Origin of the sequence: Fibrella arboris (genome assembly GCF_041321095.1) — a bacterium.
Lineage (GTDB): Bacteria > Bacteroidota > Bacteroidia > Cytophagales > Spirosomataceae > Fibrella > Fibrella arboris.
Genome location: NZ_JBGGWE010000004.1, coordinates 519042 through 567375, shown reverse-complemented (window position 1 = coordinate 567375; position 48334 = coordinate 519042). Strand labels below are relative to the sequence as shown.

Annotated in this window: 33 protein-coding genes and 1 pseudogene (1 of these 34 running past the window's edge); 22 read left to right on the top strand and 12 right to left on the bottom strand. The window is 54.7% G+C overall.

Annotation, left to right across the window (positions count from 1 at the left end; genetic code table 11):
- Nucleotides 1-252: 252 nt before the first annotated feature.
- The 4 genes from ACAW75_RS09855 to ACAW75_RS09840 form a co-directional block, all read right to left on the bottom strand.
- Nucleotides 253-1881: a carboxylesterase/lipase family protein gene (locus ACAW75_RS09855; protein ID WP_370728525.1), complete on the bottom strand. Its 1629-nt coding sequence runs from the start codon at nt 1879-1881 to the stop codon at nt 253-255.
- Between the two features lie 132 nt (nt 1882-2013).
- Complete coding sequence (locus ACAW75_RS09850; protein WP_370728524.1) at nt 2014-3564, bottom strand: carboxylesterase/lipase family protein; 1551 nt, start codon at nt 3562-3564, stop codon at nt 2014-2016.
- 9 nt (nt 3565-3573) lie between these two features.
- Nucleotides 3574-4461 carry an alpha/beta hydrolase gene (locus tag ACAW75_RS09845; protein WP_370728523.1) on the bottom strand — a complete coding sequence of 296 codons (888 nt, stop codon included), beginning with the start codon at nt 4459-4461 and terminating at the stop codon, nt 3574-3576.
- Between the two features lie 3 nt (nt 4462-4464).
- Nucleotides 4465-5340: an alpha/beta hydrolase gene (locus tag ACAW75_RS09840; protein WP_370728522.1), complete on the bottom strand. Its 876-nt coding sequence runs from the start codon at nt 5338-5340 to the stop codon at nt 4465-4467.
- Between the two features lie 132 nt (nt 5341-5472).
- Here ACAW75_RS09840 and ACAW75_RS09835 point away from each other — a divergent pair, with 132 nt between their 5' ends.
- Nucleotides 5473-6189, top strand: coding sequence for an NUDIX hydrolase (locus tag ACAW75_RS09835; RefSeq protein ID WP_370728521.1), 717 nt, complete (start codon nt 5473-5475; stop codon nt 6187-6189).
- A 110-nt stretch (nt 6190-6299) separates the two neighbouring features.
- Nucleotides 6300-7196 carry a 3-hydroxyacyl-CoA dehydrogenase gene (locus ACAW75_RS09830; protein WP_370728520.1) on the top strand — a complete coding sequence of 299 codons (897 nt, stop codon included), beginning with the start codon at nt 6300-6302 and terminating at the stop codon, nt 7194-7196.
- Between the two features lie 8 nt (nt 7197-7204).
- On the opposite strand, the gene ACAW75_RS09825 is transcribed toward ACAW75_RS09830, so the two are convergent.
- Nucleotides 7205-8524, bottom strand: a complete 1320-nt coding sequence (locus ACAW75_RS09825) for a sensor histidine kinase (RefSeq protein WP_370728519.1) — start codon at nt 8522-8524, stop codon at nt 7205-7207.
- 231 nt (nt 8525-8755) lie between these two features.
- Here ACAW75_RS09825 and ACAW75_RS09820 point away from each other — a divergent pair, with 231 nt between their 5' ends.
- The 7 genes from ACAW75_RS09820 to ACAW75_RS09790 all read left to right on the top strand — a co-directional run bounded on the left by ACAW75_RS09820 (nt 8756) and on the right by ACAW75_RS09790 (nt 17511).
- On the top strand, nt 8756-9952 hold the full coding sequence (locus ACAW75_RS09820) for an alpha/beta hydrolase family protein (protein ID WP_370728518.1): 1197 nt from the start codon (nt 8756-8758) through the stop codon (nt 9950-9952).
- A 130-nt stretch (nt 9953-10082) separates the two neighbouring features.
- Nucleotides 10083-11153 (top strand): type VI secretion system tube protein TssD, encoded by a 1071-nt coding sequence (tssD, locus tag ACAW75_RS09815; protein ID WP_370728517.1) that lies wholly within the window; start codon nt 10083-10085, stop codon nt 11151-11153.
- Between the two features lie 189 nt (nt 11154-11342).
- On the top strand, nt 11343-15578 hold the full coding sequence (tssD, locus tag ACAW75_RS09810) for a type VI secretion system tube protein TssD (RefSeq protein ID WP_370728516.1): 4236 nt from the start codon (nt 11343-11345) through the stop codon (nt 15576-15578).
- Between the two features lie 19 nt (nt 15579-15597).
- Nucleotides 15598-15924, top strand: coding sequence for a hypothetical protein (locus ACAW75_RS09805; RefSeq protein ID WP_370728515.1), 327 nt, complete (start codon nt 15598-15600; stop codon nt 15922-15924).
- A gap of 160 nt (nt 15925-16084) precedes the next feature.
- Entirely contained in the window at nt 16085-16378 is a 294-nt protein-coding gene (locus tag ACAW75_RS09800) for a hypothetical protein (protein ID WP_370728514.1), read from the top strand.
- A 173-nt stretch (nt 16379-16551) separates the two neighbouring features.
- Nucleotides 16552-17178: an RHS repeat-associated core domain-containing protein gene (locus tag ACAW75_RS09795; RefSeq protein WP_370728540.1), complete on the top strand. Its 627-nt coding sequence runs from the start codon at nt 16552-16554 to the stop codon at nt 17176-17178.
- Between the two features lie 15 nt (nt 17179-17193).
- Entirely contained in the window at nt 17194-17511 is a 318-nt protein-coding gene (locus ACAW75_RS09790) for a hypothetical protein (protein WP_370728513.1), read from the top strand.
- Here ACAW75_RS09790 and ACAW75_RS09785 read toward each other — a convergent pair.
- Nucleotides 17423-17647, bottom strand: coding sequence for a hypothetical protein (locus ACAW75_RS09785; RefSeq protein WP_370728541.1), 225 nt, complete (start codon nt 17645-17647; stop codon nt 17423-17425). The genes ACAW75_RS09790 and ACAW75_RS09785 overlap by 89 nt on opposite strands.
- Here ACAW75_RS09785 and ACAW75_RS09780 point away from each other — a divergent pair.
- The gene (locus ACAW75_RS09780) at nt 17570-17746 is read left to right on the top strand and encodes an RHS domain-containing protein (RefSeq protein WP_370728512.1); all 177 of its coding nucleotides are present in this window, start codon (nt 17570-17572) and stop codon (nt 17744-17746) included. The genes ACAW75_RS09785 and ACAW75_RS09780 overlap by 78 nt on opposite strands.
- 94 nt (nt 17747-17840) lie before the next feature.
- Complete coding sequence (locus tag ACAW75_RS09775; protein WP_370728511.1) at nt 17841-19826, top strand: glycoside hydrolase family 2 protein; 1986 nt, start codon at nt 17841-17843, stop codon at nt 19824-19826.
- Nucleotides 19827-20028: 202 nt separating this feature from the next.
- On the opposite strand, the gene ACAW75_RS09770 is transcribed toward ACAW75_RS09775, so the two are convergent.
- On the bottom strand, nt 20029-20457 hold the full coding sequence (locus ACAW75_RS09770; RefSeq protein WP_370728510.1) for a YtxH domain-containing protein: 429 nt from the start codon (nt 20455-20457) through the stop codon (nt 20029-20031).
- A gap of 33 nt (nt 20458-20490) precedes the next feature.
- The gene (locus tag ACAW75_RS09765; RefSeq protein WP_370728509.1) at nt 20491-20742 is read right to left on the bottom strand and encodes a YtxH domain-containing protein; all 252 of its coding nucleotides are present in this window, start codon (nt 20740-20742) and stop codon (nt 20491-20493) included.
- Nucleotides 20743-20969: 227 nt separating this feature from the next.
- On the opposite strand from ACAW75_RS09765, the gene ACAW75_RS09760 reads away from it, so the two are divergent.
- The 4 genes from ACAW75_RS09760 (at nt 20970) to ACAW75_RS09745 (ending at nt 26633) form a co-directional block, all read left to right on the top strand.
- Nucleotides 20970-21464 carry a SixA phosphatase family protein gene (locus ACAW75_RS09760; RefSeq protein ID WP_370728508.1) on the top strand — a complete coding sequence of 165 codons (495 nt, stop codon included), beginning with the start codon at nt 20970-20972 and terminating at the stop codon, nt 21462-21464.
- Nucleotides 21465-21489: 25 nt separating this feature from the next.
- Nucleotides 21490-22029 (top strand): FAD-binding oxidoreductase, encoded by a 540-nt coding sequence (locus tag ACAW75_RS09755; protein ID WP_370728507.1) that lies wholly within the window; start codon nt 21490-21492, stop codon nt 22027-22029.
- A 22-nt stretch (nt 22030-22051) separates the two neighbouring features.
- Entirely contained in the window at nt 22052-25375 is a 3324-nt protein-coding gene (locus ACAW75_RS09750; RefSeq protein ID WP_370728506.1) for a M4 family metallopeptidase, read from the top strand.
- Between the two features lie 232 nt (nt 25376-25607).
- Nucleotides 25608-26633 carry a bile acid:sodium symporter family protein gene (locus ACAW75_RS09745; RefSeq protein WP_370728505.1) on the top strand — a complete coding sequence of 342 codons (1026 nt, stop codon included), beginning with the start codon at nt 25608-25610 and terminating at the stop codon, nt 26631-26633.
- 12 nt (nt 26634-26645) lie between these two features.
- Here the strand turns inward: ACAW75_RS09745 and ACAW75_RS09740 are convergent, their stop codons facing one another.
- The 4 genes from ACAW75_RS09740 to ACAW75_RS09725 form a co-directional block, all read right to left on the bottom strand.
- On the bottom strand, nt 26646-26897 hold the full coding sequence (locus ACAW75_RS09740; protein WP_370728504.1) for an energy transducer TonB: 252 nt from the start codon (nt 26895-26897) through the stop codon (nt 26646-26648).
- 408 nt (nt 26898-27305) lie between these two features.
- Nucleotides 27306-29213, bottom strand: coding sequence for a M56 family metallopeptidase (locus tag ACAW75_RS09735; RefSeq protein WP_370728503.1), 1908 nt, complete (start codon nt 29211-29213; stop codon nt 27306-27308).
- Nucleotides 29214-29245: 32 nt separating this feature from the next.
- Complete coding sequence (locus ACAW75_RS09730) at nt 29246-29641, bottom strand: BlaI/MecI/CopY family transcriptional regulator (RefSeq protein WP_370728502.1); 396 nt, start codon at nt 29639-29641, stop codon at nt 29246-29248.
- Between the two features lie 159 nt (nt 29642-29800).
- Nucleotides 29801-31873: a pseudouridine synthase gene (locus ACAW75_RS09725; RefSeq protein ID WP_370728501.1), complete on the bottom strand. Its 2073-nt coding sequence runs from the start codon at nt 31871-31873 to the stop codon at nt 29801-29803.
- Between the two features lie 195 nt (nt 31874-32068).
- On the opposite strand from ACAW75_RS09725, the gene ACAW75_RS09720 reads away from it, so the two are divergent.
- The 7 genes and pseudogenes from ACAW75_RS09720 to ACAW75_RS09690 all read left to right on the top strand — a co-directional run.
- Nucleotides 32069-32728, top strand: coding sequence for a response regulator (locus tag ACAW75_RS09720; protein WP_370728500.1), 660 nt, complete (start codon nt 32069-32071; stop codon nt 32726-32728).
- 57 nt (nt 32729-32785) lie between these two features.
- Nucleotides 32786-34702, top strand: a complete 1917-nt coding sequence (locus tag ACAW75_RS09715) for an ATP-binding protein (RefSeq protein WP_370728499.1) — start codon at nt 32786-32788, stop codon at nt 34700-34702.
- Nucleotides 34703-34816: 114 nt separating this feature from the next.
- Nucleotides 34817-35686: pseudogene (locus tag ACAW75_RS09710) on the top strand (Rpn family recombination-promoting nuclease/putative transposase); the annotation flags it as partial.
- Nucleotides 35687-35995: 309 nt separating this feature from the next.
- The gene (locus ACAW75_RS09705; RefSeq protein WP_370728498.1) at nt 35996-37762 is read left to right on the top strand and encodes a TonB-dependent receptor; all 1767 of its coding nucleotides are present in this window, start codon (nt 35996-35998) and stop codon (nt 37760-37762) included.
- Nucleotides 37746-45602, top strand: a complete 7857-nt coding sequence (locus ACAW75_RS09700; protein ID WP_370728497.1) for a carboxypeptidase-like regulatory domain-containing protein — start codon at nt 37746-37748, stop codon at nt 45600-45602. The genes ACAW75_RS09705 and ACAW75_RS09700 overlap by 17 nt, the downstream gene beginning before the upstream one ends.
- A gap of 29 nt (nt 45603-45631) precedes the next feature.
- Entirely contained in the window at nt 45632-47668 is a 2037-nt protein-coding gene (locus tag ACAW75_RS09695; protein ID WP_370728496.1) for a fibronectin type III domain-containing protein, read from the top strand.
- A 20-nt stretch (nt 47669-47688) separates the two neighbouring features.
- On the top strand, nt 47689-48334 hold the beginning of the coding sequence (locus ACAW75_RS09690; protein WP_370728495.1) for a fibronectin type III domain-containing protein. Its footprint extends 2882 nt past the window's final position; 646 of the gene's 3528 nt are visible here — the first part of the coding sequence; its start codon is at nt 47689-47691; its stop codon lies beyond the right edge, outside the window.

Below are 48334 nucleotides of genomic sequence, written 5' to 3'. Positions count from 1 at the left end.
GCCTGGCTGTAGGTATGCCCGGCGCGTAGCGACCTAACAATTCAGCGTGGTTAAGTCGCTACGCGACGGGCATACCTACAGCCAGGCCTTTTGACTACAGACATTAGGTCGCTACGCGACGAGTTGGCTACACGACGGTGCGGCTACACGACGGTGCGGCTACACGACGGTGCGGCTACACGACGAGTTGGCTACACGACGAATTGGCTAGATCAAACAACTTATAAACCAGGCAATGAAAAGCATCACTCACTACATTGACTTACTGGTGGCTACGTCGATCAACTCCTTGTCGTGATGGTTTTTAACCTGACTGGTATTATCGAAGAGCATGGTTGCTCCGTTGGCGGCGTTGTACTGTGGCCAGGTTGGTAAACCTTTGTGATTCGGGTTGCCGGTGCGGGCAAACGCGATCCAGGCGCGGCTCATCTTATCGGCCAGCGCGTGGGCTTCTTTTCCGCCACCGGTCATTTCTTCGCAACGGCTGATATTGTCGAACGCAAACGGAATTTCCATGCAGTGCATCGACTTATACATGCCATCATTTACGGGCGATGCCCACGAAAACAGGTACATATAAACGGGGGCGGCGCCGGCAACGGCGGCTTTCTGGCTTCCCTGGCGAATAGCTCCAGCCCGAAACCCAGTGTCGATGTTTACAAAATCAGCAGGGAGCACTGTTTCAGGATACGCTTTTTTAACTGCCGCCAGGTACGTGTCGGTCTTGTTGCCCATACGCTGTTTCAGGCTGGCTTTGGCCATGTCCATGTCTGCTGGCCGGTTGGCCGGGCTGAAAGGACCGAACTCCGTTTTTGTCGAGCCAACCAGCAGCGGAATGTTTTTCGAGAGCTCGATTGCGGCTGCATCCGACGGTTGATACGGAAGGAAGGTGCCGTCGAGATTAGGTCCCCAACCCAGACCAAAGGCGGGGCGGTTTTCGGCCTTCAGGCTTTCGCCCACTTTACGAAGGGCTCTTTTGCTGGCTGCGTTCAGGCGCTCGTAAGGAATTGTCTGGAGCGAATCAATCTGGCCGGGTTGCAGCTTCAATTCGTCGAGCAGGGCAGCACTGACTCGCTGTGTCAGGCTTTTTTCGGTGAAACTGGTGATGTAGCTACCGCTTTGCACAATGGCTTTGTGAAACAACCCTTTGGCCGAGGGTGCGTTCATCAGGCTGGTCACCTTGCCGCCGCCACCCGACTGCCCGAAAATAGTGACGTTATCAGGGTCACCACCAAACTGGGCGATGTTCTGCTTCACCCATTGCAGGGAGGCTACCAGATCCATCAGACCCGCATTGGCCGAGTTTTTGTATTTGTCGCCATAGGCAGTCAGGTCCAGAAAACCGAGTACGTTCAGGCGATGGTTTATGGTGACAACGACCACATCGCCCTTTTTTGTCAGGTTTTCGCCATCGTACGACGGCAGTTCCACCGATGAGCCAGCCGTGAAGCCACCGCCATGGAACCACACCATAACGGGGCGTTTTTTCGCCTGGTTGATCTCGGGTGTCCAGACGTTCAGACTCAGGCAATTCTCGTTGGTGTAGCCCCAATCGTGGTGAAATGGAAATTCAATCTCGTCATTTGTAGTCGTGGTGGCATCCATCGGGCAAACCGGGCCGTAGGTCATGGAACTGCGCACGCCCGTCCATGAATCGGGTTTGGTAGGCGCCATGAACCGCGCTGCTTTGGCGTAGGGAATGCCTTTAAAGGTGAACGTCCCGTTGTGGATGTAGCCCTTCACGTTACCGGACTCGGTCGGAACAACGGCGATGTCTTTTCCCGCCATAACGGGCGTCTGGGCAACTTTGGAGGCCTGCCCAACGGCCAAGGATGGCAACGCCAGAATGGCCAGCGAGAATAGGATTGATTGCGTTTTCATTGATTGGGGTAAGTGAGTACTGTGAGTAGGGGTTTGTTAACTAATAGGTGTTTAATGGGTTGGGGTAGTATGTGATGCCTTCGCGCTGTGGGGCCAGGCGAAAGCAACCCATAGTCCGAAGCAGCACTCTCCTTACTGCCTGCTCATCAGGCCAAACAGAAAATCGAGCGAGGCAGCGTCGGGTAATGTTTGGGCATGAACCTTGTCGCCCAGCACCATAATTTGCTTGTCGGCGCCTGAATAGGCTGGCCAGTGTGGCACGCCTTTGCCGTCGGGGTTGCCCGTTTTAATGAAATTGACCCAGTAGGCCGATATGGTTTTGGCCAGTTCATCATCGGTCGCGTTGAGTGGCCGGAGTTGATGGTCAATGAACTTCAGGTTATCGTAGGCATAGGCCACTTCGCCCGTGTGGAACGCGCCGTAGCGGGCGTATTCACCCGTGGCGGGCAGCTTCCGGCTAAATCGATACACATAGACCTTTTTGCCCTGGCCGCTTTCCAGATTGGCCCAGCCGTAATTCTGCGCGCCAAAAATCTGGTCGCGCGACAGGTTATTCTGCGAAGCGGCTGCCTGTGCATCGGTCTCACCCGGATAATGGATCAGCATCGTTTCGGCATCGGCGCCGTATTGCTGCCTGATTTGCCGTTTATAGTCGACCGCATTTTTGGGCGGGCCAAACGACATGCCTTCATCTTCGTTCCAGCCCGTCAGCAGCGTCACCCTGTTTTGACGACCCGCCCTGAACAATTCGCCCATCGGCTGCGGCAGCACGTATCCGTCTATAATGGGGCCCCGCACACTGCCCTGGCCTTTCTGCAATAGCTCGGCGGCTGGTTTGGCCCGCAATTCCGCCAGCGACGACGTACCCAGCGCCTGCATCGTCTTCATACCGCTTTCTTCGGCCTGCGCCAGCGTAGCCATCGGTCGGGCCAGGCTGGCACCACTTTCGGCAATGGCTTTGGTAAACAGGCCTTTGGCCAGGGGTGAAGCGACCAGGCAATTCACGCTCATCGACCCCGCTGATTGCCCGGCAATGGTGACGTTGCTGGGATCACCGCCAAACTGCGCAATATTCTGCTTCACCCAGTGCAACGCCGCAAGCTGATCCATCAGCCCGTAATTGCCCGATCCATGCGTGCCCGATTCTTTCGTCAGTTCGGGGTGCGCAAAGAAGCCAAACGGCCCAACCCGGTAGTTGGCACTGACAAATATGACGCCCTTCCTGGCGGTTGCCTCACCGTCGTAGATTGGTACGTTGCCACCGCCACTGCCAAATCCACCACCGTAGATCCAGACCAGTACGGGCCGTTTTTCGGTCGTCGATTGAGCGCCAGTCCAGACGTTCAGATAGAGGCAATCTTCGCTGATCGGCTCCTTTGCGATCAAATACTCGGCGCTCCAGGGACCAAACGGATTGGGTGCCCCCTGGATAGGGCTGGCCCCAAATGCGTCGCATTTCCGAACGCCCGTCCACGGTTTAACGGGTTGGGGCGCTTTCCAGCGCAGGTCGCCAACCGGGGGCGCCGCAAAGGGAATACCCCGGAAGATGTGCACGTCGCCGGCTGCATTCAACGTACCTGACACGGTGCCTCCCGTAATCTTTACTACCTCTACTTCCGGTACAGCAGGTGTAAACGAGGCGATGCCGAGCAGGGTGACGAGTAGACTAAGTGGTCGTTTCATAGCGCAGATTCAAGGAACAGTGACCTGGTTGGCCTTCAGGATTTTATGGAAGAATAGCAGATGGTATGGCAACGAGTTTTCCCAATAGTCCCAGGTGTGGGCGCCGGGGCGTTCGGTATAGTCGTGTGGGGTCTGGTTGGCCATCAGTTGCCGGTGTAGTTCGCGGTTGCCCTCGATCAGGAAGTCATCAACGCCGATATCCAGGATAAGCGGCAGGTGATTCGCTTTGAGTGTATCGGCCAGGGTGACCATCGTGAAACCGGGGTAGGGGGTATTGCCTTCCTGGGGTGGCCCTAGTAATCGGGCCAGATTCTCGGCGCGTGACTTGGCAAAATCGGCGGGTACTTTCCAGGTGGCCGTGTTGATATTCATGACGCCGCTCATGCTGCCAACGGCGGCGTACAGATCAGGATGGCGGCTGGCAATGAACATGGCCCCGTGACCACCCATCGACAGGCCCGCAATGACTCGCCCTTTTTTGTTACCAACAGTACGATACGCCTTGTCTATCCGGTCGACCAGTTCTTTCGAGATAAACGTTTCAAACTGACTCGTTTTCACCAGCGGACTATCGAAGTAATAGCTCGTTGGGTCACCGTCGGGCGTCACGATAATGATGTTGTATTGATCGGCCAGGCGGTGCAGCAGCGTTTTGTCGGGTGTTTTGGTCAGCCAGTCCCGAAAGTTACCCGCGCCGCCGTGGAGCAGGTATAACACCGGGAAAGCCTGTTTTTTGGCTTTCCCGTAGCGGTCGGGCAGGATCACCGCCGCCCGGAGCGTGCGGTTCATACTGGCGCTGGGTACGTCGAGCGTATCAACGTTGGCCGCCAGCGTCGGAAACGCCAGCAGCAGGCCAAGTGCAACGAGAATTGGCCTGATTGTGAAGGTCTTGACCATGTATTATTGAGCCAGCGAGCCGTTTGACTTCAGTACATTCTGAAAAAACAGGACATGATACGGCAACGAATTCTGCCAGTAATCCCAGGTGTGGCCGCCGGGCCGTTCGGTGTAGTCATGTTCCACTTTGCTGTAGACCAGCCGGCGGTGCAACTCGCGGTTAGGCTCGATCAGGAAGTCATCGACGCCACAATCGACGATCAGCTTCAGGCCGTTGGTTTTCATCTTATCCACCATGTTCACCACCGAGTTGGCGGCGTAATGATCGGGGGTTGAGCCGGGGGCGCCCAGGATACGGGTAAACTGCGGTTCGATCTGTTTGGCAAATTCGGGGGCTATCCGCCAGTTGGCCTGGTTCAGATCCAGTGCCCCGCTCATGCTGCCCGCCGCGCAATACAGGTCAGGGTGGCGCGTGGCCAGATAGAGCGCGCCATGTCCGCCCATGCTCAGGCCGGTGATCACCCGCCCCTTACGGTCGCGGATGGTGCGGTAGGTATTGTCGATCCTGTCGATGACCTCTTTGGTCAGGTACGTGTCAAACAGGTTGTCTTTCTGGACCGGGCTATCCAGGTATCCGCTCAGCCGCTCGCCTTCGGGCATCACAATGATGAGGTTATAGCGGTCGGCCAGTTTCTGCACCAACTGCTTGTCGGGTGTTTGTTTAAGCCAGTCGCTGAACTGACCGCCACCACCATGAAGCAGGTAAAGCACGGGGAAATTGCCTTTTCCTGTACTGTACGAGTCGGGTAACGCAACGGCTGCCCGCAAGGGCTTCTTCATGGCGGCGCTGGGTACGTCGAGGGTGTCAATTTTAGCACTATAGGCCAGTTTGGGCACGGTCAGCAGCCAAAGACAAATGAGAAAAGGAATCGAGCGCATAGAATACAGGCAGTGACGAATTGATAAATCGACAGGTGTGGTGACGTATACGAGTAACTTATACCTTTACGTCAAAAGTACGTAAAGAAGGATTTGGCAGGGAATCCATACCTATTATTGTGGTAAAATTTTATGATTGATTATAACCATCCGGCTGTCCGGTATTATCAGGAGGTATCTGAGCAGTGTATTCATTACCTGTCGATCGACGGGGTGATCTTCGGCTTTCATGAAAACCAGCTGAAGGTATTGTTGCTCCGCTGGAAGAATACGACAGAGTGGAGCCTGCCGGGCGGTTTTATTCGAAAAGCCGAATCGGTTGATGTGGCAGCACAGCGTGTAGTGCAGGAACGGACTGGGCTCGACCAACTGTATCTGCAACAGTTTCACGTCTTTGGCGAATCGGATCGGTATGATCAGAAAGATACCTGGGCGCGTACTAAACTGCCCATTCAAACCGTGAACTGGTCGGAACGGACCATCTCGATTGGGTATTATGCGCTGGTAGAACACTCGAAGGTAGTACCCACGCCTGATTTCATGACCGACGAATGCGGCTGGTGGCCCATCGACGACGTGCCCCAGCTCTTGTTTGACCATAACAACATCATCGACGTTGCCCTGAACTCGCTGCGAAAGCAGATGGATGATCAGCCAATTAATCACTTACTGCCCGAAACGTTTACCATTCCTGAACTGCAGCGGCTGTACGAAACGATTTTGGGTTATTCACTCGATGCCCGCAATTTCTACAAGAAGATAATCGGATCGGGAGAACTGGAGCGCCTGTCTGAACGACGCGCCGGAACGCCCCATAAAGCCCCCTATCTGTACCGATTCAAGACGTAGCGTATCGTCGCTACGGGATGAGCCTGGGCCGTTCACTTACTTTTTATTTGTGGCCGAATTCGCTTTTCCTGTGGCTGGTTAGATAGGGAGTCAACCTGTGTCATAGAGTAATGGAGATTCAGCATGTTGCGGTTTTTGGCGCTGGTGTACTAGGGAGCCAGATTGCTTTTCAAACCGCCTTTCATCAGCATACCGTAACGGTAAACGATATCAGCGACGAACGCCTCATTGCGGCAAAAAACCGGTTTCTGGCGCTTGGCGAACAATACAAACGGGACCTGGGCGCATCGCAGGCGGCGATCGACGGAACCCTGCAACGGCTAACCTATTCAACCAATATGGCTGAGGCAGTCAGTCTGGCCGACCTGGCCATTGAAGCCATCCCGGAAAATGTAGAGCTCAAAAAAGAATTCTACCTGAAGCTAGGCCAGGTGGCGCCCGCCCAAACCATCTTCGCCACCAACTCATCGACGTTGTTGCCCAGCCTGTTTGCGCAGGAAACGGGGCGGCCCGACTGCTTTCTGGCGCTGCATTTTGCCAACGAAATCTGGAAAAACAATACGGCCGAGATCATGGGTCACCCTGGTACCGACCCAGGTACGTTCAGTGCCGTTGTTGACGTTGCCAGGTCAATCGGGATGGTGGCTATACCGATCTATAAAGAACAGCCGGGCTACGTGCTGAATACCTTGCTGATGCCTTTCCTGCGGGCCGCCCTTGAGTTGTACCTGAAAGGAATTGCCGACCCGGAGACCATTGATAAGACCTGGATGAAGGCAACGGGAGCGCCGAAAGGCCCATTTGCCATGTATGATATGGTGGGGCTGACAACGGCCTATACCATTACGAAGCTGAACGCCGATAAAACAGGTGACCGAATGCTGCAGCGGGCTGCCCAGCCGTTGAAAGCGCGATTTATTGATCAGGGAAAGCTGGGCGTGACTACTGGCGAAGGGTTTTATACGTACCCTGATCCAGCTTATCAGCGGCCTGATTTTTTGCCGTAGCAGTGGAGCTAGATACCGGGTGTATGCGTGTTCAGGCGAACGCGAAACAACGTGCCTCTCCCCTCGATACTTTCAATCTCCATACTGGCGCCTATCAGTTCGCAAAGTCGTTTCACAATTTGCAGGCCCACCCCTTCGCCCATTTCTTTTGATCCTGGGGCCGACTCGTTTAGCAGTGGCCCGGACGGAATCTGATGCTCTTCATTCGGTACCGAAGCCACTGGCTGCCCTTCTGCCGGCGATAGCACGCTGGTTTCTTCAACAATAGGCCTGAGTTGCTGGTGGAAATATTCCATTAGCTGGGTAGGCATACCTGGCCCTGAGTCCTGGACGCTAAATCCCCACCGCCAATCATTTTCTGCCGACCAAGAGACAGAGACCATACCTGGCTTATCTGCACTGCTTGAGGTATGCAGCAATGCATTGATGAGCAAGTTTTGAACAATGCGGTAAATCTTGATTCGGTCTGTTTTAACAGGTAATGCAGCTGGCCCGTCGGCGCGAAGGATAATACCCCGTTCAGCAGCCTTGGGCTGGGCGTTGGCTACCAGTTCGTTTAAAAGCTGGGCGGCGTTAAACGCCTCCAGATGAATTGGTTCCTGGCCCGCTTCAAGCCGGGCCAGATCCATCAGGCTTGTCAACATGGATTCAACATGAGCCAGATTGCGGTTAAGCATGTCGATAGACTGTTTCCTGTCTTCCTCGCTTAAATTATCCAGCTGAAGCAAGGAAGCAGCTCCCCTACTTAAGCCAAGGCTACTCCGCAGATCGTGAGACGACGTCCGCAGCATGTCGCCTCGCTGCCGGGATAGGTCATACATTTCCTGCAATGCCTCTTCCAGGCTAGCGGCGCGGTCAGCTGCCTGAAGCCGTTGAAGCTCATCGTGTTTAGATAAGCTACCCGACACTATGTCGTTCATCAGGGCCATCATCTGCCGCTGGACTTCCAAAACCAGATCTGGGTCAGATTGCGGGAATAGTTGCCTGTAGAGCCTTAACTCGTTGACTAACTGTGTGGAGAGATGATGCAGCTCTTTTAACAGTTCCGGCAAGCCAAGCGATTTTTGCCAGCGGTGCAAGCCATGGGCTCTGGCGGCTGTGTCTGGGTCTACGGGTGGTTTTTTGCCCAGCAACTGCTGCTCGAGACTATCGAGCAGGACCGGCATCAGGTTGTTGAACTCCTCACGCGACAGGATAGATATCTTCTTGAGCGATGTGTCTGCTTCGCAAGCTGAGCGCCAGTTGTTGAGTATCGTCTCGCGCCGGTTGAATAAAAAAGCCACCAGATCATTTATGGATTTTGGCTGATCAAACGAGTTTGGATGCATGCTGCAACTGCCTGTAATGAGCGTGTGAAATACGCTGAATAAGAAACTGGCCAGTTCAGACAAAGGCTTACGATTGACCGTATAATTTATGGAAAGGACGGATTTCTTGCCACCGATTGAGGGCAACAGCTAGCTTCTGTTCAGGCTTCTGTTCCTGGATGCACATCACTCGCCAAACTGAACGCAAGGGCTCAGGAACGTGTTTTTTAGCTGACAATCACTCAACGTCTCATGATCAAAATCCTGCTGTTATCGGCCCTGTTTGGGCTGGCAGCCTTAGCGCCGTCGGCTTGCCGCCAGGCGGCCCCTTCGGATGTTGCCACCGCGCCAAAGCTGCCTGCGCTTGTCAGCTCGGAGCTACTAGGCACGTATACCGTTGACCAGTTGAAGGGACGTTATAACGGGGCAACCTCGTTTCTCCGGCTACTCACTCAGTATGGAATCAAGGTCTACCGCCTCACCTACCGTACCACCAATACTGACGGCCGCGTCATTGTGGCCTCGGGGGCGGTGCTGGTACCTCAGACTACGCAGGCGTTGCCTTTACTGAGCATGCAACACGGTACCATCGGCAGCGACGATCAGGCTCCGTCATACTACCGGAGCAGTAGTGAGGCTTATTCGTTTGGCTCGGTGTTCGCCTCGGTGGGCTACATTGTAGCAGCACCAGACTACATCGGCTATGGCGCGTCGAACAACCTGCCTCATCCCTACGAACACAACCAGACGCTCGCCTCGGCTTCGCTGGCTATGTTGCGGGCCACCAGGGAGTTTCTGGCCAATGAAAAAGTGAACTGGAATCAGCAACTTTTCACGGCGGGCTACTCCGAAGGGGGCTATGCGACGCTGGCGCTCCAGAAAAAGCTGGAGGCAGAAGCCGCCACTGAATTCAACCTGATGGCGTCGAGCGTAGGGGCGGGAGCCTACGATAAACCTGCCTTTATGCGCTACATCGTGAATACACGTACCCAGGGTAGCGTCGATTACAACCGGCTGTATCTGTGGGTGTTGCTGACATACGATCGGGTATATGGCCTGAACCGACCGGCAACCTATTACTTTAAAGAGCCTTATGCCAGTCGGGTGCAGGCCAACGGACGGCAAGCCCTGATCAACGTGAGCTTCAACGAAGCGTTGACCGATACATTCCGGCAGGCGATTCAAAACGGCACCGACGCTGATTTTATCCGGGCGGTGCAGGACAACGATATTCACGACTGGAAACCGCTGACGCCCACGCGCCTGTATCACGGCGATGCCGACAATACAGTATTTTATTTCAATACCCAGAACGCCTATGACGCCATGACAAAGCAGGGCGCTGCCGATGTCGCCCTGTTTCGGCTACCGGGCCGGACCCACGCCACCGGCATTCTGGACTTTGTGTTGGGTACGTTTGAATTCTTTAGTGCCAAACAGACGCAGTAGGTTTTGGCTGGCTAAGGGTGCCGACCGCTAACTCAAATGGGCTACTGAGCCGACAGAGAAACAACCAGAATTGCCTAATATCGGAAGTTGGCCCGGCCTGTACTCGGGCAACCTCAGCCAATTGGCAATTATGGCATCTTTCTATGCGTTTCTTGACGTCAAAAGTGAACAGTATCCGTTGCTGGCCTATGAGCTGAGCATCCATCAGGAAACCGATTCGCTGGGTCGACCAGCCTCGCCAACACTGGGCGGCACCATCGATTGTGTGCTCAGCTCGCCGGGCTCCGATCAGCCCTTTTTGCACCAGTGGATGTTCTCGCCCACCATGCAGGAAGACGGCAAGATCGTGCTGATGCAGGATTCGCCCCGCGCCACGCTGAAGACCATCTCCTTTTTCAACGCCTACTGCATTGGTCTGCAGACCAATTTTGTGCCGGGGGCGGGCGGCGGGGGAAGCCTCCAACTGCACGTGCGGCTGAGTCCGCAGCGCATTGCCGTGGGGGCCATTGTACACGACAACAACTGGCCCCTGGAAAGCCACGGCGCCGGCGAGACGTTTGCTGAGCAGCAGGTGGCCCCGCCGTCTAAAGGGAAGACCAAAGAAAAAGACGAACCCAGTGCCTTCAGCGAAGGCCTGCACGCGCTGCTCGACGTGGTGGGAGTAATTCCTGGACTTGGCGTTGTTTCTGCACTCCCAAGTGCGATGATGGAAGGCAGTCAGGGGAGTGATCTATCAGCCGAAAATAGGAATAGTCGTCTAGGCGCTTACCTGGGTACTGCAAAGTTTCCTTATGGAACCGTGGGGTACGGGGTACATTATGGTATCGGTCTGGTTAGACTAGGCTCCTTCCTCACAACATCGAATTCAGGATTTGGCGAAGCTGCCATTGGGGAGCTCTTCAATCGGCCTGATGTACAGGCCTTATTGGCAATGGAAAATACGCCAGAAAATAATCGTAAAGTAGCCCAGCTAGAATATGATTACTGGACAGATGTTCTGACGGACTCCAACCAGTCACTGTCGAATCGGATTGGTGGATTTGCAGGCGTTATTTTTTCTCCAGAAAATAGGTCGAAGATACAAATGGTAGCAGCCCAGGTTGTCCACTCACCGGTTTATCTCTCCGACGCGATCATTGAGTTGAAAAATGTAGCCCAGCACCGTTTAGAGCAGTTATCAAGGGAATTTACATCCTTTTAATCAGCCCAATAAGTACCTTCACCTGCGTAGATAGATACGAAATCGGCACATCAGGCTTTACGGCAGAAAGCTGGAATAATAACCCGCTAACTCAAATAGTCGACTAAGGCAACAGGGAAACAACCAGAATTGCCTAATATCGAAGGTTGGCCCGGCATGTGACTATGCTATTACAGCCAACTGGCGCTTATGGCATCCTTTTCTGCGTTTCTTGACGTAAAAGGTCAACAGTATCCGCTGTTGGCCTATGAGCTGAGCATCCATCAGGAAACCGATTCGCTGGGTCGACCAGCCTCGCCAACACTGGGCGGCACCATCGATTGTGTGCTCAGCTCGCCGGGCTCCGATCAGCCCTTTCTGCACCAGTGGATGTTCTCGCCCACCATGCAGGAGGACGGCAAGATCGTGCTGATGCAGGATTCGCCCCGCGCCACGCTGAAGACCATCTCCTTTTTCAACGCCTACTGTATTGGCTTGCAGACCAACTTTGTGCCGGGGGCGGGCGGCGGGGGCAGCCTCCAATTGCACGTGCGGCTGAGTCCGCAGCGCATTGCCGTGGGGGCCATTGTACACGACAACAACTGGCCCCTGGTAAGCCACGGCGCCGGTGAGACATTTGCCGAGCAGCAGGTGGCCCCGCCGTCTAAAGGGAAGACCAAAGAGCAGGACGAACCCAGTGCCTTCAGCGAAGGGCTACATTCGTTGCTCGACGTGGTGGGCATGATTCCCGTGATTGGGGAAGTGGCCGATGCTGCCAACGCCGCTATCTACGTAGCCCAGGGCGACTACGCCAATGCGGCGATGTCGGCGGCCTCCATGATTCCGCTGGCCGGCAACTTCGTGGGCGCGGCCAAGCTGGCTAAAACTGGCGCGAAACTGGCACAAAAGGCCGCTAAAGTAGTGCCGCCCAACCTGTTGACGAAGCTCGATGAGGTTGGGGCGGCCGGCAAGACGTTATGCACGAAAGTGGGGCACCCCATCGACGTGGCAACGGGCCTGCTGTTTACCGAAGCTGTCGATTTTAGTTTGCCGGGAACAATACCTTTAAGCTGGGAACGTACCTGGTATTCGGCTTCCGATTATCAAGGTGTATTGGGCCACGGCTGGCATCTTGGCTATGATCTGGGCCTGACCCTCGACGGTGAAACCAACGTAGCGGTGCTTCGCATGGCCGATGGTCGACAGGTCGGGTTTGAGCCGCCCCGGACCCCCGACCAGTCCGTACTGGATCTGGCGAGCGGCTTGACCCTGCACCGCCCGGGCCCGTCAGAAGACCCGGCTACCCCCTGGCTCGTCTGGGATAAAGCCAAAGGACTGTGGTACACCTTCGCTCAGCCCCCCACCGATGGCTCTTACCAGCCGTTGCACACCGTCGAGAACGCGACCGGCCAGTTTATTTCGTTTCAATACAAGGCCGATCGGCGGTTGAACCAACTCGTCGATTCGGCGGGGCGGGTACTGAGTCTCGACTATAATCCGCAGGGTCAATTGATCGCCCTGTTCGGCCCGCACCCCGACCAGTCCGATGAGCGTATTCAGTTGGTTGGATACAGCTATGATGCATATGGTAATCTCGTTGCCGTTACAGACGCGGAGGGAAATGAAACCCGGTACGTGTATGCCGGTTACCAGCTGGTGCAGGAAACCAACGCCGTTGGCCTGAGCTTTTATTTTGAGTACGAAGCTCTGCCGCAGCCGAACCTGCCTGCCCGCTGCGTACACACCTGGGGCGATGGGGGTATTTTCGATACGAAGCTCCAATACGTCGACAGTCAGACTACGCTCGTTTGGGACAGCTACGACCAACAAACCAGGTACGTCCATCAGAACGGTGTTGTCAGTGAACAGACCGACCCGCTGGGTAACCGGCAGCAATGGATTTACAGTGACCATAATCAACTGCTCGCCCAAACGGATGGCCTTGGACGGACGACTCAGTTCCGGTATGATGACGCCGGTAACCTGACGTCGACCCGCTACGCCGATGGCAGCAGTCAGCATACCGATTATGACGAGTCAGACCGGCCCGTCGCCTTTACCGATGCGCGGGGCAGCATCTGGCAGTATGCCTACACAACCGACGGACTACTGGCTACACAAACCGACCCGTTGGGCGCTGAAACGGCCTATGCCTACGACGAACAGGGCCGACTAAGCAGCGTGACGAATGCATTGGGCCAGACAACGTACCTGCGCTATGACGAGCAGGATAACCTGGCGCATATTGTCACTCCCGATGAGCAGATCCGCTCGCGCAGCTACGATGCGCTGGGCCGCGTGATCACGTTGACAGAGCCTACAGGCGCTGTACAAACCCGCGCGTATGATCGGCTAGGGCAGTTGACAGCCCTGACTGAACCGGATGGTAGCCAGCGTCAACTGGTTTACGATGGCATGGGTAACGTGATCGAAGCACGGCAGGGCGATCAGGTCGTTCAGTTTACGTATACAGGTCAAAGCCGATTGGCCCAGCGCCGACAGGCTGGCCAGCAGGTCGATTTTGCGTATGACAAAGAAGGTCGCCTGACGGGATTGACCAACGAAGCAGGCCTGCATTACCGCTTTGGGCTGGATGCCAATGGGCAGGTGGTGGAAGAAGAAGGCTTCGACGGTCTGTTGCGGCGGTATGAACGTGATGCGGCTGGCCAGGTCACCACGGTGCTACGCCCCGCTGATCGCAGCACCGCGTATACCTACGATGCAACCGGCCAGGTTACCCAGATTCGGTATAGCGATGGTACGCAGGAGGTCTATGGCTACGATGGAGCCGGTGGCCTCACCAAAGCGCAGAACCAGACCAATACGGTTCGGCTGGACCGCGATGCACTGGGACGCGTTGTTGGTGAAACGCAGGGCGAACATTGGGTCGAGTACAGCTACGATGCACTGGGGCAACGTACCCAGCTCACCTCGTCGCTCGGCGCGGCCATCGGCTTCGACCGGGATCAGATGGGGAACCTCACCCGGTTGAGCAGCCAGAGCTGGCAGGCCCAGTTTGGCTATGATCAACGCGGACTGGAGGTGCAGCGTCAGCTAAGTGGCGGGGTGCAGATGAGCTGGCAACGCGACGCCGCCGGTCGGCCAACCCAGCAACGCATCACCGCCGGGGGCGATGCGCCCCGGCAACGTACCTACGCCTGGACAACCAACGATATACTACGCCAGATCGACGACAGCCAGTGGGGTGTGAGCCAGTATGAGCATAACATCTTCGGGGCGTTGACCAAAGCGACCTATGCCGATGGTACCCAGGAGCTACGCCTGCCCGATGCCGTCGGTAATCTGTTTGAGCGGGCTGATAAAACCGACCGTCAGTATGGACCCGGAGGTCAGCTGCTCAGTAGCCAGCACGCAACGTACGAATACGATGCCGAGGGCAACCTGACCCGCAAGACCACCGCTAAAGGCGAGGTCTGGCAGTACGAGTGGGCGGGCAACGGTATGCTTAGCCAGGTTGTTCGGCCAGATGGGCAACCCGTCAGCTTCACCTACGATGCCCTGGGGCGGCGGCTGAGCAAAAGCTACAAGGGCAAAACCACCCGCTGGGTGTGGGAGGGCAACAAACCCCTGCACGAGTGGAGTGAACTGAGCCTGGATGGGCAGAACACCGAGGCGGTCATCACCTGGCTCTTCGAGGAGGACAGTTTCGCGCCCATCGGTAAATTGCAGGGCAGTACTCGTCACAGCATCCTGACCGATCATCTGGGGACACCACTTGAACTGGTCAACCAAAGCGGACAACGTACCTGGCAAGCGCAGACAACAGCCTACGGGCGTATCCGCTTGAGCGAAGGTACGCGGGCTGAATGCCCCTTCCGTTTTCAGGGGCAGTACGAGGATATAGAGACAGGCCTGTATTACAACCGCTTCCGCTATTACGACCCGCAGGAAGGAGCGTATGTCAGTCAAGATCCGGTTGGACTAAAAGGAGGTGCTAACTTGTATGGGTATGTCGAGGATACCTTAACTTGGACGGATATTGGTGGCCTGGCTGGTATTCCTTCATTTGACGCTTTGAAAAAGATGGCCGAAACTACCTTAGACTTTTCAACGGCTAAGGATGGTGCGGTTTTCTGGTCAGGAAAAAATATGCGAACTGCGCAGGATTGGGCAAGCAAAGTTGGAAAGACAACACTTGAGCAGACCGTTGGCGGTAAATATTTAAATGACTTAAAATTATTTGAAAATTTACCAGGAAAGCAAGCAGCAGAAATATGGGATATTGCTTCGAAACGATTTGCTGAAGGCGCATCGGGTACTGCACAAGTATTCTCTGGAGGTGCTAAGAAAATTGGTGATTATGGACTTCGCACTTGGTGGAGGATTGAAAAGCCAGCTCTACTAAAAAATCCGTTAGTGTCATCTATTGTACGAATGCGAAAAGATGGTTTGCCTTTTGGATCAAAAGCAGGATGTAAAGTGTAACTAACAATGAAATACACCAATGCAGAAAAAGAAAAAAATAGATCCCTCTGAATATAATTTGATTCAGGAATTGAAGGCGCAAACAAACCATGGGCCGATGGTGGAGGTTAACTCGGTCGACAAATACAAAATAATGATCATCGGGCGTGGAGAACAATTGTTTTACCAGCAAGAAGATCGGGCATTGTTATGTGATATACAGGTTCGAAATGATTTGATTTATCAGAATAGTATTGCATGGTGGGATAATGGAAATGCTGTAACTGAAAGTGAAAAATCAATTATTTTAGAAAGGTTAATTAATTATTTCAAGATTTTTCAAAAATCTGGTGTGAAACTGGTTTGAATTAGTCTAGCCTTTCTACTAAGATATCTTATATCTCAATTGGTGGGAAACTTATAAGCAATAAGTCTATCCCTCAGTCGAACAAAGCGGGCACGTATCTGGCAGGCGCGGACAACCTATTATTGAGTGGGATACTAATTTACGTACAATAAGTTTTGCTATGGATGCCTATTATAAAGAGTTAATAGATAAATACAATGACAACATCATTGAGCATGAGGGGAATTTGTACGCAATACGTGTTATAGGTCGAGGAAATAATCTTTTTTTTAGAGAAAATGAGAAATGCTTAATCTGTGATATTGATGCTGAGCACGGAGTTATATATAAAAAATCAATAAAAATTTGGGATTCCGTAGATGAAAAAATGACGAAGTCTGAAAAAGATAGAGTAACAGCGTTGATAGCTGATTTCTACAGAAAAATTTATAATCCCAACGTTTTACGTAAATAACGTGAGTGATTAATAATTGTACCTAGAGCCATACGTCAGTAATGCGTTAAGGAATTATCCATAGTCCACGTTAAATAGAATTGAAGTTATAGAAACGGATAGCTCATTATTTATTGAAAATGCCGTAGAGCAACGTAAACTCCTTTAGTGATCATTTAGAACAACCACTTGAACTGGTCGACCAAAGCGGACAACGTACCTGGCAAGCGCAGACAACAGCCTACGGGCGTATCCGCTTGAGCGAAGGTACGCGGGCTGAATGCCCCTTCCGTTTTCAGGGGCAGTACGAGGATATAGAGACAGGCCTGTATTACAACCGCTTCCGCTATTACGACCCGCAGGAAGGAGCGTATGTCAGTCAAGATCCGATTGCACTACGAGGCGGAGATAAGTTTTATGCTTACGTAGATGATCCATTGAATTGGGTAGATCAATTAGGATTAGCTTGCACGGCAGCGGGGAGTTTACCACAATTAAGGGGAAAGTCAGTCGCCAATATTCAACGAACGCTTAAGAAGAACGGATTTACGCATCGCAACCCAGGAAATTCCAGAAACGAACGTTGGGTTCATACTGACGGTTCTGAAGTACAGATTCACAAGTACGGCAACGTTAATACCACTCCTCATAAGAGCGGAAATAATGCTCATGTTCATAAATCAATTGGACGCCATGGACAATCAGGTTCAGTAGAACTTAACGACCGAGGAATTCCATCTACTAATCCGAATGATACTCATATTGGTATAAAGAATCCAGCAGACTATCAAGTTATATCAGGACGACCTCACGGAACATAAAATTTATCGATATACATGGGACTTGAATTGAAGACAAGGTTTCACGACAAATCTTGGTACAGCGTACACAAAAGCATAGTAGCAGAAAAGATACGACAATTGCCCTCTTTCATAGAGGAAATAGCGAATAGAGAGTTTTGGTTGAAGGCTTCAAATTCTGACAATCCATGGGAATACGATGTTAGAGTTTTTATGGAAGATGAGGGACTTTTTATCGAATCTAATATAACAACTGATACCCTCATTAAAGACATAAAATATTTATTTGAGCAATTACATAAACTAACTCCAGTTGAACTTGTCGACGACGATGATGAAATTTTTCTTTTGTAAAATAAACTAAAGCATCACCTGGCTTTTCGAGGAGGACAGTTTCGCGCCCATCGGTAAATTGCAGGGCACCAGCCGTCACAGCATCCTGACCGATCACTTGGGAACGTCCCTTGAACTGGTCGATCAGTGCGGCCAACGTACCTGGCAAGCGCAGACAACAGCCTACGGGCGTATCCGGCTGGACGTAGGTGCGCGCTGTCGTTTTTGTTTTCAGGTCTTTGAGAATGATAGATAGTCCGGCGTAAGGTTACCAATTGGTTTGTTTAAAATCGATTTGATCAGTAGGAATTGTATGGTTGCCCCCCTTTTGCCGGCAAACAGTACCTCCTATGACTCAACAGTGTGCATTTCTAACGGCAGGCATCCTGTTAGCGCTACACTTTACCCATCCGGGCCAGTCGCAGACAACCCCGCCCGCCCCGACCACCCCCTCAGCACCCACATCGGTCAGCATTGCCCCGCCCCGCATCGCGCCAATCATGAGCCGCTGGGAGAAGCAGGTAACGCCCGAAAACGCCTGGCGCGAATACCCTCGTCCGCAACTCGTTCGGCAGCAATGGCAAAACCTGAACGGATTGTGGGACTACGCCATCACGGCCAAACATGCACCACAACCGAACCGGTTTCAGGGGCAGATCCTGGTGCCATTCTGCGTCGAATCAACGCTGTCGACAGTGACGAAATCCCTCACGCCCGACCAGCGGCTCTGGTATCGGCGGCGGGTGACCTTGCCCGCTGACTGGGCCGGGCAGCGTATTCTGCTCCACTTCGGTGCCGTCGACTACGAGTGCGGCCTTTGGGTGAATGGTGGGTACGTTGGCGCGCATACCGGCGGGTCCGACGCCTTTACCTTCGACGTAACCGACTACCTGAAAAAAGGGGCCAACGAATTGATATTAGGCGTAACCGACCCGACATCGACCGGCGAGCAACCACGCGGTAAACAACTCCTCAGCCCACGCGGTATCTGGTACACCCCCGTGTCGGGTATCTGGCAGACGGTCTGGATGGAGCCCGTTCCCCGCGACCGACATATTGACGAAGTACGCGTAACACCCGAACTGGATTCGAGCCGGGTACGGGTGGAGGTGCTGATGAACCGCCCAAACGATGGCCCAACGGCAGGCATTCGGGTGACTGCGCTGGACGGCGAGCAGGCGGTAGCCACGGCGCTCGTGCGTGAAGGGCGCACTGCCTACCTGCCCATCCAAAACCCGAAGCTATGGACACCCGACAGCCCCTTTTTGTACAACCTGCGTGTCGAATCCGTTACCCTGGCCGATCCATTTTCCGGAAAACCCAACAACCAGCGACCCCGCCGGGGTGAAACAGCCGAGCAATCGGCTTACGCAGGTACGTCGGTAACGGGCGCACCAGTCGATGGGCTGACAAGCTATTTCGCCATGCGGAAGATCGCCGTAGGGCCAGGGCCCGGCGCGTTGGCGAATCAGCCCGTATTGCTGCTCAACAATCAGTTCGTGTTTCAGAACGGTCCGCTCGATCAGGGCTGGTGGCCCGGTGGATTGCTGACGCCTCCGTCTGACGAAGCTATGGCCTTCGAGATCGACTTCCTGAAAAAATCGGGCTTCAACATGCTGCGGAAGCACATCAAAATTGAGCCCGAGCGCTATTACTACCTCTGCGACAAGCTGGGCATTATGGTCTGGCAAGACATGCCATCCGGCTTCCTGGCTGGCCAGCAGGAGGGAACTGGCGACCAAACAGAGCCGTTGCGCCGATCGAAAGCCGTAGAACAGTACGAACTGGAATTCCGGCGGATGCTCGATCAGTTGCATAATCACCCCAGCATTGTCACCTGGGTGGTACACAATGAAGGCTGGGGGCAGTTCGACACTGATCGGTTGACCAACTGGGTGAAGGGCATCGACCCCAGCCGGACGGTCAATGCTGTCAGTGGCTGGAATGACCGTAATGCCGGTGATTTTTTCGATATTCATACGTACCAGCCCGAGCCCAACGCGCCCGCCCCGAAAACCGATCGCGTAGTGGTGATCGGCGAGTTTGGCGGTATTGGCTGGCCGATTCAGGGCCATTTATGGAATCCGGAAATGCGCAACTGGGGCTACCAGACCTATCAATCAGCCGACGAGACGCTGGCCGCTTACCGGAAAAAATATGCCAAAATTGTGGAATACTTTCAGAAGCAGGCCTTGTCAGCGGCTGTGTATACCCAGACGACCGATGTAGAGGGAGAAGTTAATGGTCTGCTGACTTACGACCGGGAAATAATCAAAATACCGGTTGAAACACTGCGGCAAATTCACGCGCCACTACTACCAGCCACGCCCCGCTAACACGCCACGTTTATACAAACAGATCACACTGCCCAAGCCAAAAGCGTAGCTGCGGTACCAGACCCACCAGCCAGAAAAAAGTCCTGACTTATTATCGCTAAATCAGTTAAAAGCGAACGCCCCCGGCTTTGTTGAGCCGGGGGCGTTCTTTCATAGATCGTTGAGTAAATCAGTACTGTGGTACTGGGCACTTTAGTTGCGATTAATCGACTTTGATCGACTCTTTCGCAGAATTAATTCCTGACTTGGCCTTATCAGCCGCGTCGTCTACTGTATTGTTATACTCGTTCTTTGCTTCGTATTTGTGTGCGTCGAACTCAGATTGGGCCTGACCTTTCGTTTGGTTAAACTGATCTTTTGCCTGTCCAACCAGTTGGTTTGCCTGATCTTTCACCTGACCGACGTATTGGTTTGCCTGGTCTTTCACTTTGCCAAATTGGTCTTTAGCCTGCTCGACGTATTGATTCGCCTGGTCTTTCACCTTGCCGAACTGATCTTTCAGATCGTCAGACCGCTTGTTGGCCTCTTCTACCAGTTTATCGCGGGTTTCTTTACCGCTCCGGGGAGCTGTCAGGATACCAATGGCTACGCCTGTCAACAGGCCGGTTAGGAAATCACGTGTGCTACGCATTGTCTTCTTGTTTATAAGTTGAGTTAACTGATATTAAAATTTGGCCCGACGCTTCGCTTCGGCAGCTACGCTTTTTGACTTGTCGGCAGCCGTTTCCACGTATTCATTGTATTGGTTGCGGATGCTTTCCAGGCCGTCCTGGAGCTGATCCTGTAGGCTGCTGAAAAAATCATCGGTATCGGAAACGAGTCCTTCGCGTGTTTTTTTGCCGCTTTGAGGGGCCAGAAGCACGCCAACAATCACGCCTGCTGCAATGCCGAGTAATATTCCGGGTAGCGATTTCATGAGTATGTGTGTTAAGTGAATTGGGTCATGTAGACAGCCTTCCTATTGAAAAAAGCGTACCAGTACCTGCACCCGGCCAAAAGATAAAATATTAATCGGCTGTTAAACAGGTGTTTATAGTATGTTTAGCGGTATAGTGCCAAACTGTGCTGTATATTGTTGGCGGGGAACAACTTCCACAAACTGGTTAGTCTGTCCCCCAATTTCCTACTCAATACATATAGATCATGAGCAAACTCTGCCTGCTACCGTTGCTGGTGATTGCTTTCCTAACCAGTTGTACCCCCACGGCCACACTCTACATAGTGCGCCATGCCGAACGGGCCAATGATACCGATACAACCAGCCTGTCGGCCGAGGGATTACGCCGGGCCGATCAGTTAGCCCAGCGTCTGGTCGGTGTTCGTCTGGATACCATCTATGTAACGCCCTACACACGTACCCGGCAAACGGCATCGCCCACCGCACAGTCAAAGGGTTTACCGTTAACACAGTACCCCGCTAGCCCGGTTACCAAACTGACCCAGCGTGTCCGTACTTTTCGGAACAAATCGGCCCTGGTGGTAGGCCACAGCAATACCATTCTGGAGATTGCCAAAGCCCTTGGTACCACGCCCAGATTGCAACGCATTGAACACGGCGACTATGCAAACCTGCTGATTGTGAGAATGCGGCTGACAGGCGCCGGTTGGCAAGCCACTCTTCAGGAAGAGACGTATTAATTAACTGCTTTATTATCAATTCTCTATGTATACACCGTTACTTGTCCTTGCCCTTTTTACTACGCTACCATCGGCCTCCTGGTCACAAGCTCCCACGGCCGCAGCGCCCAACTCACTCACAAAGGCGGCTGTCCAAAAGACAGACAAAACGCCCGCAATGGTTATGCGGACCAGGAAAAAATTGGCCTCGCGGGAGATTCCTGACACCTACACCGGTCGAATCCTGTCGGTAGGGTCGGGTGGTGGCATCGTTGGCAGGGAAACCAGTTATTCCCTCCTCGACGATGGGCGGCTGTTTGGCCGGAAAGCCGGGCAGACAAGCTATACGTTCATTGGCAAGCAGACTGCCAGCAACACAAAAAAAGTATTCTGGTCGGCCGAGGATCGGTGTGCTATCCGCAAAACGACCTACAGCAAACCGGGGAATGTATACCGGTTTGTAAGCTGGAGGAAAGGGTCTGAACAGCACAAGGTGACCTGGGCACCCGGTGATAAGAAACTACCCGCCAACTACGAGCAGGTATATACCGGCTTCATGGGCATGATTCCCCCCGCCAGCCGATAAACCCCTTAGTTGATCCATCGCCATGAAAAAACTCTACGCTTGTTTACTGCTGTCGGTCAGCGCGTTGGCGCAACCACCCGCTCAGGAGGCCGCTGCCCAATTGGGTAATGCTGCATTCGGGCCCGGTCACGGCTTCTCGCAAAAACAGAAGGCTGGTCGGGCCGATGTCGATCTGGCACGGCGGCTAAACGCTACCGAAACGCCGGTGCCTGCCGATCAGCGTACCCGGCAAACGCTGCTGGCTACGGGCAGTGCCCCCGTCACGTTGCCGCCGATGAAGCTAAAGATCGTTCGTGATCCGTCGTCGGGGTTGCCGCTCTATATCGAGAATCTTACCGCAGGGAAAACCGCCATCAATAAGCAGGTACGTCGGTCGGCGCAGGCAACTACCTATCAGTTCCTGAGCCAGGTACGTGGTCTGCTCACGATCAGCGACCCGGAGCAGTCATTTGCCTTGAAGCAATCAACGACCGATGAACTGGGCCAAACGCACCACCGCCTGAGGCAAACGCACCGGGGTGTTCCGGTTTACGGTGCCGAACTGACGGTGCACCAACTGGACGGAGAGGTAACGCTCATGACTGGCCAGTACCGGATTATTCCGTCGACCCTCGACGTGCGCCCTACGCTTTCACTGGCTCAGGCAGGTAAAGAGGCCTTTCGGCACATGGGTAAAGCAGCACCTGTGCAGATGTTCGGTCAGGGTGTACTGAAGCTTGAGCCCGTAGCCGGTGAACTCTGCGTCTATGCGGGCGGCGCAGACGCCACCGTGCCACCCCGCCTCGCCTATGACCTCACCGTTCGTCCCAATCTGGTTGAGCGCTGGCAATATATTGTCGACGCCACTACGGGCGAAGTGCTGCGACGCTTCAACAGTACCTGTAGTATTGATGGCTCGCGCGACGCTTCGGCTCGTGACCTCAACGGTGTGTCGAGGGCCTTTAAAACGTACCAGATCGGCAGCAATTACGTGATGATGGACGCCAGCCGGGCCATGTACAGCACCGCCAAATCCAAACTGCCCGACAGCCCGGTTGGTGCGCTTTGGGTGATCGATGCGGCCAATACCTATGGCGAGAATATCAGCGTGAAGCAGGTTTCCTCATCGACCAATGCAAACTGGACATCCACTGCAGCCTCGGCCCAGTATAACGGCGGTATTGCCTACGATTACTTTCTAAAGACGTTCAAGCGCAATTCGATCAATGGCAATGGGGGAACGGTTACGTCGATCATCAATGTCAACGACCCCGAGACCGGAAAGGGCATGGACAATGCTTATTGGAACGGCGAATACATGATGTATGGAAACGGCGATGTAGGCTTTAAACCACTGGCTGGGTCGCTCGACGTGGCGGGCCACGAAATGAGCCATGGCGTGATCCAGAACTCGGCCAATCTGGTGTATGACGGCCAGTCGGGCGCACTGAACGAATCGTTTGCCGACGTGTTTGGCGTGCTGATCGACCGCGACGACTGGACAATCGGCGAAGAAGTGGTGAAAGCCGCCTATTTCCCATCGGGTGCCTTACGGAGCATGGCCAACCCCAATCAGGGCGGGAAATCGGATAATGGGTATCAGCCCAAAACCATGACGCAGTATGTAAGCACCACCGAAGACAACGGCGGGGTACACATCAACAGCGGCATTCCCAACTACGCCTTTTACCAGATCGCTACCGCGACCGGCAAAGACAAAGCCGAGCAGATTTATTACCGGGCGCTGACCCTGTACCTGACCCGCTCATCGAAATTTCTGGACCTTCGTCTGGCGGTGATCAAGGCGGCAACCGATCTCTACGGGGCTGGCGGCACGGAAGTGGCGGCGGTTAAAACGGCTTTCGATAATGTGGGTATTACGGAGAGCAGCAGTACGCCAACGCAGGATAAAGCGCCGATCCCAACCTCGACCGGGCAGGATTTTGTGGCCCTGGTCAGCACCAGCGATAGTAAGCTGTATAACACGCCGTATCCGACCACAGCCTTTACCCAGCGTAGTTTATCGGGTCTGAAACGCCGCCCCAGCCTCACGGATGATGGCAGTGTGGCCGTATTCGTGGGGAGCGACGGGAAGATCCGGGCGTCGAGCATGACGCGACCCGCGTCAGAAACAGTGATTTCGCAGGAGGCGGGCTGGGCCAACGTGGTGATTTCGAAAGACGGCACCAAGCTTGCCGCCCTGACCGACAAGCAGGATGGTAAACTGTGGGTATACAGCTTCGATTTGGCCAAATGGAACACATTTACGCTCTATAACCCCACCTCGGCGCAGGGCGTGAAAACGGGTGAGGTGGCCTACGCCGACTCCTTCGAGTGGGACTATTCGGGCGAATATGTTATTTACGATGCCTACAACAAGCTGACCAACTCCAGCGGGCAGGCCGTTGACTACTGGGATGTGGGCATCATTAACGTCTGGGACGGCTCGAAAAAGACGTTTGCTACGGGCCGGATCGATAAACTATTTACCGATCTGGACGAAGGAATCAGTATTGGGAATCCATCCTTCTCCAAGACTTCGCCCGACCTGATTGCCTTCGACTACCTCGACGAAAACGACAATACGTACTATGTGCTATCGGCAGACATTGAAAAAGGAGATGTACAGATCGTATATAAGAATAATGCCCTTGGTTTTCCCAGCTATTCCCGCACCGACAATGCCATTGTGTTTGGCACCAACTCGTCGGGAAAAGAATCTGTGGCGTTGATCAGCCTGAATGCCGATAAGCTGACGCCGAAAGGCACGGCAACGGCCCTCTACACCGGTGCTAAATGGCCCGTCTGGTACTCAAACGCGGCCCGGGCTATCCCAACCAGAGTAAATCAGGCCATTACGTTCAACGCCATTGCTGATCAGTTAATTACGGCGGGAAGTGTTACGCTACAGGCTACCAGCTCGGCTGGGCTCACGGTTGGTTTTGCGGTGCAGGCTGGCCCGGCCGAGATTGTAGGCAATCAGCTTCGGTTCACCGGCACCGGTACCGTGACCGTTCGCGCTTTCCAGGAAGGCAACAGCCAGACCTACGCCGCCACGCCCGTTGACCGGACATTTGCCGTAAAAGCAGCACCGGTTGTGCTGGCTATCGAACCCGATTGGGCCAATGAGGTACGTCTTTTTCCAAACCCCAGCCGCAACCGTATTACGGTAGAGCTGCCTACCGGTCTTAGCTGGCAAACGGCCGATCTGGTCAGCACGTCCGGCGCTGTGGTGCAGCAGCACCGCAGCGCCGGTACGCCGGTAGGTACGTTGTCGGTCGAGCTGGGTACGTTGCCATCGGGCGTGTACGTCATCAGCATCGAAACGAATCAGGGCCGTGTCCAGCGCAAAGTGATGCGGGAGTAACTTGCCCTCGACTCGTTTACCTACCATTGCTACGCTAAAAAACCAGCTGTTAAAACGAATGGTCGACCTGTAACACCAGCGCGGTTACAGGTCGACCATTCGTTTTAACAGCTGGTAGGAACGCCGCTCCTTTTTCTGCTGAATATAGGCCTTAACGTTCTCCTTCAGAACAGGTAGCGGCATAGTGCCAATCGTCGCAAACGAAAGCCTGCTGAAGCGGGTTAGTTTAGGTATGGCAAAAACGTCGTTCGCTGCGCTGCTGGCCCGTGTTGGGCTGGATTGGTTTATTCTGGCCCTGTTGGGCATGATCGGACTGGCCCGGCTCTGGCCCGAACCGGGTTTGCAGGAAGGGCCACTGTCGCTTTCATCGCTGACGAACTACGGCGTTTCGCTGATCTTCTTCTTTTACGGCCTGAAACTCAACTTCGATCAACTGAAAGCAGGCCTGCGTAATTACCGCCTGCACCTGCTGATCCACCTGACCACCTTTGTTCTTTTTCCGGCGCTGGTACTCGGCGCCCGAGCCTTACTGCTGTCGCCGGAAACTGCCCTGCTCTGGACGGGTATTTTCTACGTGGCCGCGTTGCCCTCTACGGTGTCGTCGTCGGTGGTGATGGTATCCATCGCGAATGGCAATATGCCCGCTGCTATTTTCAACGCCAGTATATCCAGCCTGATCGGCGTATTCATTACCCCACTCTGGATGAGCGTGCTGCTCAGTGCCAACAGTGGTCAGTTCGATTTGCAGGGCATTATCCTGAAACTGACCTTACAGGTGATTGTTCCGGTTGTGCTCGGCCTCCTGCTGAACAGGCAACTGGGCTGGTTTTCCGAGAAGTATAAGTCAGCCCTGCGTTCTTTTGATCAGTTCACCATTCTGCTGATCGTGTACACCGCTTTCTGTGAATCATTCCACCTGAATCTGTTCCGCGATTATTCGGCGCTCGATCTGCTGCTGCTGGCTGCTGGGATGCTACTGCTGTTCTTCGTGGTTTTTGGCTTTGTGCTGATCGTCAGCCGGTGGCTTCATTTCAGCCGTGAAGACCGTATTACCGCCCTGTTTTGTGCGTCCAAAAAATCGCTGGTACAGGGGAGTGTCATGGTCAAAGTGCTCTTTCCACCCACGGCGGTTGGGGTAGTGCTCTTGCCGATCATGATCTACCACGCCCTGCAACTGATCGTCGCCAGCATACTGGCCAAAGCCATGGTCAACTGGCGACCGACACCACTGCCAGTAAAGGCAGAGGTCAATATGTAACGGCAGTAACGTCTATGCGGCGTCAGAAAAGGAGATTGGCAGCACTAGTTTAACCTTGACGGGCTCGCCCGCCAACGTACCTGGCGTCCAGGCTGGCATGGCTTCTACCAGGCGAATTGCCTCCTGATTACAGGCGGAGTCCAGGCCTGTCAGTATGACAAAATCACCCGTTGTTCCGTCGGTGTTGATAACAAATTCAACGATTATATTGCCCCGAGCGCAGGCAAATTGAGCGGACTGAGGGCATTGCAGATTGGCACGCACATAGTCAGCCAAACCAGCTTGGCCGCCGGGAAATACGGGGTTGATAAAGTCGCCTTATCGATCCGGGCGACTTGTATTGTACAGCCCATTCATGGTTTCTATAGGCGTTGCCTGCCTGTTTATACCAGTTAGTTTTATGTACTACAATTGTTTTTCGTTGTTAGGGCAATACCCCTGTTCCGGGCATTTTGCTGCTATAGCGACTAAACGCTTTCTCATAAAACAGAACTTGCTGACGCGCGTCCTTTCGACTGGCTCAGGGTGACAGAACACTCAGCTATGTTAGTTTAACGACTGGATGTGGCTTGTCACCGTGAGCTAGTCGAAGGGACGCGCATCGGCAAGCTCTGTTGCTAAAGATGATGCCTACACTTTTGTGAGAAATTCCTGCCTGTGAGAGAGAGCCAGTTATTCTTTTTTCTTCGCCGCTTCAGCGCCTTTTTTCGTTGTAATACGAATCACGCCATTCTTGGCTTTAAGGCCGTAAACCGAAGTGGCAGATTCGCCTTTAAGTACATCGATAGACTGGATCGTATTCGGGTTGATCGTTTCCATAGCCTCGTGTGATATTTCTTCGCCATCCACGAGGTACAGGGGCGGGTTGGTGTGGTCGTTAAATCGTGATTGGTCAATTACTCTCACCTGGCCATTATGATAAATAGGTGGGCTACTTTTTACAACAGTGTCCATCTGGAGAAGAAGCGAACTGGGTACGTTCAGGCCTACTTTTGTTTCCCCTAGTGAGAAAGCTATCGGTAAGGTGTACTGAACTGCTACGGGCCGACCACTCTGTATACCGGGGAGCCATTTGGGCATGATCGACATGACCCGCACGGCTTCTTCATCGCAACCCGCGCCGATCCCCTTCAATATCCGAATCCGGTCGATAGCTCCGTCGGTATTGACTACGAAATTGACGAAGACTTTCCCCTCCACTTTCTTCTTCCGGGCCTCGTCTGGGTATCGAACATGATTACCCAGAAACTGAAAAAGGGCTTTCATCCCTCCCGGAAATTCGGGGTTCCGCTCTACCACCGTAAAGATTTCGTTCGAGCCCGCAGGAGCCGGTTGGGTAAGTGACTCAGGTACGTTCGTCATCGGCATGGTGGTGCCATCAACGGCCTGTTGCTTTAGAGTGCAGACAACCACGTAGTTTCCCTTCGCTGGAATAACCAATTCCGACGATTGGAAACCTACAAAGCTGGAAACAAGCACAGTACCGCCAGGCACGTCGAGAGTGAAGCGACCTTCAAGATCTGTTGTCGTGCCTTTAGTGCCATTCTTAACAACGACGTTTGCCCCCGGCAGGGGCTTTTTCAGATGATCTCTTATAAGACCTGTCACATGAACGATGGCCTGCATGTTAGTAGTCGAAATAGCCACACGACCAGACGTTTCTGCTTCCAATTCAGGCGCGTTGGTCATGGCCAGTAGCGCGGTGGCGAGGGGTAGTACGAGGGCGTATTTCCAGAGGGCGCGGCGGCGGGTGTGTTGTTGGTACAGCATCTGAATGCGTTGTTTAAGGGTTGGCGAATCGGGCCGATCGGGGCCAAACGAATGAGCCAGTGAAGTCTGGTCCAAGAGCTCGGTGGGGAGGTGGAAGGCATAGCTGACCAGAAAGCGGGCGTAGGCATCTCGGTGGTCGGGTGTCTGCGGGGCAGCGTCCCGATCGGCCAGGTATTCATGCACCTGCCGGATGGCCTGCCGGTAGCCAAACAGGGCAGGATTAGGCCAGCACAGGGCCTGTACTACTTCCAGCACCAGTATATCCAGGCTGTGCCGTTGCCGGATGTGCACCAGTTCGTGCTGCCGCACGGCGTCGGTTTGTGCATCCTCGGGGTTGAGCACCAGGTAACGGAAAAAGGAGAAGGTTGGGGTTTGTGCGCTGTGGGGCAACACCAGTATATGATCATCAAACGATTGGGCAGGCCATTGCCGAACCAGCCGCAGCAGCGACCCCGTGCGCCAGACCATTCGGATGAGTAGCCCCGCGGCCACCAGGGCGAAAGTCCAGCCAGCCAGCACAGGCCAGTCGGGCAGGAGGGGCGTCTCGGCCGCTGGTGCCCGACCTACTACGCTGATCGTATCCACAGACACGCTGGCGTAGGCAGGGAGGTCGGTTTTTTCCCACGGCCAGGGAAAAGACAGACCCGGAATGTGCACCAGCGGTAACACGAAGGCCAACACCAGCGAGCCCATCAGGTACGTTCGGTTCAGGGCCAAAAACGTATGCCGGCGAAGCAACAACGCGTAGCAGCCGAAGAACAGAATCAGGAACAGATTGGCTTTCAGCCAGTAATCGGCAAGCGGTGTCATGGCATTCAAGAGTTGAGGACTAACTGAACTACTTACTTGCTCGGGCCGGAACTGTTGCCCCGCTTATTCAATAGCTGAATGATCTCGTCGGCTTCATTCAGGCTCACGTTGCGCTCTTTCACGAAGAACGACACCAGCTTTTGCAGCGACCCGTCGAAATAGTTGGTCATCAACTGCTCGGTCTGGAAACGGCGATAGGCATCTTCGGTAATCAATGGATAGTATTCGTGGGTTTTTCCATACGCCGTATACCCCACCACGCCCTTCTTTTCCAGAATACGAATAATGGTCGAGACGGTGTTGTACGCAGGCTTTTCGCCCGTTGAATCGAGCGGGGGCAATTCGGCCAGAATGTCCTTCACGAAGGCCTTTTCCAGCCGCCACAACACACGCATGACGTCTTCTTCAGCATTGGTTAGTTCTCTCATAGTGGTGGCCTTCAACGATTGTGTAGGTAATGATAGAGCAAACGTAAGACTACTGATTTAGTTTTACAACTATTGTTTTAGTTATAATGTTCATAAAAAAGTCTTCTGTCTTCAGTCCTCAGTAGCGAAGCAACAGAAGACTGAAGACAGAAGACTTTTTTAAATCAAATACTTGAGCTTCACCACTTCTTTAGGCTCCAGGAAGCGCCACTTACCGCGTGGCAGTTCTTTCTTGGTGAGACCCGCGAAAACGGTGCGGTCCAGTTTCGTTACTTCATAACCCAGCGATTCGAACATACGACGAACGATCCGGTTGCGGCCTGAATGGATTTCTACGCCAACTACCTGGGCATCAGGCGTTACAATGGCGAGGTCGTCGGGTTTGATGTGGCCGTCTTCCAGGTCCAGGCCGTTCCGAATGGCTTCGAAGTGCTCTTCGGTGATCGGCTTGTCCAATTCAACCTGATACACTTTTTTTACATTATTCGACGGGTGCGTCAGCTTACCTGCCAGTTCGCCATCGTTGGTCAGCAGCAGCAGGCCGGTGGTGTTCCGGTCGAGTCGGCCAACGGGATACAGGCGGAACGGGCCGGCATCGGCCACCAGATCGAGTACCGTGCTGCGTTCTTCGGGATCTTCAGTCGTCGTGATGATGTCGCGGGGTTTGTTCAGCAACACATAGACCAGCTTTTCCGGGTTCAGTACTTTATTGCCATACTTGACAACATCGTTAGGTTTTACACGGTAGCCCATTTCGGTGACCACAACGCCGTTTACCTGCACATCCCCTTTCGCAATCAGTTCGTCGGCTTCGCGACGTGAGCAAACGCCCGCGTTGGCAATGTACCGGTTCAGGCGAATCGAATTCGGATCGCTTTCACGCTCCAGATTCTTGGCCACTTTCCGGGAACGCGGTAAGTTTTCCCGCATCGAATTCATGTTATAATTCGGTGCTTTTTCATACCGGCCGGTGCGACGCTCAAACGGTTTCTCGCTGTCTTCTTCGGTCCGGCTCCGGTTGAATGGCTTGCGTGGCCCTTCAGTGCGGGGGCGGGCATCGCGTGGTCCGCCGTCGCGACGGTCACCGCCATCGAATGGCTTACGTGCCGGCCGCTCGCCTGACTCGTCTCCCTGACTGCGGCGGTCGAACCGTGGCCGCTCTTCACGACTGTCGTCCCGGCGGTCTCCGCCACTGAACGGCTTACGCTCAAAAGAACGGTCTGATGAACCTTCCCGACGGTCATCGCGTGGTCCGCCCTCCCGGTTAAATGGTTTGCGCTCCGAGCGTTCGTCAGACGACCCTTCGGTCCGGTCGCGGCGATCAAAACGAGCACTGTTGCCATCGCGTGGTCCGCCATCGCGTGGTCCGCCATCGCGTGGTCCGCCATCGCGTGGTCCGCCATCGCGGCGGTCTCCGCCCGTAAAAGGCTTGCGGTCTGACCGATCACTATCGCGACGATCACTCCCAGCGAATGGTTTACGTTCTGTCCGATCGCCGTAGGCTGGCCGATCGCCATCCCGGCGGTCCCCGCCAGTGAATGGCTTGCGTTCCGGACGGTCGCCATAAGCTGGCCGGTCTGAACCACTTTCCCGCCGATCACCGCCCGTAAACGGCTTTCTATCGCCATAGGCTGGCCGATCGCCATCCCGGCGGTCCCCACCACTGAACGGTTTTCTATCCCCGTAAGCTGGCCGATCTGACCCACCATCCCGGCGGTCCCCGCCAGTAAATGGCTTCCGTGGTGCGTCCGATCCGGCGTTCCGGCTCCGATCACCATAGTCCGAACGATCCGATCGGCCATCGCGGCCACCTTCCCGGTTAAAGGGTTTGCGGTCTCCGTAGGCCGGGCGCTCCGACCCACCGTCGCGACGGTCTCCGCCATTGAACGGCTTGCGTTCTGGTCGGTCTGATCCGCCATCCCGCCGGTCTCCGCCACTAAACGGTTTTCTATCGCCGTAAGCTGGGCGGCCTGCCCCACCGTCCCGACGGTCACCGCCACTGAACGGCTTACGATCACCGTAGGCTGGGCGATCTGACCCGCTTTCCCGCCGATCTCCGCCCGTGAACGGCTTCTTGTCGCCATAGGCCGGGCGGTCTGACCCGCCTGAACGGGCGCCACCGAATGACGGGCGACTACCCCCAGTATTGAATCCACCACGGGCGTCATCCCGACGGCCTTCTGGACGACCTTTACCATCCCGGCGGTCGTTACTATCTTTATCTCGTTTCATTGAAAAATGCAGTAGTTGTTAACTGCCTGTTTGTGCTTAACCTCGCTGACCATCAGCGCCTAGTTTGGCGCCGGCCTTTTTGCGGGGACGCAAAGATACGCGTTTTTGTCCAATCCACCGGTATCATATGCTTATCCGATAGACGGACGTTGCTGTACCGTGTACTTTTGTAAAGATCACACCCCTTTGACCGCCATGATTCGGGTTTCACTGTACGACGACAATGACTCGCTACGCCAGACGCTGGTGCTGCTGCTCGATACGACCAACGACCTGCTGCCAGTCGGAGCGTATGACAATGCCATGCAAGTAGTTGAAACCGTTCTGCAGGATAAGCCTGATGTGCTGCTAATGGACATCGACATGCCGGGCCGGTCTGGTATTGACGCCGTGCGCCTATTACAGCAGTTAGCACATCCACCCCGCGTTTTGATGCTGACGGTTCACGAAGAGCCGGAAGCCGTGTTTGAAGCGGTTTCGGCTGGTGCTATGGGGTACCTGCTCAAGAAAACCCCGGCCGACCGCCTGACGGACGCTTTACGCGATGTAGCGGCGGGTGGAGCGGTAATCACGCCGACCATTGCCGCCAAGATGCTGACGGTTTTCCAGCAGCCGGCTACACGCAGGCCCACGCCCACGGTATCGCGTGGGCATACCGACGCGTTTGATCTGACTGATAAAGAGCGGGAAGTGCTACTCAGGCTGGTTGAAGGCGATAGCTACAAACTCATTGCGGCCCACTGCCATATCAGCATGGGAACGGTGCGCACCCACATCGTTAATATTTATCAGAAACTCCACGTCAACTCTAAATCGGAAGCCGTAGCGAAGGCCATGAAAACCGGGCATTATTGATAATACCATCATTTGTGTATATTTCAATCATGACTGTGATGCGTTGACCATCGATCTATGACGCCTGCGTACTGTTTCCGGAAAGTCAGTTGGGCTTTTTTTCTGTTGATCGGATTCGGCTGGCCCGGAACAGGGGATGGTCAGCCCGTCGACTCCCTGGCTCATCGGCTACAGGCAACTTATCGTGACACGGCCTACGTACGTACCCAGGCCCAGGCTGTGTGGCAGTTCTTACAACGGTCAAAGTTTACTCAGGCCGATTCGCTACTGACCAAGTCGGAAGAACTAGCCAATCGGCTCGATGATGCCCCCGGTAAATTCTACGTGCTGTATTACCGTGCACTGGCCAGCTATTACCAGGATCAGATAACCAAAGGCCTGCCGTATGCGCACAGGGCACTGGCAGTGGTAAATCAGTACAACTTAGCACCCCGCGAGCGGCAACTCGCCATGAGCCTGCATGGTGTGCTCTACTTTAGCATTCACCGCTACGCCGAAGCACTTCGCTATTACCTGGACGCTATCCGGCTCACCGAGAATCATAACCTGAGCTACCGGGTGACACCAGCTTACCTGGGCGCCGGCAATGTGTTGAAGGTGATGGGAAAAAATAAAGAAGCACTGGTTTACTATCGGAAAGCACTCACCGCCGCCAGCCGCGAAATAGAGCCCCGAATGCTGGTGCTGGCCGAAAACCACCTGGGCGACAGCCTGAGCGAGCTGGGCGAAGCCTTCGCCAACGAAGCATTACAGCATTATCTGCATGCCCTGCCCGTAGCCGAACGAAGCAATGCCCACGGCCCCACCGCCGATCTGCTCACCAACATCGGACGCATGTACCTGATGCTGAACAAGCCCGACAAGGCGTTGCCTTACCTGACCGAGTGCGAAAAGCTGGCTGAAACGGATAACCTGCTGGATCAGCTGGGCACCAACGACTGGGTATTCGGGCAGGTATATGCCAGACTTGGCGAGGCGGTTCGAGCCGAGACGTACCTGAAAAAATCGCTGGCGCTAGCCAAACAAATTGATGATGCCGAAGGAATGCGGGTACGTATTCAGACGCTGGCGAGTTTTTACGCCGATCGGGGGAACTTCGCGAAAGCCTATGCCTACCAGCGACAAAAAGCAGTGCTGAATGATTCGTTGTTCACCGTACAGGATGCCCAGCACGCCCAGGAAATGATTACCCGCTACGAAACGCAGAAGAAAGAACAGCAATTGACCCTGCTGAAAGCCCGCGCCGATCGGGACCGTCTGGAACGAAAAGCCCTCTTGACGGTCGGGGTGCTGATTCTGCTGTTGCTGGGTGCGTTAACGGCCTGGTATCTCTACCGCAGTCGACTCAAACAGGCGCTGATTCGGGAACAGATGCGGCAACGGATTGCGCATGACCTGCACGATGAGGTGGGCAGTACACTGAGTAGCATTTCGCTGCTGAGTGGCCTGATCGGTACCCAGTTAACGGCCAACAACACCGATGCCGCCGCACGAATGGTTCAGAAAATTCACACCGACGCCCGTCAGACGCTGGAATCGATGGATGAAATAATCTGGACGGTGAACCCCGGTAACGATTCGTTGCAACGCGTCATTCTGCGTATTCAGGAGTATGCTCAGCCATTGATGGAAGCGCAGCACATCGCCTTTTCACTGCACGTTGACCCACACCTGCACGATCAGCAGTTACCCATGGACGTTCGACAGAGTTTGTACTTCGTCATGAAAGAGGCGATTAACAACCTGTTGAAATATGCGGAAGCTTCCGAGGTAGTGGTGCAAATCAGGCAAAAGCAGGGGCAACTGAGGGTGACCATTGCCGACAACGGACGTGGGTTCAACCCGCAACTGACCGATAACCGCACGGGCCGACAGAGTATGCAGCAGCGGGCCGAAGCGATCGGCGGACAATTGCTGATTGAGTCGGTGCCGGGGCGGGGAACAAACGTAAGCCTGAGCGCGCCGTTTCAATAAAACAGATCACTTACATTTTTGTATTAATTGGCAAATTTTCAAGATATTAGAGGTGCTCTTTAGTGAGCGTCTGCATGGTTCCAAAACACGTACACGACCGATTTTTTTAAAGAATCCTTTTCCAGGCCGGATGTCGTCGTTGATTTTATTCAGGCTTATTTGCCTGCCGAATTCAGTAGCCAATTAAATAGAGCGTCATTGACCCGCTTGCCCGAATCGCACGTTGATGATGCATTAAACCAACACTATGTTGACCTGCTGTTTACGGCTGAGTTGGGCGACGTACCTATCACCATCGCCTTACTGCTGGAGCATAAAAGCTATCCGGAAGAATATCCTCATCTACAGTTGAATCGGTATCTGCTCAATTACTGGACGGAGCAACTGAAGGAGAAGCAACGTCTTCAACCCATTGTGCCGATTATCGTTTACCACGGTCACAGACAGTGGAAACAGCGGCCTATGCGTGCCTATTTCGATGAGACGACAGATCTGCTGGCCAGTTTTCTGCCTGATTTCCAGTACTATCTGATTAATCTGGTTGACGACCCCTCCGATAGGTTCGGGTTGCTAGAGTCATCTTATGCCAAGTTAACAGCAGGGTTGTTGAAAACTATCCGGCAAAAGCAAAAGTTGAAGCAAATGCTGGAGAGACTTGGCGAGGTAATTGATCAGTTAGTGCAGGACACGTTTGGCGAACAATTTGTCAAAACAGTGTATCTTTATGTTCACTGGGCCTCACCATTGACAGCTACTGAGCTAATTGCTATCTTTCGTACTATTTCACAAAAAGCAGAAAAAACAGTCATGTCTGCCGCTGAAACATTGATCAAACAAGGAAAACAGGAGGCCACACTCCAGCACGTCAAAGGGTTGTTGCGGGTCGGTATGGATGCTGAAACAATTGCGTCCGCGTTTGATTTACCGATTGCTACCATTAAAAAATACATTCGTCAGATTCAGAAGGAACAGGCCGATAAATAGCTCTCTGGAACCAGACGTATAAGCCAGTTCGAAAGGACTGGCTTTTTTTGTGTTTATCCGTAGAAACGTAAGCCTGAGCGCGCCGTTTCAGTGAGTAACAACCCGCGTTGCACTACGCGATTCTATGCGGGAAACTACGTACCATGCTTTATCTGTTTTTTTAGTTAAGTCGTTGATTATTAGGTATGTGTGCCAGAAAATCTGTATGGTCATTTAGTCATATCATACATTTATCCGATTGTGGCCGGGAAGGTAAGGGCGTAGTTTTGAGTCAGTTAAGTGCACTGATTCTATCCTACACCTTGCCCAATGAACGCCTCTCTATCCACACCGTTATGTTGGCTTTTCTGGCTCGTATCCTTGTCCGTCTTCGGGCAGGATACGATTACCAGGAAAGAGCCCTCCCTGTTGGCGAAGTATGTGAAGGTGTCGGGCGGTCTAAACGCCTACGCAGGTTTCTATACTGCCAATGGGATCGCGGGCCGGAATCAGCCGGCGCCAATCGGGTTGAGCGGACAGGTAACGATCGTACTGCCTCAGGGACTATCGATTCCAATAGCAGCGGTGTTGGGTAATCAGGGGGCGAGCTTTACGGTGCGGCAGCCGTTCAACCAGTTTGGCCTCTCGCCAACGTATAAATGGGTTACTGTTCATGCTGGCTACCGCAACGTTACGTTTTCGCCGTTTACGCTGGCTGGGCACACGTTTCTGGGGGGCGGTGTTGAATTGAATCCCGGCAGGCTGCGTTTTGGAGCCATCTACGGCCGCTTCAATAACGCGATCTCAGGTACGTTGGCCGACGCGAATGTGTTACCCAGCTACGGCCGGACGGGCTATGCCGTGAAGCTGGGCTATGGCAAACCCAACAATTACATCGACCTGACAATGCTCCGCGCCAACGATGACTCAGCGTCTATCCCGTCGGTGCCGCAGTCAGCTACGCAAACGGTAACACCGGCCGAGAATCTGGTCGTTGGTATAACGTCCAGGCTGTTGATTGTCAGGTATTTTACGGTTGAGGTAGACGCCGCGCTCAGTGCCTATACACGGGATGTTCGGGCAGGCAGGATAGAGGCTGAGGGCAGTAATCCGGTGGTTCGTCTGTTCGGAAAACTATACACGCCACGTCTAAGCACCCAGCTTACTCAGGCTGTACAGGCGTCGATTGGGTACCGCGATAAATGGGGCGGCCTGAAACTTCAGTATAAGCGCATCGATCCCAATTTCCAGACAATGGGGGCCTACTATTTCCAGTCGGACATTGAAAGCTACGCTATTGCTCCCTCGCTGAACCTGCTCGAGAATAAACTGCGGCTGTCGGGTAGTTACGGAGTACAGTTTGATAATCTGGCCAATTCGCGTAACGTTCGAACAGGGCGCACAATCGGCTCGCTGGTGGTGAGTTACAATCCGGCATCGAAGTTCGGTTTCGATCTGCAACTCTCGAACTACGGCATCAGCCAGCAGGCGGGGTTGCGGCCCGTAATCGACACGCTGCGACTGGCACAGAACAACTTTTCGGCCACGGCCAATCTGCGCTACACCGTTCAGAAAACAGACGTGGTGCAGTCGGTTAACCTTACCGCCACCCGGCAACAGCTCAGCGATTTGAACCCCAGTACGGCGGCACAGACGGAGAACACGAACCTGAACGCCAACCTGAGCTATACCTACCAGCAAACCACCACCGGCTGGGGCCTCACGGGCATGCTGACCTACACCCAGACGAACCTACCCGTGGCGTCTACGCTCGGTCTGCCCGACAGCACGAACGTACCTGGTGGCGTGCCGCCAGCGATCAACAATGGCATTGTTCGGTTTTATGGCCCAACGCTGGGAGTGAATCAGTCCTTTCTGAAAAATAAGATCAGTACGTCGGCCAATGTCAGCTACCTGGTCAATCAGCAGTTGGGCGTGACGGGTAAGGTGCTAACGGCTTCGCTGTCAGGTACGTATCAGGTGGCTAAGCGCCAGACCATCAGCGCCAACTTGTATTATCTCAATACCGATACCGGCATTGCAGCTCAACAATTCAACGAACTCAGAGGCAACCTCGGCTATGGCATCTCTTTTTAAACCCTGCACCGCAAAGGGCATAATGGGTCAACTTGCTTTTGGTAAAAAACGCCTGTGCGCCTGTGCGCTGTTCCTTTGCGTCTTTGCGGTGAACCCTGGGCAAGCCCAGAACGATGTGCAGGTGACCATCAGTGTGTTACCGCCCTACAGCGCCTATATTCAGGATTATGCCGGGGCGGGGAAACAGGTACAGATTTTTGTGCGCAATACCACCGCCAACCGGCTGAATGTCCGGTTGCAGGGCAGTGTTACGGGCAACAATGGCGTGCAGATTCAGACGGTGCCCAACTACCGCCCGCCGGTGCCGCTTTCGCTGGAACCCTTCCAGAACCGACTGCTATCCTATGCTGACCTGTCGGGCCTGTTCGATCTGAACCAGCTTGATATACAGGGCGTTGATCGGAATTCGCTGTATAAAGGGCTACCCCTGCCAGAAGGGAGTTATCAACTTTGTATCCGGGCATTCGATAATGCCACCAGCCGGCCACTGTCGCCCGAGAATCCGCTGGGGTGTTCGCCGCCGTTTCCGATCAAAGCCGTTGAGCCACCGATCCTGATCGCCCCTTTCTGCGATAGCGATGTGCAGCCCCTGACGCCACAGAACATTGTCTTTACCTGGACGCCTCCCATCGGTGTTTCGCCCGCCATGGTCGATTATACACTACGCATTGTCGAGTTGCCACTGGTGACGTCTGATCCGAACGTGTTTATCGATGCCGTGGTGCTGCCCAAGTCGGGGGTGGAAGTGAAAGGCCTGAAGACCAGTACGTTCCTGTATTCGGTAGTGCAGCCTCAACTGATTCCGGGGAAAAAATATGCCTGGCGGGTGCAGGCCCGCGACATCAGCGGAAAAACGAATTTCCTGAACGACGGCAAAAGTCCGGTCTGTTCATTCCAGTACGGCACTGTTCAACCAGTGGTGAGCGCTCCCGTATTGACCTACGACTACATGGCCTTCACAACACCCGCTGCACCCAAAGGCAAGACGTTGTCAACCGTGCCACTGGGAAAAGGTAAACCCCTGTACATCAGCTGGCAGCTCGACCCCAAACTGGCGCTGGCTGTGGCTGGCAAGCTCCCGGCCGATGCGGCGGCGCAGGCGGCCCTGCTGAAAGGAATGAGCTCAGCCGATCTGGCGAAAACAAAGCAGGTTGACCTCACCGGCACGATGCTCAGCTACAGACTGACACTGACAAAATTGCCTCTGGGGCAGAAAAAAGGAGGCGTGGTGCTGAGTCAGGTGGTGAAAACGCCGTTCTTCACCGCCGATCGGAAAGACCTGCCCGACATACTGGAACCGGGACGTACCTACCGGGCGAACCTTGATCTGCTGGGACTGACAACTGACCAGCGCACACAGTATAGCTTGCCAGCGGGTGCTATTTCGGCAGAGCCACGCAGTTTCTCGCTTATCAAACAGAACGTCGGGGCTGAATCAGACAGTGTGGTGGTGCGGGGTACGCTGGCGTTCCGGTATCCGGGCGAGGCCGGTACACCCCACCTCATGCCCACCACGTCGGTGATGATCCGCGAAATTTTTCCGAATGGGTATGAAGGCACGCTCATGGTGGGCAAAACCGACGCTTATGGCAACTTCCGCATTGCCATTCCGCGCGAGTTCATCAACCCGGTCGATACGCTGGTGGGTAAACCGGTCAGCCAGAAGGGCAAGGGCGACGTACCTGTGTCTGATACGACCTATACGTACACCCGCTACCGGATTGTGCCGGGGAATGGCTACCTGTTGCAACCCGACCAGACGTTCCAGATCTCGGACAAACAGGTCGGGGATTTTCAGATGGGAACGGTGGTGGCGCTGGCGCGTGGGTACCGCGTGGCGATTACGGCCCGGCAAGCGTATAAAAACTGGCCCGATGCCCCCAATGTCAACCTGAACGGAAAAACGCTGATCGTTTTCCGGAAACCCAATCCCTACACCCAGAAAGAATGGTTGCCCATAGAAGGCAACGTTGATCAGGTTTCGGCCCTGCAACAGGCGATACTGGATAAAGGCGCCAAGGCAGGAAACGCCGGAAAATCGGTGGTGACGGTCGGCGCTGCAGGCGCAGGTAAAGCCACTTCATCGGCCCCCGGCGTTGGGAAAGACACGCAGGTCAATTATGCCGGTCAGGTCGTTACAACGAGTAAAGAGACTGCCAGCGGCAAAGCGGGCAAATCGGCCGCCAAAGCAGGAAATACGCCTCAGAAAGCGGGTGTCGGCGTGACTAGCCTGGTTGATAAGGCACCCAGCTCCAACCTGCCGGATGGCGGAGGTGATTGGTCGGAGAAAGCGTCACCGGTTGTCAAGTCGGCCCTGAACGAGCTGAAAAAGGCGGGCTACACCTTCATTGGCGCGGGCGTGCTGACTACCGATGGCAATGCTTATAAAACCAGCATCGACCGGTTGCTCTACCGGTACGTATCCAGCGATGGCTACGGCATATACTGCCCCGATTGCGGACAAACGCCCGCCGACGGCGATGGGTTTTCACTAGTCGCCCCCAAAGAAGCCCTTTCTCCCGCGCTGTCCCGCACCGAGAGCTACACGTTCAACATGCAGACAACCACCCCGCCAGCGGTCACATTCACCGGTAAACTGGCGTATGCTTTTGCGGGAGGAACGTATAATTCAGCCAACAAAAAACCGTTGGGGAACACGCGTATCCGGTTGCAGGTGGTCTACCGCGACACGCACGTTCCAAACAGTAAATTCACCGCCGACGTACCCAGCCAGTACTACGACTTTCACCAGAAAATCAGTCCCACGCTGGCTACCACCGTTACCACCGGCGACGGCTCATTTGCCTTCAGCGTGAAAATGACCAAAGACCTGGTGCTGGGCGACCTGCCGCCGACCGAGGCATCGGGCACGGGCGAATTCATAGTCGCTTCGACCGTGTATCAGCGGGCACTTCGGGTCGTGGTCGACAATCCATACTATGCCAGCCCGGCCGAAACGTTTGGCGATACGCCCGGTGAGCAGATGAAGCCCTTGCAGAACTATGACCTCGGCGATATTACGGCGCGGGTGAAAAGCTACACGCTCTATGCCCAGATCAATTCCGATACCACGGGCCTGTCGCAGGTATTGAAGCAACAGGCGGGCGTGCGGCAGGAACTGTCGGGGGTAACCGTCTACGCGGTGCGGGCCTACCGGAAAGGCAGTTTCCCGATGCAGCCCTACATGGGGCCACCCCTCGACGAAGGGCAGGGACTCAAAGAGACAAAGGCATTTGGCGGTAGCTCGTACCAGTATATTGTGGTTGCCAAAGAAAAAACCAATGCCGAAGGAAAGGTGAGTTTTGCCCGGATGGTCATGGCTCAGGGTGAAGATGATGCCTACCTGCTGGCGGTCGAACCCAATGTTGACGGGCTGAACAATTACAAACTACCGCCCAAAACCATGCTTCAAACCGAAGGCTGGGGCGCTACCTACAGCATTACGCCAACACCCGCCGAAAAGGCCCAGGCCGAAAAACTGGGGAAAGTGGTGAAAGGCATGCAGCAGATCAACTGCACCACCAATACCTACGTTAGAAAACCAGCCTGCCCCGGCTGTCTTAATTACGAGATAATCGGGCCAATCGATCAGGCATCGGCGGAGGCGTACAAGCAAAGTCCATTCAAGGAGAAAGGATACGACGTGTACACCAAAGAGGAATCCTGCGAAAATGCGACTGGCTATTGGGTGGGCGATAAGCTCAAGACGACCAAGATCAATGCGAAGACGGTAATGGGGGCCTCGATGGTATCGCTGTTTGCCGATAGCTACGCGGCCTTCAGCTCCGATGTCGTAGAGCGATACCTGCCGCCGGGCCAGCCCACGGTGCGGGTGCGGGTGGTTGACAAAACCAACCCTGCCCAGGGAGTGAAAGCGGCCAAGGTGTACCTGAGCTATACTGACCTGAGCGGCAGCTCGGTGTTCAAGGCGGCAACCACAGACCCCACCGGCTGGATTCCGCCTTTTCTGGTGACGCCTGGTAAAAAGGCCATGCTCTACATCGACGCGCCGGGCTATGTCTTCGATAGTTATTCAGACAAGGAAGAGGGACCGGCCACCCCATCGTCTGATGGGACAACGATCAATCTGGGCGAATTAAACCTGGGCCAGAACGCGTACTTCCCCCGGATCCTGATGCAGCCCAACACCCGCATTATTGGCTCAACGCTGGATCAGGATGCGCTGGTGGCAGACCCAAAAGCCAGCCCTAAACCGTCGGTAGAGGCCTACGTGCAGGTTGATAATGGATTTTACAACAAGACGTACTACCATAATTCGACCCAGCGCTGGCGTTTTTCGGCTTACGGCCCCGACAATAAAATGGATTCGCTGAAGGTCTATCCGATCAACATCAGCTATTTTAATGAATACCGGCTGGTGAAGGCCCTGCCAAAACCAGTGGCCGATATGGCGCCAGGTACGTTCCGGATCGACGCCGGGGAGATACCCATTTACCAGCGTGACCACCGGCTGCTGTTCGACATACGTACCCAGAACAACACGAGCCTGGCCGGGGCAATGGTTCGGCTGTTTGGCCGCGACGAAGAAGGGTTCAAATTTGGTCCCAGCCAGGCCGTCGGTTCGCTGGAAGTGAAGTTTAAAAACGTCTCCGTCGAGAACCTGTTTGTCGAAATTTCCCGGACCGGGTACGTGACCAAAACGATTTCAGTGACCAATACCGAATCAAAAAAGGCCGTTACGCAGATCGTTTATCTAGATGAAGCCAATCTGATTCAGGGGACTGTGGTGACCAAAGCCGCCAACGGTACGGACACGCCCCTGAAAGGAGCTGAGGTGTTTGTCGACATGGGCGCCAACGCCAAAACGCCCGTCAGCACCACCACCAACGCCAGCGGCGCATTTACGCTGGCCGTGCCGAAAGGCCTGAAAACAGTGAATGTGCAGGCTATCTACAATGAGCCCGGCTTTACCTCGTCGGGCGGTGGCATCAACACGCCCAGTACGTTGAATGGGCAGCCGGTTAGCATCAATACGAGCGTGAATATGGGGCCGGGCCAGAGTTACGTGGGCGTTTCGGTGGCGCAGGCGTTGCCGCAAACCACTGGCCAGTCGCTGAAACTGACGTTGCAGCCCTTCACTAAATTCAAGATTGCCACGATCTGGGGCTTCCCCGTCAAGATCGAGACAGTGAAAGAGGTGGGGAAAGGGCAGGTCGAGGTGTCGGGTGAAGTGGAACTAGGCGGGTCAGAACGCGGGCCGTTTGCCATGATGGACCCTACCGTTCGGGTTCGCTTCGAGAAGGTACTGTTCAAGCCGTCTGCCGCTGATGCCACAATGGGCGAACCGGTTGAGTCGTCGGTGACGCTGAAAACGGGCATTCTCGACCAGTTGGGCTATTTCGACAAGCCGTACAAGCCAGGGCAGGTGCCGCGCTACAACGTGAAATTGACCGCCACTGAAGGCAGCTACAACACAGGGATGTTCAGGATTGTCAGGAAGGAGGGAAGCGCACTAGGGGTCGTCTACGCCAAAGCGCAGCTGATCGACAACTCGTTCAACTTCTCGGAAAACCTGTTTAGCTACGAAAAAGGCCAGTTTTACCTCTGCGACCTGGATAACCGCCGGGGGAACAATGTCGAAGTAGTGGCGTTCAATGCGGGCGCGGTGCCCATGAAGCGTACCAACTTCGGACTCAGTCAGGCGAATGGGAAGCCGCTGGAAATGAAGCTACTGGCCTTTAAGGCGACCAGCAGTGTGGAAGGGTCACGGCTGAAAGGCGACGAGATTCACCTGAACCCGACGCTGACCTGCACGATTCCGAACGCGCAGCCGGCCAGTATATCGGTGACGGTGGGCAACCTGGTCTTGAAAAACAACACCATCGATGCCAAATCGGGTGAGACGCCGCTGAGTTTCAAGCTGGCAGGCAACTGGAGCGTGGAGGTTCGTAACTGGACGCTCGACTACAAGCAGGGCGGTTTCTATTCGACGGAGGGTGTGGTGAAAACGGGGAAAGTCGACGTACCTATTTCGCTCTTCAACCTCCGCGCCGATTTCCTGAAGCTCGAAGCGGCCCCAACCAAAACGCTCGAACTGGCTGGTATTGCCAAGCTGAACGTGAATGGCAAAGCGTTCTTTGGCTACGATGCCGCTACTGGCTCCGATATGGCCGGCCACTGGAGCGTGGTGGTCACACCCAGTGTTGGCGGGAAAGCAGCGGCCAGCCTGGGCGCCGATTCGGGCTTGCCGGGCCTGACCAGCAGCCTGGATTTTGAGACCATTTCGTTGCTCGACAATGGGGAAGATGTGTTGACCTTCGGCGCAGCCAGCAAGGCGTTTGGCTTCTTCGATAACGTGATCCAGGTACGTCCCAAAACCATTGAAACGGGTAAAGACTACTTCGCCTTCGACGCGGGCATCAGCACTACTATTCCCAATGCACCCAAAGACCGGCAGGTACGTTTCGTGTACTACCGGCCCGACGGTAAAGGCCCGGTGGCCCTGAAAACGGTGATGATCGACGACTTCAGGGTCGATACCAAAGGGCAGGTGGCGTTTCAGGCGGTGCGCGATGTGGCTCCCGACAAGAGCGAAAAAATGGCCCTGTATCTGGCCAACGGCATGCTGGTGATGCGCGGGTTCGTGGAAGAGCCGGGTAAACTGAAGCTGGGCAATGCCAAAGGCGGCATGATGTTGCTGCACTCGGTTCGGCCTGGCGGCGGCACCTACATCACCCACGACCGGGAAGCGGACCTGAACAGCCCTCTCTCGCCCGATTTCGACAAGCTACTGGTCGCCGTGCCGATCAAGAACAATGCATTCAAAGCGAAACCGCTGGCGGTAGAACTGGGGAACAAAAGCTTCGCGAAAGTCTATGCCGAACAGATCGTGAAGAACGGGCAGTGGGAATTGCTCCAGTTTTCGGGTATTCCGACCGGCTTCGACATGCTACCCGCTACTGACGTGAACCGGATGAGCTTTACCAATTATGGGGCGGTGCGGGCCGAAGGACAGAAAATCAAAGCCGACGGGCTGGGCGCCTCCGAAGGGTTCCCTGGCCTTTCGCTGGAGTTCGACATGGCCAACAGCCGCCTGACCGGTACGGTGAAGCTGCCGCCCAACATGCCACTGCCGCCCACGATGACCGTCGAGCAGGGTATGGCGCAGGTGGTGATCGACCCGGCGGGCTTTTACCTGGTGGCGTCGGCAACGGTGCGCGATGTGCCCCTGATCATCCCCGTCACGATGAAAGCAGGCCTGATGCTGGGTTTTTACACCAGTCCGTCGTTTACCGAAGCAGAACCGATCCTGTTCCAGAATACGCACCGCAAAGCGCTTCCCTGTGCGTTCAACGGGGGGTTTAAAGGTGTGTTTGTCAACGGGGAAATACCGATTCCGATCATCGACAACTTCTCGTTTGAACAAAGCTTTGTGATCGGCAACGTGAAGATGGGCCTCAACGGCTACATCGACGGCTACTCGTTTGCCAACTACAACAACGGTGCTTTCAAGTTCGGGGCCGGACTGGGCGCGGGCGTACATTATTACGCCTACGGGTCGGTGCTGAACATCGCCGCGTCGGGATCGATCGACGTAGACGGGTCAGAGCAGGCCGATCTGAGCTACGACGTACCCAGCAAGACGATTGGCATGAGTTTCGGCATGAAACTGTCGGCTGATTTTAAAGCCAAACTGTACGTCGACCTGGGCATCGACTCGTATAGCACCGATCAGCAGATCGGGTTTTGCCTCGGCATGGGTCTGCCCAATGTGTCGTACCAGATCGGTGGCGGCGTCAATATCGCCGCGCCCAAATTCACCTGCGATTTCAACGCCTGCAAGGCTGAAGTCTGCCAAACCGTCACACCCGCTCCATGAAAACGATTTTTGTCAATCAAACTCGGCTTATGGCTTCGCACTACGTGCCCGGACGCGGGACAGCAATACACATACTCCTCCTCCTTGCTACCCTCCCCGCTTTCGCGCAATTTCCCAGCGTAAAAACCGGTCGGTACGGGGCGTTTGTACAGGCGAGCCGGGAGCTGCGCGGGCCTCGGTTTGTGCTGGAACGGACAGAAAGCGGCTCGCGCGACTGGAAACGGGTGGCGGTCAGTGATTACGCGCCCCGGTCGGCCGAGGAATTACGGGTACGTCTGCTGTCGCTGACGGCGAAAAATCCGTTGTACAGTCCGGCTTCGGATACGATGGCTGCTGTGTTGTTCCATCGGTTTTCGGCGGCCGACTTCACCGATTCGTTGTATACCTACGGCTACAATCCGCAGGTACTGGAAGCGTTGGGCGTTGGTTTTCTCGACACCTCGGCCGTGGCCGGACATACCTACGAATACCGCCTCAAAGGGCTGAAAGACGCTGCAACTACGTCGGGTCGCCCCTCAAAGCCCGTTACCATGCCCGATGCCAGAACTTCGGCAAGTCGTTCGGTTGGTGAACGCCTGGTTACTACGCCCCGCCTGGTACACCACCGGGCCGATGGCGCTACGGTCGAGGGGCACTACTGGCTGAAAAAACCAGTACCAACTCTGGCAGGTTTGCGGGTTCGCCGGGCCGCCTATGCCCAAACGGATTTTACAGATATACCGGCAGAGTGGGGTTTTCGGAAAGGAAAAAAAGACAGCGTCTTTGTCTTCTTCCTGGATCGGAACGTGCGCCGGAAAATGGTGTACCAGTACACGGTCACACCGCTTGATTTTCTGGGTAATGAAGGGCAAGCCTCGGATACGCTGACTGTGGCAGGGCTCCGCACGGGCGAAGCGCTGCCGGTGATTGCGCAGTTCCAGGCAACCAGTGCCGAAAAACAGCAGGCCATCCGGCTCTCATGGCAACTGTCGTCGACCAAAGACCTGCGTTCGGTCGATATCTGGCGCAGCACCCGCTTCGATGGGCCGTTTACGCGTGTGGCTACGGCTTTGCCGGCCGATACCGTGTATTATGATGCCAACGTGGAGCCGGTGGAGAGTTACTACTACCAGCTTCGGCCCAACGGCTATTACGATGAATTGCCCGCCTCGGTGAAAGTGTCGGGGATGGTGAAGGCATACCGGGCCAATCTGACGGCGCCCTCTTTTCTGAAACTCCGTGTCACACCCGATTCGCTGCACTTTAGCTGGAGCCGGAGCAACACCGACACGCGGGGCTATTACCTCTACTACTCGCCTGATCCTACAACACCTTTCGTGCCATATTCGGGCCTGATTTCAGCAACGGGGACATCGGCCCATCAGGCGGTAGCGGTGCAGAACCTGCCGGTTGGGGTAAGCTACCGTTGGGCCGTTGCGGCGCTGAATACCAGCTATAGTGTGAGTCCGATGAGCAATGAAGTGCATTCGCCGCTGCGTTTGCCCAACCGGGTAGCCACACCGATGAACCCGGTGGTACTGCCGCAGGAGCGGGGTGTGCTGGTAGTCTGGGACAATATGATCGAACTGGACCCGTACATAACCGGGTACGTTGTTTGCCGAACGGTGGACGGGCAAAAAGAAACCGAAGCTTACCGCCAAACCCGCACGGATCGCGCCCGCAATGCCTGGGCCGATAGCAGCGTGGTGCGGGGACGTACCTACACTTACCGGGTAAAAGCCGTTCGCAGCGATGCGGTTGAAAGTGCGTTCAGTGCGGCCACATCGCCATTTTTCCGGCCGCTGCCACCGGTATTGCCCCTGCGCGGCCTGGGCGTTATGCCAACCACAGAAGGCGTTCGGCTGTCGTGGAGCCCCCCGCTCGATCAGCAGCTGGATGGGGTGCAGGTCTATCGCTACACCGCCAAAACGACCAAGCCAAGGCTCATTGCGACGCTGCCCGGCCGAATGACTGACTACCTCGACCGCGACGCCACACCCGGCATTGCCTATTTCTACACGCTGGTGGCTGTTCAACCCGACAAGCGCGAAAGCGATCCGACTGATCCTGTTGGCATTAACTGGTAAATCCACACGCATCTGAAGCCATGAACCGATTGTATCAACTTCTCCTTTTGCTGACCGTCCTGCTGGCGACGGGCAGTGCCATCGCGCAGAGTAATGCGCCCACGGGGCTCAACGTCAACGTAAGCTACGGCGGGTCGATCTGTCTGCAGTGGACACCCAATGTGGCGGCGGCAACGGTTTACGAAATCGAGCGGTCGGACGACGGCCGTTCCGGCTGGAACAAAGTGGGTGATTCGCAGGCTGTTGCCGGTGGCGCGGGGTCGGCTGGTAATTACTGCGATCAGAATCTGCCCTCGCTTCGGACTTATTATTACCGGGTTCGTGGCTCGTTGGGGCGTAATACCTACACCAATTATTCGAACACGGCCAACGGAACCACCAAGGCCGCCCCACCCACGCCCGCTGCCCCCACGCTCTCCGACGTGACGGCCAATAGCATCAAGGCCACCTGGTCTACCCAGTTGGCTACCACCTACGAGCTGGACATGCAAACGGCGGGTGGCGCGTGGCAAGTGATCAATACCCAATCGTCGGGGCGAAACAGTAGCCTGAGTTATACCATCAATACCCTGACAGGCGGCGTCAGCTACTGCTTCCGGGTACGTGCCAGAGACGCGCAGGAAGGCACATCGAACTACTCTAATTCGGCCTGTCAAACTACGTCGC

Coding starts and splice junctions, on each gene's coding strand:
- ACAW75_RS09855 (WP_370728525.1), bottom strand. CDS start 1,881: ATGAAAACGCAATCAATCCTATTCTCGCTGGCCATTCTGGCGTTGCCA.
- ACAW75_RS09735 (WP_370728503.1), bottom strand. CDS start 29,213: ATGACACCGCTTGCCGATTACTGGCTGAAAGCCAATCTGTTCCTGATT.
- ACAW75_RS09765 (WP_370728509.1), bottom strand. CDS start 20,742: ATGAAATCGCTACCCGGAATATTACTCGGCATTGCAGCAGGCGTGATT.
- ACAW75_RS09760 (WP_370728508.1), top strand. CDS start 20,970: ATGAGCAAACTCTGCCTGCTACCGTTGCTGGTGATTGCTTTCCTAACC.
- ACAW75_RS09730 (WP_370728502.1), bottom strand. CDS start 29,641: ATGAGAGAACTAACCAATGCTGAAGAAGACGTCATGCGTGTGTTGTGG.
- ACAW75_RS09790 (WP_370728513.1), top strand. CDS start 17,194: ATGGGACTTGAATTGAAGACAAGGTTTCACGACAAATCTTGGTACAGC.
- tssD (WP_370728516.1), top strand. CDS start 11,343: ATGGCATCCTTTTCTGCGTTTCTTGACGTAAAAGGTCAACAGTATCCG.
- ACAW75_RS09715 (WP_370728499.1), top strand. CDS start 32,786: ATGACGCCTGCGTACTGTTTCCGGAAAGTCAGTTGGGCTTTTTTTCTG.
- ACAW75_RS09745 (WP_370728505.1), top strand. CDS start 25,608: ATGGCAAAAACGTCGTTCGCTGCGCTGCTGGCCCGTGTTGGGCTGGAT.
- ACAW75_RS09840 (WP_370728522.1), bottom strand. CDS start 5,340: ATGCGCTCGATTCCTTTTCTCATTTGTCTTTGGCTGCTGACCGTGCCC.
- ACAW75_RS09695 (WP_370728496.1), top strand. CDS start 45,632: ATGGCTTCGCACTACGTGCCCGGACGCGGGACAGCAATACACATACTC.
- ACAW75_RS09720 (WP_370728500.1), top strand. CDS start 32,069: ATGATTCGGGTTTCACTGTACGACGACAATGACTCGCTACGCCAGACG.
- tssD (WP_370728517.1), top strand. CDS start 10,083: ATGGCATCTTTCTATGCGTTTCTTGACGTCAAAAGTGAACAGTATCCG.
- ACAW75_RS09700 (WP_370728497.1), top strand. CDS start 37,746: ATGGCATCTCTTTTTAAACCCTGCACCGCAAAGGGCATAATGGGTCAA.
- ACAW75_RS09755 (WP_370728507.1), top strand. CDS start 21,490: ATGTATACACCGTTACTTGTCCTTGCCCTTTTTACTACGCTACCATCG.
- ACAW75_RS09845 (WP_370728523.1), bottom strand. CDS start 4,461: ATGGTCAAGACCTTCACAATCAGGCCAATTCTCGTTGCACTTGGCCTG.
- ACAW75_RS09825 (WP_370728519.1), bottom strand. CDS start 8,524: ATGCATCCAAACTCGTTTGATCAGCCAAAATCCATAAATGATCTGGTG.
- ACAW75_RS09705 (WP_370728498.1), top strand. CDS start 35,996: ATGAACGCCTCTCTATCCACACCGTTATGTTGGCTTTTCTGGCTCGTA.
- ACAW75_RS09805 (WP_370728515.1), top strand. CDS start 15,598: ATGCAGAAAAAGAAAAAAATAGATCCCTCTGAATATAATTTGATTCAG.
- ACAW75_RS09770 (WP_370728510.1), bottom strand. CDS start 20,457: ATGCGTAGCACACGTGATTTCCTAACCGGCCTGTTGACAGGCGTAGCC.
- ACAW75_RS09750 (WP_370728506.1), top strand. CDS start 22,052: ATGAAAAAACTCTACGCTTGTTTACTGCTGTCGGTCAGCGCGTTGGCG.
- ACAW75_RS09820 (WP_370728518.1), top strand. CDS start 8,756: ATGATCAAAATCCTGCTGTTATCGGCCCTGTTTGGGCTGGCAGCCTTA.
- ACAW75_RS09800 (WP_370728514.1), top strand. CDS start 16,085: ATGGATGCCTATTATAAAGAGTTAATAGATAAATACAATGACAACATC.
- ACAW75_RS09775 (WP_370728511.1), top strand. CDS start 17,841: ATGACTCAACAGTGTGCATTTCTAACGGCAGGCATCCTGTTAGCGCTA.
- ACAW75_RS09830 (WP_370728520.1), top strand. CDS start 6,300: ATGGAGATTCAGCATGTTGCGGTTTTTGGCGCTGGTGTACTAGGGAGC.
- ACAW75_RS09725 (WP_370728501.1), bottom strand. CDS start 31,873: ATGAAACGAGATAAAGATAGTAACGACCGCCGGGATGGTAAAGGTCGT.
- ACAW75_RS09850 (WP_370728524.1), bottom strand. CDS start 3,564: ATGAAACGACCACTTAGTCTACTCGTCACCCTGCTCGGCATCGCCTCG.
- ACAW75_RS09835 (WP_370728521.1), top strand. CDS start 5,473: ATGATTGATTATAACCATCCGGCTGTCCGGTATTATCAGGAGGTATCT.